Raw genomic sequence first — 57,671 nt, forward strand, 5'->3', positions numbered from 1 at the left:
GAAAGGTAGATCTGTTTCAAAGGAATTAGTAAAATTCGCTCATGATACTCATATTACAAAACTTATAATTGGCCACTCTAAGCGTACAACCATCCAAAAGTTTTTTAGAGGATCAACTATAAACAAACTACTTAATCACTCCAAAAACATTCAAATAATTGTAGTTCCTTATGAATAGTATTTATTTTATATTTATAAAAAATATTAACTTTTAACTAAAGTGTATTAAGAATTCTTAATACACCATAATCAATAAATAGCAAGTCAGTATGTCATTGTTTTTGCATCTTTGACTTGTTATTTATTTTTATGTCATTAATTTAAATTTATATTTTAAAATTTTTACCTTGCCAAATATCATTATCAGTCATTGCCTTATCTATGGCATTTAAAACTTCCCATTTTTTCAAGCTCCACATAGGGCCTATTAATAATTCTCTTGGGGCATCTCCAGTTAATCTATGAACTACCATTTCTTCGGGTATCATAGCTACACTTTTGCAAATTACATCAATATAGTCTTCTTGGCTTAATAGTTCTAATTCCCCTGATTCATATTGTTTTACCATTCTTGTGCCTTTCATTAAATGAAGTAGGTGAAATTTAATACCTTCTGCCCCACAATGAGCAATATAATCCACAGTTGCTAGCATATCTTCTTTTGTTTCTCCAGGCAAGCCAAATATACTGTGAACAACAACTTCTATATTTCTATCTTTAAGATCTTTAATAGCCTTATCAAAAACCTCTAAATCATATCCCCTATTAAAGTTATTTGCACTTTCATTGCTTATAGTTTGAAGTCCTAGTTCTACTATAAGATAAGTTTCCTTATTTATTTGGTCTAATAATTCTAAAACATCATCCCCTAAGCAATCTGGTCTTGTTCCAATAGATATTCCTATAACCCCTGAGTGGTCTAGAGCTTCATAATATTTTCTTTTTAACTCATCTACAGGTGCATAAGTATTTGTGTAAGCTTGAAAATAAGCTAAGTACTTTCCTGTTTTCCATTTTTTCTCCATCATTTCTTTTCTATCCTGAAATTGGCTTGTTATAGATAAAAATCTATCTCCTGCATAATCTCCAGATCCATTGGAACTACAAAAAGTGCAACCACCCTTGCCAGCTTTTCCATCTCTATTTGGACAATTAAAACCACCATCTAAAGCAATTTTATATACTTTTTCTCCAAACTTATTCCTTAAATAATAATTTAAACTATGGTATCTCTTTCCGTTCCATTCTTTCATTTTTAAATTTCTCCTTTGTATCTTTTATTTATATTAAGTCTCTTATAATCAAAAAAGTACACCTTTATTTTTAGGCGTACTTCTATTTTACTATATTATTAAAATAAATTAAGTTTTTTTTATTTTTTAGTCATTTCTAACTTTTCTAAATCTAACTTATAGGTCCCTAAAAGTTCTTTATTTATATCATCTTTTCCTTCTATTGCTGAAACATTTATATAAATAGCCTTTTTATCCAACCCATCTAAAACCACATTATATTTTTCAGCTGAAAACATTGTATCTATTTTTGTGTTAGCAATTGTTCCATCTTCAGTTTTATATATTTTAATTCTTTTTGCTCCTGATTTTTCTATGTATTCAACTATTAAATCATCTTCTTCTTGTGAAAAAATGAAATTTTGAATCTTTACATCTTTTAATAAATCTACTGGAACCACTTTTTTTACAATAGGTTTATCTAATAGCTCTTGCAACTCTTGACTTGATCCCGCTTCATTTGAACTCTGACCCGCTATGCTACCTTGAACTACTTTACCTTCATCTAAATATCCAATTGCAATAAAAATATTTTCTTTTGAAACTGTAGACATTGCTATTTTTTGCCCTGTATAACTTAATGATATTGTTCCAAATTCATCTAATGGTACTATTTCTTTATATAACATAACTTTATTTTCTCTTGGATAAACATCTTTAGGCATATTATTAAGGCTTACAATTAATTGACTGTCTCCAGCCCCATCTTCTGTTATTCTTAATCCATTATTCTTAACGAAAACCTGCTTCTTATTAACTGCCTTAACCTCAGTTATTTTATAATCATCTTCAAGCTTATCAACTTTAATTGCAAAGCTATCTAAATCACATTTTGGCTGTGTATTTGAACTTCTAAGTACATTAAATACAACATACACAGAGTTAGTAGATTCAATTAAATTGTCTACGTTATATGCAACTATTTTTGAAGTACCTGTGCTTATAACCTTGTTTTCATTTAATAATTCTTTAATACACAGATCATTTGCCTTAGTTAATTCACCTTTACTTATATTTTCTAAGTAACTTTTTGCAATATCCATAGCTGTTGTAGGCTTAAATATATTAACTTCTGGTTTTTTATTATTAATATTTTTGCATCCAGTAAACATTAAAACAGTTAATAATATTAGTAAGATATTTATTAAAAACTTTTTACCTTTCAATTCGTATTCCTCCTACTTTCACAATCTCTATATTCTTATTTTCCCTCTTATTCTTTACCTTATTCAGAATTAAAGAATAAAAAATAGTTATAAGCTATATATTTGTTAATAGAAATGAATTGGAGGCGAAACATTTGAAAAAAGAACTTAATAAAATTTTTCAAGTCGCAGCTGTATTTATCGGTACTATAGTTGGTGCTGGTCTTGCTTCTGGACAAGAAATCACAGAATTTTTTACAGCTTATGGACCCTTAAGCTTTGTGGGAATTCTTATATGCGGAATTTTTTATATCGCTATGGGCACCATAATTTCTAAAATTAGTATCCTATACAAACTGGATTCCTATAGTGACGTTATAAAAGTAATAAGTCCTAATATTTTAGGAAAAATTACCGGAGTAATTACTACCCTATATTTGATTTCTAGTGCATCTATTATTCTTGCGGGTAGTGGAGCACTAATTCATCAATTCTTTGGAATTCCCAAAATAGCTGGTTCTCTAATTATGATATCAATAGCTATTTTCTTTTTACTTAGAGGAACTGAAGGGCTTATTGAAGTTAACTCATTTATAGTTCCTACATTACTTCTTACTATTACAACTATTACTATTCTTTATTTTGTATTTTGCAAAGATATGCTTTCATTAGATTTTATTTCTCAATTTGAACCTAAGAAAAAAGGACTTGGCGTATCTACTATTCTTTATGCTGGGTATAATACACTCTGCTGCCTAGGTGTTCTGGTTCCTATGAGCAACCAAATTAGAAAACCCAAAACTATGTTTTATGGAATAGCTTTAGGCGCAATTGGGCTTGCTTTCCTTAGCTTTATGATTAATCTTATGCTACTAATAAATCAGCCTTATATTTTTAACTACGAAATACCTCTTTTATTTGTAGCTCAAAGATTTGGTCATGTAATACAAGCTCTCTTATTAGTAGTTATTTGGCTAGAAATGTTCTCAACAGAAATATCTGACGTTTACTCAATAAGTAAAACTCTAGAACAAACTTTTAATATTAAATTTAAAAAAGGTATTTTTATAGTTTTAGCTATAGCTCTGCCAGTTTCACAAATAGGTTTTTCCAAACTAATAACTTCCCTTTATCCAATATTTGGACTATTAAGCCTTGTATTTATATGTCAATGTGTATATTTCTATTTTAAACATAGGAAGGATCTTAAGTCTCTTCCAAACTAATAAAAAAATTAGGCATCCTAAAAATAACTAGTTAATATACTAGTGTATTTTTTCAGATGCCTTATTTATGTTCAAATAAATAGCAAGTCACTATGCTAGTGTACTTTGAATCATATCCTTTATATAATTACTTACATAGTTAACCCTTGTCCTATAATTCCTATTTTTTCAAGAGTTTTAATCATAGATTCTATATCTCTATTGAACCCATCAATATCTTTTCCTACTTTTTTAGATGTATTTGCATTTTCTACAGCTATTACCGCTAATGAATCTATACTTCTAAACATTTCTTCAACAGAACTAGCTTCTTTGTTTAATTGATCTATATTACCATTAGTTTCTTCTGCTACTACTTGTATTAAATTATTAGCTTCATAACTAATTTTTCTAACATTCTCTAAGTTATTAGTTTCTTTTTCAAGAACATTATATTGATTTTGTATGTTTATTGCTAAATCATCTATTTCTCTAATAAACATTAATAAATTACCATTTATATCTTTTACTGCTTTTTCAGATTCCTCTGCAAGCTTTTTCACTTCATCTGCAACTATAGAAAATCCTTTTCCTTGGTCTCCAGCTCTTGCAGCTTCAATAGATGCATTTAATGCTAAAAGATTTGTTTGTTTTGCAATTCCTGAAACTAATGACACAATTTGAGTAATATCTTTAACTTTATTTTGCAGGCTTGCACTATTATCTTTAACAATATTAAATTCTCTTAAAGATCCTTTTATATTATTACTTGTTTTATCTACCTTAGTATAACTTTCATTAATTTTTTCGATAGCTATATCAAGCTGACCTTTATTTTTATTCTCTGACTCTATTAAAGCATATAAAGCCATTATATTCTCATTAATTTGGAATATTAGCTTTTCAGTACTTTGATCTTGTTCTATTGCTAATTTTTCTACTTGCGACGAGAATGATCCCACCTCTACAGTAGTAGACTTCATTTCTTTAGTAATGTCATACATAGATTCTATAAACACAACGAGCTCATTTGCTGAAAGTTTTAATTCCTCTGATTCACATCTTATGGCTTCCTTTCTTTCTAATACGCTTAAGTGTATTTCAGATAATACATCATTAGTTAGTATATTATCATTTATATTTTCGTCTTCATTTATATTTATTATTTCCTTCTTTATCTCTTCTAATGGTTTTAATAATCCTTTCACTGTAGCCATAGCTATTAATGTTGCTACTATTGAAATTATACTTCCATTAACAACTCCAGCTAAAGGAATTCCAACTATTAATGAACCTATACAAACCGGTATTGCTGCTTTTATTCCTAAATCTGAAATACCAAATATGGAAAGTATTTTATTAACTCTAAATTTCTTATCTTGTTTTATTGAATTTTCAAATTCAATTTTAACTTTTAAAGTATTATTTTCTCTACTTATTTCTTCCACTTTTATTACTTCATTGAAATGTTTAGCGCTTCCACTTAGTAGCCCTAGAAAGTATTCGAATAATCCTCTTTCTGATACATATGTAAAATATGCTACTTTTTCTGATATTGGCTCTAATACTAACTTAGGTGGTTTGGCACCTCTAATTCTCTTAACTACAATAGCATGTACATCATTTAACGCCTTTAAAAATTTAAATAATGTTACTTTCTTAAAAAATAATGGATAATCCTCATAGAATACTCTCAAATTATTTTCGCCAATAATCCCCCATAACTCTTTTGAACTTTTACCAACAGATTGTGCAACCTTATCTATAAATCCAAATATTTCTTTATCATTTACATCCTCTAGAGGCGTAAATACTCGATTTGACTCCCATCCACTTGATTTCATGCATTTTTCTACAACTTCTTTTCCATATAAACTTCTACAGGTTTTCACCCATGTAGATACTACCGTTCCTTTCATTTATAGTCCTCCTCTTGTGTAATATATTCCATTTAAATATATTTTAGCATATTTACTAATATAATGTTAGTTTTTATAACAAGAGTTAAATTAAATACATAATTTAACTCTTGTTCCTTAATTATTTTAAAATTTAGCTACTAAACTTGTTTTGTTTTAGTATTATTGTCTATATTTAAATCTTGGAATATTATTATCACGAGCATTAACAAATGATTTTGGAGGTATAAATATTTTTTGTTCACCAATAGATGATCTTAATTCTGCTATTCTTGTAACTCCAACATATACATCAGATATTCTATACCAAGTTGCAAAATCTACAATTCCAGTTTTAGGCATATTAAACACTCCTTGGAACACAGTTGTTGCTTCTCGCGTTCTTTGTCCATAAATTCCATCTACTGCCGATTTTGGTATCAATGGATAATTTATTGATATTCTATTCAAATACTCTTGCACCGTCCTAACTTCCAGACCTGTGGATCCTAATGTTAAGCTATATCCAGGGTAAGACTTAGGTGATCCACTAACTTTTGTTGCTGTTACTAATTCAATATCATTACCATAAAAACTAGTTAATATTTCATAAGGTGTTTTTCCTTGATCTCCAAGGTATTTACTTCCCCATTGTGTCATCCACCCCGGACACGAAACATTCTTCCCATCACAATACTGAGTTAAAAGTGGTTGCTTCCTACCAAATCTCTTAATGTATGTTGAGAATATGTCATCAACAACTACATTTATACTGTCAAATATATTTCTTCCATAATCAAATGCATGATCATAAGCTGTCGAATTTGTTATATCAAAATTTTTACCTTTTCCTCTATACCACTCAGTATATATTCTATTTAAAGTAAAGGATATTATTGCATACACATTAGATCTAATAGTGTTATCTGACCAGGTTGCGTATATTTCACATGAAGCAACATTCTTTATATAATCCTTATAAGGAACTGTAAAATTACCTGCGGTTGTATCATTTGGTCCGCCATTGTGAACTATTATATATTCAGGTACTACCGGCTGTGGCAGCACTACTCCGCCTGTTGGCAGGGGCAACGGTTTATCGCTGTTTTCGGGAATTTTTGCTGGAAACTCACCGTTTAATACATTAGATTGGATGTTTATCACATCTGCCCTCGTCATCCTATTTCCACCTTCTGTTAAATTACATGCTTGTAATGCAACCTGCTCTGGAAATACCTGACACCCATTTATCACAAGTGTTTGAAAGCCATCTCTTTCTACCCGTATATTGTGTACACTATACGGTACTTTTCCTACCGGGCTTTGTGAATACTCAATTGGCGGTGTCTCTAATTCAATAGTTTCTGATTCGCCCATTGAATCTGTTGTTAATTGTACCTCGGTAGTAACTCCCTCTGATGTTACAATTATTTTAGTTCCCTCAACAGGTATATAAGTATCACCCTTAAAACACTGGATTCTTAGCCTTCCTTTTTCTGCCATAGATTACTCCTCTTTATTATTACTCCTTATATTAACCATATGATTTTAACTTTAAATTTGTTACGCCTAAATTGGCTTCCTTATAAATAAACTTCCAATATTATACTCATTATAAGTTTTTATAGAGTCTACTATTTTTTCACTCCTTGAATATTTTAACGAATTTATTACCTGTGATACTATTTGAAAAGCGTTATATGCACAAACTTCACCATATCCCCAACTTACATTTGGATATATAACATCTGTTCTATTTCTGTTTGCCCCTCTTACTAAATAAAATTTTAATCTTTCTCCAAAAAGAAATGGATCATTATTTTTAGCAAGCCCCCACTCCATAAGTAATGCTGCTATCCCTACAACATGTGGTGTCGCCATAGATGTTCCTGTTTTTGTATCAAACCCTCTATTTGGTACAACCGATATTATATTTTCTCCTGGCGCAACTAAATCTGGTCTTATTGGACAAAAAACAGTTGGTCTACCACGTCCACTAAAAGGTGATATATTATTATTTATATAATTATAACTTCCTACAGCAATTATATTTCTTACAGTTGCTGGGATTCCTAAAGTATTTGTTACAGTTGGTTGAGAAAATTTTGTTTCTATGTTTAATCCTTCTAATATGGGTAACCACATATCAAACATTCCCCTATAGTTATTATTTGCTCTTATTAAAATTTGCCATTGTCCTGCTGATATATATTGATTATTTGTAATTAATGATAATACTATTTCCCCTACCATATCAAAAGGCTTAGGGCCAGTATTTAGAAGTCTATATCTATCTAGGCCAACACTTCCATTTACATATCCTTCTTTAACTTCAATATAACCGCTCGCAGCTCCTGTAGGATTAATTATTTGTATTGATATATCTTGTAATACATCCTTATATAAATTAATTACTACATTTTTTTCATCACCAGCTATATTTAAAGCTATTCTATTTTCACCTTTAAGCTCTCCTCCAACATGATGTGATGCTGAACCTTCATTTCCAGCTGCTATACATATGGTTATTCTTTCCACTGTAGCAATTGTTGATATATATTGCTCTAATAAACTTGTTCCATTATGTGCTCCATCATTGGTGCTTAGGCTTATATTAACTGCTAAAGGTATTTTTAATTCATTACCTTTATCTACTAAAAATTTTAAACCCCTCATTATACTTGTACTAAGTGCAAAGTCTCCTCTTGTACTTTTCACCATTATTATTGAGCTTTTTGGTGCTACTCCATAATAATTTGGATTTATTTTCCCTCCAGCACAAGCAATCCCAGCTACATGAGTCCCATGTCCTGTTTCATCATATGAAGTAACTATTGAAAATGGATCTGGCGATTTTAACGCTTCATTTATCTTTTCCTTATTATATATATTTCCACCTTCACTTAAATCATAAATATATTCAATTCTTGTAGTTCCATCTTCATTTATAAATGCAGGATGAGTATAATCTATTCCAGAATCTATAAATCCAATTAACGCGCCTTCCCCTTCAATTCCAAAAGTGTCTCTAGCCGGCTGCACACAAGCTGCTCTATTACTTGAACTATCAGTAGTATATAACTGTTTAGCAATCTCTATATATTGAATACTTCTATTTTTAGCTAACTCGCCTAATTTATCAACAGCTATGTTAACTACTGCAAACCCATAGCCTAAATATTCATATGTTCCACCTAAGCTATTCACGAATTGGCCCATTGTAATAGAACTCTCACCAGAAATAATCACAACTTCTATGACTTGATCAGTTTTACCGATAATATTTAATTTACTTAATAACGCCTTAGAAAAAATTTCTGCCGATTGATTATTTTCATTTAATATACTATCGCTACTATTCGTTTCTATAATTGTCACCTCCTGATGTTTTTACTATTACTATATGATACTAACTGCTTATTTGTTTTATATTTTACATAAAAAAAACACCCATTAACTTTTATTGTCACTCTAGGTAACAATAAAAGCCTTTGGGCGTTTTTTAAATTTTTATCTCTATTCTTTCTAGCTTTGCAATTACTTGAATTTCTCTTGCTTCCATAGTTTCAGTATTTAAACTTCCACCATTACTTACAAGTAAAATTTTTGAATTGCCTAAATTTTTTATTTGTCTTATTTTTATTTGGTCTTTATAATCAACTAAAAATATTCCATTATTAGTGACTTCTTTAACTAAATGAGAAAAAACCAAATCACCTTTTAACATTCTAAAACCTGTCATTTCATCATCTTGAACTTCCAAGTAAAAAACTTTATCCAATGGATATCCTTCTACCTTATTAGAATGTATAGGTAATTCTTTAAATCCCTTATCTTTCCTTAAAGTATAATCATATATAGGAACATTTTTTAAAACTGATGCAAAGGCTTCATTCCAAACCTCGTTTGTTTCTATCTTCTTTTTACTATTTGAATTTTTTGTTTCATTAAAAGCTGCTCTTTCTTCAATCACAGCTTCATCTGTAACAACCATACTAATATCATTTAAATCAGTTTTAAGTATTTTAGCTGCTTTATCAATAAATGATTCTAGAGCAACTTTTCTACCTAACTCCACATCATTTATATATTTGTCTGCAACTCCAAGCTTCTTACCTAAAGCCTTTTGTGTCATTCCAATTTTAAGCCTTGCTTCTTTAATTTTTTCCCCAACTCTACTCAATTTAACTTCTTCCCTTCTGCTGGTTTAAAAACCATTCTCTTTCTTCTATTAAATGCTCTACTAAATAACTAAACTTCCAATCAATTGTTGTAGGTGTTACTACAGCTAGCAATCCACCCTTAATTTTTTGCCTTATCACTTTAATATGTGGTTGTAATTCATCATCTGTAAAGTTATTAAATAAAATCGTCTTTTCTTTAATGGGACTTGGATTAAATTTTTTAAATCTTAATCCACCTAGTATATCTTCAATTGTCATCTCAATCATTTCAGAAGAAACTTCAATTACTTTTATATTCCCATTTTTTAAAATATTCAATTCAAATTCCGGAAAATTATAAGCTAATATACACTTATTATTATCAAGCATTTACTTCACTCCCAAATATAACTTATTCAGCGTGAGTTTTTGGTGCACTATATGTGATACCAAAAGTATCTACTGTTACTTTCATAATTTTTTGATCTTCGTATGGTTTATCATTACGATCTGTTTTAGTACTAACTATTTTATCAACAGCCTCTATTCCTTCTATAACTTTACCAAAACCTGCATATTGTGCATCTAGATGTGGAGAATCTGCTACCATTAAGAAAAATTGGCTACCTGCTGAATCTGGCACGTTAGTTCTAGCCATTGATAAGACTCCTTTAGTATGTTTCAAATCATTTTTAAAACCGTTTCTTGAGAACTCCCCTTTAATTCCATATCCAGGTCCACCCATTCCTGTTCCTTCTGGGCATCCACCTTGAATCATAAAGCCTGGAATTACTCTATGAAATATTATTCCGTCATAAAATCCTTTGTTTATTAAATCTATAAAGTTGTTTACTGTATTTGGAGCAACCTCCGGGTATAATTCTGCTTTTATTACCCCTCCATTTTCAAGTTCAAATGTTACTATTGGATTTGTCATAATATAAAATCTCCTTTCATTATAAGCACATTAAAATAACTAATAATATCTTTATTTTAATATGCCTTGCATCTATTAGTTATTATTATCATATTTATTAAGACATACTCAAAAATATACACCTCACATTGACTTTTTATTTTTTTCAAATGCCTTAATAATTTTATATCTAAGGGTAATTATATCGTATAGACTAAAAAAAGCATAGTATTAACTATGCTTTAGAGAGTCAAAAAATAACTAGTCTTTTTTTTCAAGCGCCTTACTGAAATGTTGTTCCCAGTACAACTCTTGAAAAATCTGTATAATTCGATAAATTTTTAACATTAACTTGTTTAAAAATATATTCTCTTCCAAATTTATTAATTAAATCACTTAATAAACAATTTAAGAAAACCGAAGAAATTTTTTCAAAGCCTTCAAAATCAATTGTAACACCTATATTAATGTTAGTTCTTACTATTTCTCTTAATAAAATCGCATCTTCTATGGAAATATTTTCCCCTAAAATATTTCTAACTTTTATATCCATATATACTCCTCCAAACCCTTTTTTTGAATTATCTGAAAATTCTATCTAATATATATTATACTATTTCCTATTTTTTTGTCAATGATTTAACAAAGTTTTCTTTACTTTATTTTTATATTATTAGTAACAAAAAAAGAGATGGATAACCACCTCTTAATACCTAGTTCTATTTAATGTCTATTAATTTTCTACTCAAGTGTATAAACTCTTCCTTTTCACCAGAATTATATATCTCTATCTTCCCACCATTTTCTCTATCTGTTAAAAGATTTTTTTCTAGTAATCTCCTTCTTAATTCCTTTACAGTTCCAAGAGCTCCATCTACTATTTCTACACTGTCTCCCACCACTTTACTTAATGCCCTCTTTATAAAAGGATAATGTGTGCAACCTAAAACTATTACCCCTATTTTTTCTTCATTATATGTATTTATTTTATTAAATAAATATTCTTCTAAATCTTTACCTTCTAATATCCCTCGCTCTATAAATTCTACAAGGCCTTCACAAGGAACAGGAACTATTTTGGCTTTTTCTCTATAAGTCTCCATTAATGCACTAAACTTTTTCTCTCTTAACGTCATAGGCGTAGCCATTATTAGTATACTCCCACACTTATTAAGTTCTACTGCAGGTTTTAACGCAGGCTCTATACCTACTAATGGAAGCATTGGATAAACTACTCTTAACTCAGCAACAGCTGCACTTGTAGCCGTATTGCAAGCTACTGCAATCCCCTTTACCCCCTTGCTAAGTAGAAACTCTACAGCATTAAAGGTTAAATCCCTAACTTCTTTTACAGATTTAACTCCATAAGGTGCATTTTTCGAATCTCCAAAATATATATAATCCTCACTTGGCATTATTTCTATAGCTCTCTTCATAACACTAAGGCCGCCAACTCCCGAATCAAAAAAACCAATAGGCATATTTTTCTTATCCAAACCATATCACTCCATTTTCTTTAATTCTAATATTATTTTATACCTTTATTTAATATAAATCCATATAAATTACTATTGTAGTGATTAAATATACTTTATAAACAACTAAAAAAGCCACTTATAAAAGTATATTCCTAACTCATTTAACAGGTTATTCATTTACTTTTATAGTTATTAATGCTATATTTATCTAAATAATTTTCATAATATTCTAGGAGGTCCTTATGAACAAAGATACTAAACTATTTTATAAACTACTTACATATCTGATTTCACTTTTATGTGCTTTTGATATCTATATATCCTACAAGTTATATACACTGTATAGTGCTATATTTCTGCAAGTAGGAATAGTTATTTTAGTAGCCTTAATTATTATTGCTTTCAAATCTTATTCTAAATTCAAACTATTTTCTGATATGGATTATTTGAAGTCACGTTGGCCTCATACCTATGATAATACTGTTGATTTAAATAAAGTCGATAAACTTTATAAAGAATATGGTCCAGAATTTCTTAAAGAGAAAAACTTTTCAAATATAGATGATCAAACAGCTAGTGATTTAAATATAGATGATATATTTGAATCTATAAATATATGTACATCTAGCCCTGGCGAACAAATGTTATATTATATTCTTAGAACTCCTAAATTAAATAAAGAAGAGTTAATATCCAGAAATAATATATTAGAGTTTTTAAGTAGTAATAACGACATTAGAAGTGAACTTCAGGTTATTATTACTGGAATTGGTAAACAATATAAAGGTGATATATTTAATTTATTTAACACCAAGAAAGTTGTTTCTAAATCTGCTAAATTAACCTTTAACATCTTAGGTTCTATAGGTCTTATATCATTAGTATCTATTGTATTTATAGGTATTAAAGGATTACTCTTTATTCTTCCATTATTTTTAGTGTACCAATTTATACACAATAAGTCCTCAACAGAAATAGAAGATGAAGTTACATCTATTGGCTATTTAGGAACCTTAATATCCTCAGCTAAAAAACTATCCAAAATTAAGTGTGAAGAGTTATCTGATGAATTATCAGAATTAAAAACTTTACTAGAACCTGTTAAAAATATAGATAAAAAAACATTTTTTGTTGCAGATAATGATGCTGCAGATGCTGTATTAGAATATATAAAAATAATATTACTTGCTAAAATCAGATGCTACTATTCACTTGTTGACACTATTAAAGATAATCGTGAAGCTTTAATAAAAATCTATTCATTAGTAGGTAAAATTGATGCTTATATATCTATAGCTTCTTATAGAGAACGTCTTGATGATTATACTTATCCAAATTTTATTGATAGAGATAAATATCTAAAACTTAATGATGCTCTTCATCCATTAATATTGGATGGTGTTCCAAATAGTATTGAACTTAATAAACGAGGTATTGTTTTAACAGGTTCTAATATGTCTGGTAAATCTACCTTTATGAGAACTATCGGTACGAATATATTACTATCTCAAACTATATATACATCACTTTGCAGTGAATATACAGGCTCATTCTTTAGAATATTATCTTCCTTAAGTATTGCAGATGATGTTACTCAAGGTAAAAGTTATTATCTTGGAGAATGTAATTCCTTACTTAGAATATTAAATTCCATTGAGGAAGAAATACCTTCATTTTGTATTATTGATGAAATATTCAAAGGAACTAATCCACTTGAGAGAATTGCTTCATCTAAAGAAATTCTTAGATATATAATGGATAGAAATGCTTTAGCAATAGTTGCTACCCACGATTTAGAACTTGCAGAAACCTGCAATAATAATTATTTATGTTATTATTTCTGTGAAGATGTAGACAAAACTCAAGGCTTAACTTTTGACTTTAAGCTTAAAGAAGGTATTTGTCATTCTGGTAATGCTTTAAAGTTATTAGATTTTCTGGGATATCCTAAAGAGATAATTGATAATGCCCTAAACAGCATTCATATAGGAAATAAATAACGGCTTCCTTAAATCATGATTCCTTCTTTATTATTAATAATTTGGGATAAAGTAGTTGACATGATATACTGTATATAATAAAATTTCCTTAGAATTAAAATTCACGAACAATTTTTGATTTTATTTTTTTATTGTTCGATAATTATAGAAAGGATGTGACTAATTTCTTGCAATTTACATTGTAAGAAAGTAATTTATGAGTAAATTAATTTATACAATTCCAAGTTCTAATCATAATGAAAAAGCTTTAATTGAGATTTTTACTAATCATTCCGAAATAAAATTTGTTTCTTTTGTAGGCATTGACTTGTCTGGAAATGATACTGATGAAAAAATACCTGTGAAAGTATTTTTAGATGATATCCAGTCATTCCTTCATGGTGTTGCAATTCAAACGGATGGTTCTTCAGTTGTATTACCAGGGATAGCAACATTAAATGATGCTAAGGTAGATATGATTACAGATCTTAATTGTAATTGGTTTGTAGATTATAACTATGATCACATAGATCCTTTAACACAAAATCCAGTTGGTACTTTAAGAATACCATCTTTCTTACTTCATAATAACAAACCAGTATGTTCTAGAAATATTTTAACTGCCTCAATCGATACTTTTAAAACTAACCTTTTAAAAGTATTTAAAAACAAACCAGAAACTCTAAAATCTTTCGGAATAACTTTTGATGAAATTGATCAAATAGTTATAACATCTGCATCAGAGCTTGAATTTTGGGTTAAAACTCCAAATAATATAGCTTCAATTGAGGAGTTATCAACTTCAGAAGTTTTACATGAGCATTATTGGACAAAAACTAAAGGTTCTGTTAGAACTGCTTTAGAAGAAAGTTTATTATTAATGGATGCTTATGGATTTGAACCGGAAATGGGACATAAAGAAGTTGGTGGAGTTAAAGCTAAATTAGATACTAGTGGTCAATTTGATCATGTAATGGAACAACTTGAAATAGATTGGAAATATTCTGATGCTATTCAAGCTGCTGATAATGAACTCTTTATTAAAAATCTTGTTCAAGAAACTTTCAGAAGAAATGGACTAGATGTAACATTTATGGCTAAACCTATCGATTGCGTTGCAGGATCTGGTATGCATATACATTTAGGTGTTAGCTTAAAACTTACTAACGGAAAAAGAATCAACTTATTCCAAGCTACAAAGGATGACTTCTTAAGTTGTATTGGTTATGGTGCAATTATGGGTATGCTTAAAAATTACGAAGTTATGAATCCTTTTATTTCTTCAACTAATAATGCCCTTAAAAGGCTAAAACCTGGATTTGAAGCACCTATTTGTGTAGTTACTTCTCTTGGCTTAAGTCCTGATAACCCATCAAGAAATAGAACTGTATTAATAGGTCTTATACGTGATTTACAAAATCCATTAGCTACTAGATTTGAGCTTAGATCACCTAACCCTCATACAAATATCTACTTAGCTATTGCAGTTTCTTACATGTCTATGTTAGATGGAATACTTTATGCATTAGAAAATAACAAAACTGAGGAACAACTTCTAGCAGAATTATCAAAAAAATCTGGTGAAAGTGCTGATTATTTAGAAAAAACTAGAGCTTATAGAACCGAAGAAGATGTTTTTGAATTTTTCTCTGATGATGAAAGAAATAAGTATTTCGGAAAAGCACCGTCAACTGTTTATGAAAATTTAGTTCAACTAGATAAATATCCAAAAAAACTTAATGTTTTGAAAAGAAATAATGTATTTAATGATGTTCTTATTAATAGCTTTAAATTAGCTGTGATTCAAAGATGGACTACTGAAATTTCAAGTAGAGTAATTTCTAATTACATGCATGAAATAAGAACGTTTAAAATTTTACACGGCCCTACAGCCCTTGATTTAGATGTTTCAACATGGATGAAAATTAATGATTTAAGACATTATATAATGAAGGATACTTATGCTACTAATAGTTTATTCACTAGAGTTCGAGAATCCTTAGTTAAAGAGGATTATTCTGATGCATCAAGATTATGTCTTGAACTTGATGATAAAATGAGTAAACTTAGAAGATTATATTCTGATTATAAAAGAAATTTAATAGATATTTATTAATAAGTTTTTAACATTCCTTAAGGATAAATTAGATTAATTTCTAATTTATCCTTAATTTTTTATTCCTATATATTTTTTCACCTATTATTTTATTATCTTGACCTTTATATGATTTTTTTTCTGAAAACCTATCATTGTTTATCAATTTCTCAGCTTCTTTTACACTATTTGCCTTAAATACAAATGTCCATCCATCCTTATTATAATTACCTGCACACATCATATATTTATTTACTTCATTGCAACCCAAATCTCTATCTATTATTAAGCTCTTAAATTCTCCTATAGTTTTATAATTTAACTTTACAAAAATATCATTGTTAACTCTCATTTTTACCCCTCCAAAACTAGTGCGAACAAATGTTCTAATTCATATTTTATATATTATCCAAACATTTGTTCTATGTCAATAGATTATTTTTTATTTTTTTGTATTATATAAAAGGATTTTGTCTAATTTTATAGAATTTTACACTATAAGACTATTATTCCACTTACGAAAGGATGAGTAAATTTTGAAAAAAAAGCTAAGAACAAGTAAGAAGTTTAACATTGAAAATGGACTTATAATAATTTTAATATCTTCATTAGTAGTTGTTTTTTCACTAGAAATAGTTCAAACAAAAGCTCAAGCTAAAAACATTACTAATTTAATTACAGAAACTGATAAGAAAGATAAGGATGAAGATAATACGGATAAAGATAAAGATAAGGATAAAGATAAGGATAATAAATCTACGCCTATAACTACAGTAGATACTGAAGTTATAGAAAAACCTATTACTAATGATGTTCCTGTAAAACCGGAAAACCCAGGAGTTAATAATGTTCCTTCACAACAAAATTTATATCCAGAAGATGATTCATCTACTAACTGGAAGCCATCCAAGCCAGTTCCAACTCCGGAAGCAACTCCAGCTCCGACTCCGGAACCAGCTCCTCAACCAATGCCAACGCCTCAACCGGTGCCAACTCCGCAACCAACTCCGGAACCAACTCCAGTTCCGGTTCCAGTTCCAGAGCCAGTACCAACGCCTCAACCAGTTCCAACTCCAGAGCCGGCGCCAACACCTCAACCAACTCCAACGCCACAAGCTACACCGGCTCCGTAACCTATGCATATTTTATAACAAATATACTCCCTCTAGGAGATTTATCAATAACCTTTTTACTGATAAATCTTCTAACATAAAAAAATCAGCTGCACACAAATTAGTGTGCAGCTGATTTATTTTAGTCATTTTCAAAAATATCTTATTATTGTGTTATATCAAATATTTCTAAATCTTTCTTTTCTACTTGTTCAGTTTTAACATCTGCAACAGCTTTTAGTGTATCTAATGATGTTATTACACATATGTTTCTTTCTACAGCTGCTCTTCTTATTAAGAATCCATCTCTCTTAGAGTCATTTCCTTTAGTAGGTGTGTTTATTACTAAATCAACGCCTTTACTTTTAACTACATCTAAGATATTTGGTTTTTCTTCATTTAATTTCCTTACTTCTTCTGTTTCTATTCCAGCATCTCTTAAAAGCTTAGCTGTTCCTGATGTGGCAATAAATTTATATCCAACTTCTGATAATGCTTTTGCTATTGGTAAAAAGGCTTCCTTATCATGCTTATTAACTGTTGCTAGTATTTTACCCTTATCAGTTCCTGGATACATGCTAGCGCCTACAAAGCCTTTATAAAGTGCTTCGTTAAGAGTTCTACCTATTCCTAAAACTTCTCCTGTCGATCTCATTTCTGGTCCTAATGATATTTCAACATTCGGAAGTTTTTGAGTTGAGAATACAGGCACTTTAACTGATATTAATTTTGGTTCTTTGTAAACATCTACTCCATAACCTAAATCTTTAAGCTTATGTCCTAGCATACATTTTGTAGCTAAATCAACTATTGGAACTTTACTTACTTTGCTTATATATGGAACTGTTCTTGATGCTCTTGGGTTAACTTCTATTACATAAAGCGCTCCTTCAAACTCAATAAACTGAATGTTTATCATTCCTTTTATTCCTATAGCTAATGCTAATTTTTTAGTATAATCTAACACCCTAGCTTTCATGTCATCACTTACATTTTGACTTGGATACATTGTTACTGAATCTCCTGAGTGAACTCCAGCTCTTTCTAAATGTTCCATTATTCCTGGTATTAAAATATTTTCTCCATCCGATATTGCATCTACTTCTATTTCTCTACCCATTAAATACTTATCTATAAGTATTGGATTTTTCTTATCTTTTACAAATGCATTTTTTAGGTAGTATGTTAACTCCTCTTCATCATAAGTTATTTCCATGCCTTGACCACCAAGTACATATGAAGGTCTAACTAATACTGGGAATGTTAACTTTCTTGCTTCTTCTAACCCTTGCTCTAATGTCCAAACACCCTTGCCTTTAGGTCTATCTATTCCAAGTTCTTCTAATAGAGCATCAAATTTTTCTCTATTTTCAGCCAAATCTATTTGATCCGCTGTTGTTCCTAGAGTTTTTATTCCTTTCTCTTTTAAGAAGTTAGCAAGTTTTATAGCTGTTTGACCACCAAACTGAAGTATTACACCATCTGGTTTTTCCTTTTCTATAATATTAAATACATCTTCTTCTGTTAATGGTTCAAAGTATAACTTATCTGATATATTAAAATCTGTACTTACTGTTTCTGGATTATTATTTATTATAATTGTTTCAATTCCCATACCCTTTAAAGATCTAACACAATGAACTGAAGCATAATCAAATTCAATCCCTTGGCCTATTCTTATAGGACCTGATCCTATAACTATAACCTTTTTCTTATCAGATACCTCTACTTCATCATATTGTTCGTAAGTTGAGTAGTAATATGGTGATAACGCTTCAAACTCTCCCCCACAAGTATCAACCATTTTGTATGAAGGTTTAATGTTCCAAATGTTTCTTAACCTATATACATCATCTGGTGTAACCTTTAGCATATCCGCTATTGCCTTATCAGAGAAGCCTTTTTTCTTTAATGCATGTAGCCATTCTTTATCTAAATCCTCTATTTTACTTAATTTTAATCTAGTTTCTTCATTCACTATCCATTTAAACTTTTCTAAGAAGAATATATCTATTCCCGTTATTTTAGCTATGCTCTCTATTCTGTAATCTCTTCTTATCATTTCACAAAGAGCAAATATTCTTTCATCATCTGGTTTCATAACTGCAGTTTTAAGTTCATTAATACTTAATTCCTTAAACTTTGGATGGTCTAATGAATATTTATTAATTTCTAAACTTCTAATACCTTTTAATAAGGCTGCTTCTAAGTTTGAACCTATAGCCATTATTTCACCAGTTGCCATCATTTTTGTTCCAAGTGCTCTATCTGCACTGAAGAATTTATCAAATGGCCATTTTGGTATTTTAACTACTACATAATCTAATGTTGGCTCAAAACAAGCATATGTTTTTTGAGTTACAGCATTTTTTATTTCATCTAATCCATATCCTAAAGATATTTTAGCTCCAACTTTAGCTATGGGATATCCTGTAGCTTTTGATGCAAGCGCTGATGATCTTGAAACTCTTGGGTTAATTTCTATTACTGCATATTCAAATGATGTTGGGTGAAGCGCGAATTGAACGTTACATCCACCTTCTATTCCTACTGCATTTATTATGTTTATTGATGCAGTTCTAAGCATTTGATATTCTTTATCTGATAAAGTTTGTGATGGAGCAACAACTATACTATCTCCTGTATGTATTCCAACTGGATCTATATTTTCCATGTTGCATACAGTTATACAGTTCCCAAATGAATCTCTCATTACTTCGTATTCTACTTCTTTCCATCCTTTAACTGATTTTTCTAAAAGAATTTGCCCAATTGTACTAAGTTGTAATCCTGATTCAAGTGTTTCCCTTAGCTCCTCTTCATTATCAGCAATTCCGCCACCAGTTCCACCTAATGTATAAGCAGGTCTTACTATAACTGGGTAACCTATCTTGCTTGCATAATTCATACCAGCTTCAATCTCAGTTATGATTTCACTTTGAATAACCGGTTCTTGTATTTCATTCATCATATCTCTAAATAGTTCTCTATCTTCCCCCTGTTTTATAGATTGGATAGATGTCCCTATTACTTTTACATTGTACTTTTCAAGTATTCCCGCATCATGTAATTCCACTGAAAGGTTAAGTCCTGTTTGACCACCCATTCCTGCAATTAAACTATCTGGTCTTTCTTTTGCAATAACTTTTTCTAAAAACTCTATTGTTAATGGTTCTATATAAACCTTATCTGCTGTTTCTGCATCTGTCATTATAGTCGCTGGGTTTGAGTTTACAAGTATAACCTCAACACCTTCTTCTTTTAACGCCTGACATGCTTGTGTTCCTGAATAATCAAACTCTGCTGCTTGACCTATAACAATTGGACCTGACCCTATAACTAAAACTTTTTTTATATCTTTATTTAATGGCATTTGTAAAACCCTCCTATAATGCGTATTTCATAAATTTATCAAATATATATTCACTATCTCTTGGACCCGCTGCAGCCTCTGGATGAAATTGAACTGAGAATATTGGTAATTTGCTATGCTTCATACCTTCTATTGTTCCATCATTTATGTTTAAGTGTGTTGCTACAACATCTTGTGGCAGTGTTTCTACTACATATCCATGATTTTGTGATGTAATGTGAACCTTATTTTCTTCTAAATCTTTAACTGGGTGATTGCATCCTCTATGTCCAAACTTTAATTTAGCAGTTTTTCCACCTAGAGTTAATGCTAATAATTGGTGACCTAAACATATTCCTACTATAGGCTTTACTCCAACTATTTTTTTAATATTTTCTATTACCTCAGTTAAATCTTCTGGATCCCCAGGTCCATTTGATAAAAACACTAAATCTGGGTTAACCTCTAAAATTTCTTTTGCTGTCGCAGTCATTGGGAACACTGTTAATTTACAATCTCTCTTTTTGAAGTTTCTTATTATATTTTCTTTTATTCCAAAGTCCATTATTGCAACATGCTTTCCAGAACCTTCTATTGTATAAGCTTTCTTTGTTGATACTATGCTTACTGCTTCTTTATTTGAAAAGGCCTTTACTCTATCCTGCACCTCTTCTAAAGAATGTGCTTCTAAAGTTATTATTCCTTTCATTGTTCCATGATTTCTTAAAACCTTTGTTAATGCTCTAGTATCTATTCCTTCTAATCCAATTATCTTATTTTGTTTCAGAAAATCTTCTAGATCCATTTCACATCTAAAGTTATTTGGAAAATTACATTTTTCTCTTACTATAAATCCTCTAACCTTTGGTGAATCTGATTCCATATCCTCTAAGTTTATTCCGTAGTTTCCAATTAGAGGATAAGTCATAGTTACTATCTGTCCATAATATGATGGGTCTGTTAAAACCTCTTGATAACCTGTCATTCCTGTTGTAAATACAACCTCTCCAACACTATCTTTTAAGTGTCCAAAGGCTGTGCCTTCAAATATCATTCCATTTTCTAATATAAGCTTTGCTTTCATAATTAGCCCTCCCTTTAATATATATACAATTACTAAAAATACACTGGTTCAAAAGCCTTACTGATTTTTTTGTAAAAGAAAAGGATACTAAGGAGATTACTATTTTAGTATTCTCCTTACTATCCTTATATATTTATCAGTGTTAGAAAACGCCTTTAATGACGTAGCTATGCAGTTATTATTTAAATTTAGGTATAACATAATTACATACTCCTTTCTGGTCTCACAGAACCAATTTAAAGTGTACTTTTTTTTATTTTTATTAATTTTATTTATCTTTTATAACATTCTATATTTTTTATTAAATTCTGTCAACAAAATTTATTAATTCTTATTGTTTCAATTTGTATATATATACAAATCTATATTATAGAGTTTTTTTAAATAATATAATTGGTTTATATATCCTATAGTATTAGTAACTACTGCACACTGATCATATTCAGAATAGTTTTTTTTGTATACTGTATATTATAATACATTTATGCAATATTTGAAAGCTTTATTGCATAAATATACAAACTTTATTCTATTCCATGTATATTAATAGATTTTGTTCATTTTCCGATATAACAAAAACAGAGAGTTGATAAATATCAACTCTCTGTTTTATTTGTTATGCCTCTTTTAATAAATCATCAAAAAGCCTTACGCTTTCCCAATCATAATAATTTATATTTTCCTTTGTATGGTTATGTAAAAAATCTTCTATTTCTATTATATGTCTCTCATCAAATTCTATTTGCATTTCTAATTTATTATCTTCAGTTATCTCTAGGCTTGTAACTTCACCTAAATACATATCATTATCACTATAATAAAATCTAACTCCATTGTCTATTAAAGTAGTATATACATCTAAAAATTTATTATTATTATTATTTATCATCCTATTCTCCCGAATTCACTAGTTTATATTTTTAATTTTAGTTTTTTACTTCTATTAAAATTTATCCTTTGTTCTAAATCTATCCATTGTTAATTTTAAAAATTATTTTTCTTGATATTACTCTTGGCAAAAATTTATTTACAATTACTAATATCTTGTTCTTAAATCCTGGAATTATTATTGTTTTTCCTTTTTCTAAATCTCTATATGCTATTTGTGCAACTTTTTTAGCTGACATAATATTTTTCTTTGCATTTTCATTCTTTTTTATTCCAGCTTTATTTTGAAATCCAGTGTTCACAGCTCCTGGACAAAGACAACTTACTTTAACCCCTTTATTTTTAACTTCTTCATTTAATGCTTCAGTCAAATTTAAAACATAAGCTTTTGATGCATAATATGTTGCCATTCTTGGACCTGCGCAAAATGCTGCTGTACTTGCTACATTCATTATAGTACCATTTTCATTTTCAACCATTTTATATAAAAAATGTTTTGTTAATTCAGTTAATGCTCTTATATTAATATCTATTAACGCTAACTCTTTTTTCATAGGAATACTAGAAAAATCACCAAAAGAACCTACCCCTGCATTATTTATTAAAATATCCACAGTTAGATTTTTTTTATCCACAAAAGCAAAGACTTGTTCACAAGAACTATCCACAGATAAATCTACAGATAATATATCCACATTTATATTATATATTTCAAGATGCTTCTTTACTTCTTTTAATTTTTCTTTATCCCTTGCAATAAGTATTAGATTATGACCATCCATTGCAAACAATTTTGCTAATTCATATCCAATACCAGCAGTAGCCCCTGTTATTAAAACATGGCTTCTACTTTCAGATTTGCTCATATCTTGCCCCCCAAAATAACTATTAACCTATGATAAGTTTAACATATCTCTTAAAGTTGAACAATTCCAACCCTTTGTTTATTTTTTCAAAACCCTAAATGTTTTAGTTTTTAGAGATGTCTAAACTCATTTTCACATGAGGAATTCCCGCTTCATCATAAACATCAGAAATAACTTCAAATCCTACTGCTTCATATAGTCTCTTTGCATAAAGCTGAGAAGAAAGTATTATTTCATTTTCCATCCAATGTTCTCTTACAAAATCAGTACTTTTTTTCATCATTTCTTGTGCTATGTAATTTTTTCTAAACTCTTTTAAAACAAGTACTCTTCCTATTGATGGCTTTTCATAGGCTAATCCTGCTGGTAGAATTCTACAATACCCCACTAATTTATCTTCATAATATACAAGAGTATGCTTGCATATCTTATCTTTATCATCAAAATCATTTTCACATGTTATTTCTTGTTCACAAGCAAAAACCTCATATCTTACTTTTGCCATTTCATAAATATCATCATGAGTTAACTCATAGAAACCGTCTGTTTTAAATCTTAATTTACTTGTATCAATATTCATTTTATCCCTCCCTAGGTTACCTATAATCTTTCTTTTATTATATATTGTAAAGAAATATATAACTATACTTATTTATATATTCACAGAAATAAATACTCTTTCAAAAAATAACTAGCTAAATTCTAGTCTATTTTCTTTCATAGTCCTAAATTTTGTCTTTATTTTGTAATTTTCTTTCAAAAAAGTATTTTGCATCCTTTGCATTAAGCTCAATAGCTTTAATTTTAGGTGGACTATTATTAATATTACTAAATTTTATTGTATAATTTGCTATATAACCTTTATCATGTAACTGAGGATAACCATATACAGTTCCTACATCTTCAGTCCTTTTAAATAATATACCTTTAAAATATTTTAAGTACCCATTATTATTTATTATATAATAATGGGTACTTTAATGTAACTATTAAATATTATTTTATTGTAACTATTTTTTCACCAAATATTATTCTATTGCGGTATCAATATATATCGTAAAATGAATAATGCCGCTAATATATACATAAGTGGATGAATTTCTTTTCTCTTTCCTACAACTAATTTCATAATAGGATATGTTATTATCCCACAAGCAATACCGTTAGCTATTGAATAACTAAATGGCATTATTACTATTGTTAAAAATGCTGGTATAGCTTCATCAAATGTTGAAAAATCAACATTTTTTATAGTTTGAAGCATCAACACTCCAATTATAATAAGCGCTGGAGCCGTTGCTTGAGATGGAATTATACCTATAATGCCTGAGAAGAAAAGAGTAAGTGCTGTAAAGCAACTAATAACTACCGCGGTTAATCCAGTCCTTCCTCCAGCAGCTATGCCTGATGCTGACTCTATATAAACTGATACTGTTGGCAATCCGAAAAATGAACTTATGGTAGTTGCTATAGAGTCAACTATCAAGGCTTTATTCATATTTTTAGGGTTTCCATCTTCTCCTATTAAATTAGCTTTTTGAGCTGTACCTACTAAGGTTCCTATAGTGTCAAACATATCAACTAAAGAGAATGTTAATATAACCATAATAATTGCTGTTATAGCACCTATTATCCCTGTTCCATTATGAGTTAATAAGCCTAAAAAATCCATTTTAAAAAATGTAGGAGCTAAAGATGGTGGTAGTGAAAATATTTTAATATTACTTACATTAGTTATTCCCATAGGGATTCCTATTATAGTTGTAGCTACAATCCCTATTAACATTGCACCTTTTACTTTTCTAGCCATTAATATAGCCATTATTAAAACACCTATTATGGTTAATAAAGTTCCCATATCAGTGAAATTACCAAACTGTACTAACGTTGCTGGATTTGAAATAACTATTCCCCCATTTTTAAAACCTATTAAGGCTATAAATAGTCCTATACCCGAGGTCATAGCTATTTTTATATTTTTGGGAAGTGCATTAACTATTAATTGTCTCAGTGATGTTACTGTACATATAATAAATACAATACCCGAAATAAATACTGCTGCAGATGCTTCCTGCCATGTAAATCCCATAGTTAAGCATACTCCATATGTGAAAAATGCAACTAATCCCATACCTGGTCCTAATGCATAAGGTAAATTAGCATACATACCCATAAATAATGTTGATATTGCAAATACAACACAAGTTGCTGTAAATATAGACCCAACCACAGGATCATTTAATATACCTAGATTGTTTGCTGCATCACCAAACACTCCTTGAGAATTAATACCTGCGCCCTTTAGAATGTTGGGAATTACTAGAAGAGCATAGGCTATTGTAATAAAAGTAGTCAGACCTGCAAGCATTTCAGTTTTAACACTGGTACCGTTTTCTTTTAGCTTAAATAATCTTTCCAATAAGCCTTTTTTCCCCTTCGAATTAACATTAACATTTTTACTCATATCTTACCTCCTAAAAATAAACTAAAAAAACTATTATTAGATATAGGTCAGCAGTTTCAGGCTTCTTGTAGAGACTTTGGATGCTTATTATCAAAATTATATGGATTGTGTCTTTCGTCACTTTTATTATATCGGTAAAATTATAATTTTAGACTCTACTAGAGGATTTTTTATTAAACAATTTTACAGTTAAATAGGCAAAAATATTATACTAATATATAGTTATCAAGTGATATAAATAGATAATTCTTACAATTGCAAAAAACAGATGAATTTTTATTCATCTGTTTTTTATATTGTTCAACATTAATATTAAACGCCATTTTCAATCATGGGCTTTTTTAATGCTATTATATGTATCTATGAAATATTATTTTATTATAACTATTTTTTCACCAAATAGTATTCTATTGCGGTATCAATATATATCGTAAAATGAATAATGCCGCTAATATATACATAAGTGGATGAATTTCTTTTCTCTTTCCCACAGCTAATTTCATAATAGGATAAGTTATTATCCCACAAGCAATACCGTTAGCTATTGAATAACTAAATGGCATTATTACTATAGTTAAAAATGCTGGTATAGCTTCATCAAATGTTGAAAAATCAACATTTTTTATAGTTTCAAGCATCAACACTCCGATTATAATAAGCGCTGGAGCCGTTGCTTGAGATGGAATTATACCTACAATTCCCGAGAAGAAGAGAGTAAGTGCTGTAAAGCAACTAACAACTACAGCTGTTAATCCAGTTCTTCCTCCATCAGCTATTCCTGAGGCTGACTCTATATAAACTGATACTGTTGGTAACCCGAAAAATGAACTTATGGTAGTTGCTATAGAATCAACTATCAAGGCTTTATTCATGTTTTTAGGGTTTCCATCGTCTCCTATTAAATTAGCTTTTTGAGCTGTACCTACTAAAGTTCCTATAGTGTCAAACATATCAACTAAAGAGAAGGTTAAAATAACCATAATAACTGCTGTTATAGCACCTATTATTCCTGCTCCATTATGAGTTAATAAGCCTGAAAAATCCATTTTTAAAAATGTAGGCTCTAAAGATGGTGGCAATGAAAATATTTTAATATTACTTACATTAGTTATTCCCATAGGAATTCCTATTATAGTTGTAGCTACAATTCCTATTAACATTGCACCCTTTACTTTTCTCGCCATTAATACAGCCATTATTAAAACACCTATTATGGTTAATAAAGTTCCCATATCAGTGAATTTACCAAACTGTACTAAAGTTGCTGGGTTTGAAGTAACTATTCCTCCATTTTTGAAACCTATTAAGGCTATAAATAGACCTATACCAGAGGTCATAGCTATTTTTATATTTTTTGGAAGTGCATTAACTATTAATTGTCTCAGTGATGTTACTGTACATATAATAAATACAATACCCGAAATAAATACCGCTGCTGATGCTTCCTGCCATGTGAATCCCATGGTTAAGCATACTCCATATGTGAAAAATGCAACTAAGCCCATACCTGGTCCTAACGCATAAGGTAAATTAGCATACAGACCCATAAATAATGTTGATATTGTAAATATAACACAAGTTGCTGTAAATATAGCCCCAACCACAGGATCATTTAGTATCCCTAGATTATTTGCTGCATCCCCAAACACCCCTTGGGAATTCATACCCGCACCCTTTAGAATGTTGGGAATTACCAAAAGTGCATAGGCTATTGTAATAAAAGTAGTCAGGCCTGCAAGTATTTCAGTTTTAACACTTGTGCCATTTTCCTTTAGCTTAAATAGTCTTTCTAATAAACCTTTTTGATTTTTTGAATTATCATTAATATTTTTACTCATATCTTACCTCCTAAAAATAGACGAAAAAAAACTATCATTGGATATAGGTAAATCCAATAATAGTAACATTTCTAGAAGAAATATCATATTAGTAACTTTGGATTCACCCATAGCTCAGAAGTTTAAGGCTTCTTGTAGAAACTCTCGACCCGTATTGTCGAAATTATATGGATGGTGTCTTTCGTTACTTTTATTATATCAGTAAACTATAAATAATCAATATGTTTTACGAACATTAATTAATTCCAATTTTTGATCATTCGTTAAATTGTTTATGTAGGGAGTTTAACTTTTTACCCCTGGTCTATTTAAACAGTTTAATCTATACAATAAAAAAGGTACTGCTCTATTGCAATACCCTTAATTGATGTAATTAAATATTATTAAGTTTTATAAATATCGAATTATCTTAATAATATCCATTTTTTCTTTATCTTAATCGCATAAGCTCCAATAAATCCACATATTATTCTTACCCAATTATTACGCGAAACCTGACTTTAATGAATACCATAACTCTTAACTTAAGATACCGATGTTTTTCAAGCAACTCCACCTGAAGAAACCTATACAAACAGTATGAATTTCAACAGATTGAACTATATCAAGTTTCATAATCCCACTAGCATGGCATACCCATATCCATCAGGATTTATTGAAAGAAAGGATAAGTTACAAGTAGAGAATAAGAGGGATAAACTTACTAAGATTAAAAGAATATGGGTGCTAACATATCGAATAGAGTAAATGGGTGATGAGTATATAATGTAGTAAAGAAGATATCAATAAGTCAACGAGTAGTTTGATACTTGATTTTATCAGAGAATCCATTAAGCAAGAGAAAAATGATCAAGATTATATATTAAATCATAAAGAGAGCTTTGAAGAGTGTTCTTTGAGAACCGATGAGAAAATCATAGAAATTAAATTGAGAAAGTATGGAGATAATAAAACAATACTGAAAAAAATATTTTAAGAGACTACGGTATGCTATACTAAATAAATGATAGCAAGAGTGTACCTATAAGGAGTTGATTGTCTTCAATTATGAAAGATATAAATTTTGATAAAATATTAATATTTTTAATATTTTTAATGATGGCCTATTTAAATTACATAGGATATATTGCAATTACAGACTATGGTATTTTCGGATTAACATTTGGAGGATTATTAGTTTGTATATCAACATGTTTTCAAGGAAAAAAATCATATGGTTATAAGATTAAAATTAAAACAACTTATATAATAAAACAGATTTTTTATGCAACTGGGTGGGGATTTATAGTCATAAGTGCATACCTTAAAAATAATATTTTTTTAGATAGTTTACTTGAAGCATTAGATGCCAATACATTGATGTTATTATCGTTAGCAATTACATTTTTATCATTAATTGTTGCAGAAAAAGCAAGATTAAATCAGAAGAAAAGAATTGATAAAATTGAAAAAATGGTTGAAAAATCTGATGAACGAAGAAGTGAAATGAAAGATACTTTAACAAAATTAATAAAAAAAACTGACAATGATGGGAGTAATTAAAAGATGGATCAAATTAAACAGATACAAGTTGAATTAAAAAAAGAGGATGATAGTATTTTAACACCTTGGCAAATACAAGATTTTATTTCAACATTAGCAAGTAATTATTATAAATTGGATCTAATTAATGAAATTTCAAAGCAAATAAATAATGGGGTTAGTGAGGAAAATATCTTTATAATTAATGAATCATTTAACTACAATAATAAGTATGTTTTTTTGAATAGATCAAATAGGCTTAATCTAAATGATATAGAGGATTTTAAACATTTTTTCCATTTTGGAAATCCAATAAGTTTAATTCCGAATGAAGATATGAATACTATGAGTTTGAAATTTTCAATATTTAGGGATTTAAATAATTATTTATATTCAAAAGGTGAGTCAAGAATTGATAAAGCTAAGTTTCAGGTTGTTGCAATTCAAAAAAATAGTAGCTTCGAAGATATAATTAAATTAGTTAAATTTAAGAAAGAAACAAGTAAAGATATAAAAGAGAGAATGAATACAGATATAAAAGATATTGAAAATAAGTATGTGAAATTAGTAAAAGAACGAAATTCTCATGAAATACAAATTAATACTTTTAAAACTTGTATAGAAAATAATAAATTAGATGATAATGAGGAATATATTGATATTAAAGAAAAATATTTTAATGAGTTTGAGAAATGTTTTACAAGATTAGAAAGACCGATAGTAGGTATTTATAATGTGGACAAGCGGGTAGTTGAGATATTAAGTAGTTCATTTATTATGAAAGATTCAAGAGATGAAAGATTTTTAGATATAAAAGAAATTTCTCACAATAGTCCGACGTACGTTAACCTTTTTGTTGGTATAGCATTTGCTACTCCATTACTTATTTTATTTGCTAATATAATAACTGAAAAGATAAAAGGTAATGATGAGATAGAAGATATTAAATATTCTGCTGTCGAAGAATCGATTAGGTTTGTTCATGAAGAACATGAAGATGAAGCTTTAATGAGCAAAGTTGAAGCGTGCGAAAAATTAGATGATGAAATAGAAGTACTTTTAAATGAGTTAGTAAAAAAAGAGGAATTGAAAGGGTATGAGAAAATTGAGAAAACATATAGTAAAAATTTAATGTATTCAATGAGTAATAATATTGAAAGTAAAACAGTAGAAAACATTAAAGAATATGGATTCCAAAATAAAGAATTAAGTGCAAAAATAATAGATTTTAAAGATATAAAGAAAAAGAGAAATACTGTGAAAATAGAAAAGATAAATAATAAGGAAATGAAGAAGTAGATAAGGGCTACCTATCCTATTTCTGAAAAAAGCACCAAAGTTTATTTAACATAAGTAATACCAAAGAATATACCGACTTTAATTGGTATATTCTTTTTTTTGATGCCATAATTAAAATATTGACACTATTCAAACTTAGCTAGTAAAATCAAGACTTAAAGAAGTACCATTAACTAGTGACACCTCTGTAAGTAATTTAAATCTCGAATCTATATTAAATTATAGATATTCACTTAATAAGATACTAATATAAAAAAAGTCCTATATATTCTTAATTTTATAATATACTTTAACTATTGAATTTACTTGCTTTAAAGTATAGGTGGTGCCTTTTTTCAGATATATGATAGGTAGGCCTATATAACTATTAATAAACGTAAAGTATAATAGTTTTATCTATTATTTTAATAACTAAGGAGGATATTCATCTATGTCTACAATAACTACATTACAAAGTCAGATTGCAAGAATAAAAAATGAAATTATGTCCGAAAGAAAAAAAAATGCAGATGAAAAAACTAAAGAATCAAATGCATTAATAAAGAAGAGTAAGGCTGAAGTACAAATAAGTAAAACCACTTCACTATCTACTATATCAAGTAAAACTAGAGAAATTCAGCGTGCAACTGACGATATGATTAAAAGCCAAAAAAATCAATCTACTCTTAATAAGAAGATTATCTCAAAGGAAGCTGAATTAGTAAAAAAAGAATCTCAATTAATAAAAGAACAGGGATATGAGGAGAAAAAAAGACAACAAGCCCAGTTAAAGAGAGAGCAAGAAATAGAAAGAAGACACCTTAATATGTTGGAAAATATTAAAGCAGAAGCCAATCAAGCTATTACAAGTACTCAATTTGCAGCCATAGAAAATAAAGACTACGATGTTTTCATATCTCATGCATGGGAAGATAAAGAAGATTTTGTCAGACCTCTTGCTGAAGCATTGATTAATGAAAATATAAAAGTTTGGTATGATGAAACATCAATTAAATGGGGGGCAAGTATACGTCAAAGTATTGACAATGGACTAGCTCATTCTCGATTTGGAATAGTTGTTATTTCTAGTACTTTTCTTGATAAGTACTGGACAAACTATGAGGTAGATGGTTTATTCCAAAAAGAAGCTCTAAATGGAAGCTCCATTTTATTGCCTATATGGCATAAAGTTACTAAGAATGAAGTCCTAAGTAAAAGTTCAACTTTAGCTGGTAGGAATGCATTAAATACAGCAATGCTTTCTATAGATGAAATTGTTGAAGAAGTAAAATCTATTCTTGAAACTTAAATATAATATATTAACTTTAGTGACTTGTGATTTCAATTATAGCAATGGTAAATTATTAGATTTATATTGGAATAAATCTATATTTTCAAATCATCAACACTCAACGTGTTTAAACATCTTTATCAGTTTATTCAAGTCAAGTTTATAAAACACTAACAACATTAAAGATCCCTATTAATAAAATTTATTAATAGGGATTTGATTACTATTATATTATTCTAAAAGATGATTGGCTTTCTAATTACGTTAAACTAAACTTTAGCGAATATAATAACTCTTTATTTTGAAAGTATATATACATCCTAATTATTTTTATCTAATTCTTTAATTACCAAATCCATTTTACCTTTCAATTCAGTAAGTTCTTTATAATCATTCTCAGACAATGCGTAAATTGATGAAATTGTACTTGTTTGTCCATTTGGATGATTAAATAAATTAAGCGTAGTATATATATCAATAATATCTTTTAATTTTTTTTCATCTGAATATTTCATTAAATTCCATTTTAATTCCTTATAAAGATCATATTTTAAAATATAAGGCAATGATAAACTGCTATTAACCTCATACTTTCTCTTTGATTCTAGTATAGTATCTCCAACTTCATGCTCAATAGTTTTATAATTATGAATCAACTCTTCTTTAAGATAGTACACTGCAATTTTAATAACAGTATTTTTATTTTCATCATTTTCTTGTATTTTTTGATCTTTTATTTGTTGTATTTTAGTATTAAATTGATAACGTAACGATAAGAATGCCACAAGAATCGTTATTCCACCAGCTACTAAAGTAGGTATTAACTGAACTATAATTGATGTTTGTTGATTGCAATTGCATACAGTATCCATATATACACTCCTTTGATTTTGTATTGCAAATTATTAATTGCTAAATTATCATAAATTTCGTTAAATAATCTAAATGAGTCTTATATTTAAAGCATGATATAGATTCATCTTATAGTCACATGCCTTTAAAATAAATTGTCTTAGAAAACTATTTACATAAAAACTTTCACACTCTCGATTGTAATGGTATATATATTTATTTTTTTAACCATCAACCAATATCAATAATGTTTTCTATGAATTATAATTAACTTTTTTCGGTATATTTCTTTATGGATTTAGAATTTAGAGAACCAGCTATGGAACCAGCTATGCTCATTCCCATAACACAAATAGCAATATCAACAACTCTAAATAAGGCAAGTATAGATATAATGCTACATATTATCCCGAAGATAAAAAACACTTTTTGATTGTATTTTAGATATCCCTGTTTATCTTTCATATGATACTTACCTTTATTTAATTTAGTTATTTTTATAGGTTTAATAGCTAGTATTATAATTATAATACTAGCTATTAACATAGATGAAGATAAAATATTATATATAATACTTTCATTCATATCTTTAACGCCCCTTTCTAAACAAATGTTGACTTCCTTTCTTTAAAATTAGCTCATCAAGTATGTCCCTTCCAATATAAAATATTTACATTATATCTTAATAAATAGATTATATACTATCTACATTTATTTTTATTTATTTTTGTACAAATTTATATTTATATTTCATAGATAAGAGGTTTTAATTAATATTATTTAGCTAGTATCCTTATGGGGTAAACGGTAGATGTTGATATGTTTATTTCACTAAATTGTTCTTTTAGCGAATAGTTAAAAATCAACAGTTTTAAGCCATTTATAGAGTGTGATCTACTATAAAATAGTAGTTAACTGTTTAGTATCTCTAAACAATCACAAAAAAAGGTGGTATTTCGTGTATGTGGACACGAAATACCACCTTTTTGCAATCTATTTAACGAATTTTACTATTTGTATATTTTCTTTTTTCTCAACATCGCTTCCCTGAATAATTTTTTCTAAATTCTTTTAAAGCAAGACCTCTTGCATTTAATTAGTTATCTCTAATTCTTTGCAAGATAATCGTACACAACATGAGCTGGTGCAAGAGTTAAATCTGTAAGAATATGTGATGCAGATACAACTTCTAAGACTGGTAAATCAGCCAAAGGAGCTAACGCATGACTAAATAATTGCAGACGTGCACAACTGGTCCATGCCCCATGTATTATAATATCCTTATTTTGTGTACATATAAGCTCACAAATTCTTGGTTTTCCATCATATCCTTGTACAATTTTCAGCATAAAGCTAGGACGAGAAATTTGATTATAGGCTTCCTTAATATCTAGAGGTTCATGTTTATATCCCATTGTAGCAGTAGCAACTGGTAAAGAGCCATAGTTTAATGTACCAACTAAAGTATCTGAGTCAACAAATAGCTTTGGAGTACCGAGTTTTTTAGGATAGGCACTAACCTCTCTTCCAACAGCTATAGCTGGATGATTATCTAAGTACATCATATGTAGATAATCACCTTTAATCCCATTATACTTTACTGGAATTACCTGACCACATTCAGTGTAGGATCCCAATCCAGTCACATCTGGCATAGCCATTATTTCAAATCTAACTAAGGGCTCATCTTCATCTAATTCTAATGGTTCTGGTACTATTTTTCGAAGTGCCTCAAAGTCAGTACGGTATATTATGTTCAAGTACTCCCTATTATGGAATTTATATGGACCTTTAGGAAATGCTGGAGCAGTAAGTGGTGTTGTAATTTGTTTATATATTTCACTTTCTATCATAAAATATTCACTCTCTCTTCTTATTTATTATTATCATTACATTTTTTTACAAATACTATATTTTAAAAGGTAAATTTTTATACATCCATAATCTTTATATCATCTGGAATAATTAAATTTGCTTCTGTTACAGATTTAATTTCATCAATGGTTGTATCTTTATAAATTTCTTTTAAGAGTAGCCCCTTAGCAGTTACTTCAATTACACAAAGTTCTGTAACAATTAAATTTACTTGAGATTTTGCAGTGAGTGGAAGTCTACACTTTTTAAGAATTTTAAGTTTTCCTTTTCCAGTGTGTTGCATCGCTACAATTACTACCTTTGCACCTATTACTAAATCCATAGCGCCGCCCATTCCAGGCACCATTTTGCCTGGAACAATCCAATTGGCTAAATTTCCTTCTTCATCTACCTCTAAAGCTCCAAGCACAGTTACATCAACATGTCCACCTCTAATTAGTGCAAAAGACATAGAACTATCAAAGAATGAACCCTCTGGTAGTACTGTTACACACTGTCCAGCTGCATTAGTTAAATCTGTATTTTCTTGCCCTATTTTTGCTTTTGGACCCATGCCAACCATACCATTTTCTGATTGAAAAGTAATCTGTATTTCCTTTGGCACATAACTTGCCACCAAAGTTGGAAGTCCTATTCCAAGATTTACGAGCTGCCCATCTTTTAATTCCTTTGCAACTCTTTTAGCAATAATTTCTTTTGCTAACTTACTATCTGTAATCAATTAAATTGCCTCCTTTACAATATAATCTACAAGTACACCTGGAGTCATTATATCTTCGGTTCTTAATTGTTCACATTTTACTAAATCTTCTGCTTCCATTATTACTATTTTTGCAGCCATTGCAATATAAGGATTAAAATTTTTTGTAGTTGCTTTATAACAGGTATTCCCAATTTCATCTACTATACTGCCTTTTACAAGTGAGACATCAGCCTTTAATGGAAGTTCCAATAAATACTCCTTGTTACTAATTGTAATTTTTCTTTTCCCATTTTCTACAAGGGTTCCTAGTCCAGTTGGTGTTAATACGCCACCTAGACCTGATCCAGCTGCACGGATTCTTTCAATTAATGTTCCTTGTGGAGAAAGCTCTACTTCCATTTCGCCAGTATTCATCCTTCTTCCAGTCTCAGGATTGGTTCCAATATGTGAGGCAATCACTTTCTTTACTTGACCATTCACAACCAATTTCCCTATGCCTTTATCTGGGAAACCTGTATCATTTGCAATTATGGTTAAATCCTTTATATTTAAATCAACCAACATATCAATTATAGTGTCCGGTGTTCCACAGTCTAAAAAACCACCAATCATAATTGTCATTCCATCTTTAAAAATAGATTTTAAATCTTCCAGTTTAACTATCTTATTCACAGTAATATCTCCTTTCTAATAGTGTAAAATATTTTAAATGTAATGTAGGTAGACTAAATCAATGCACGTAAATGCACTGACTTAATTAAAAAATTAGTTTGCAAGCACACATCTTCTTTGTCTTGTAAAATCTCTTGCAGAGGTTATCCCTTCACCAGTAGGTCCCGCAATAGTGAAAGTTGTAAATCCTTCTGCACCAAAACCTACTCCAGCAAAGGATTTAGCATTCTTTACAAAAATAGTTGTATCTATTTCTTTTTCAAATCTATTTAAGTTATCGATATTTTTTGAATATATATATGCACTGTGTTTTTTGTTTTGTTCTGCTATTTTTGCACACTCTATAGCTTCATCAATATCCTTAACCCTTACAATTGAAAGTATTGGCATCATAAGCTCTGTCATTACAAAAGGATGATTTCTATCTACCTCACATATTATACATTTGACATTAGTAGGGTATTCTACATCTATTTGATCTAAAAATAATTTTGCATCTTTTCCTACCCATTTTTTATCTATAGTATATTCTAGCTTTTTGTTGCAATTATAACTTTTCACATCTTTCTCTAGTAGTATTAATTCTAATAATCTTGATACTTGCTCTTTGTTTAGAAGTACAGAATTATTTTGAATCATATTATTTATTAAATCAGTTGCTACATCTTCAAAAACAAATACTTCTTTTTCTGCAATACAAGGTAAATTATTATCAAAAGAACAACCTTCTATTATGCTTTTTGCAGCTTTCTTTATATCTGCAGTATCATCTACTATAACAGGAGGGTTTCCTGCACCTGCCCCTATAGCCTTTTTACCTGAATTTAAAAGTGTTTTTATTAATCCTGGTCCTCCAGTCCCACATAAAAGTTTTATATATGGGTGTTTCATAATTACATCTAAGGATTCCATAGTTGGATTTTCTACAGTAGTTACTAAATTTTCTGGACCCCCAGATGAGATGATGGCTCTATTTATCATATCTACAGCAAAAGCAACACATTTTTTTGCCCCTGGATGTCCATTAAACACGACAGAATTTCCGGCAGCTATCATTCCTATACTATTGCATATAACAGTTTCCGTTGGATTTGTGGAGGGTGTTATTGCACCTATGACACCATAAGGAGACATTTCTACTACTGTAAGCCCTTGGTCTCCAGACCAAGCTGTAGTAGTTAAATCTTCTGTACCTGGAGTATATTTAGCTACCAATTCATGTTTTAATATTTTATCTTCATATCGTCCCATTTTTGTTTCTTCTAAAATCATTTTTGCCAGTATCTCTTTATTTTCCAATGTAGCCTTTCTTATACTACTTATAAGCCGTTCTCTATCTTCTTTTTTATAGGAAATAGTTAACACCTTTTGTGCATATATTGCTTTTGAAATAGCAATTTCAACAGCTTCAAACACTCCTAAATATAAACCATCATTGTTAGATTTATTAAATTTGGTACCTTCAACATTTGTTATTACTTTTAAACCTTCTGTTTGTGGTGATACTAATACATCTTTAGTCATAGTTTTCCTCCTTGTATAATTAATTTTGCATTTAGTTTTTAATGAAGAATTAACCTAGGGCTATTCGTTTTCTCCTTGTTCGCCACTTCGGTGGTACTTATTATAAAAAGTGTTTCCCTAATTTCATTGTTAACTTCTTACTCAGTAGTTGTTCTAGTTACTAATCAATTATCCTATCAACTAATCCTAGGATTAATAACTTAGTTCTTCATTTTATAACAAATATGTTATAGCGAATAAGAGGTTTTTAATGTGGTATAAATAGCATATTACCACTTTTTTATCCAAAAGAAACCTATAAATACAATAAATGTAATATAAAGTATTTTAAACGTTGCCAAACCACGCGGAGGTGAGATATTTTCTTCCTATAATCTGTAAAGAAGGATTCTATGATTAATTGCCTAAAAATTCAATTTTTTTAGGCAATTAGTTTTTTATTTTTTTAAATATGCAAAATAAAGAGTTAAACATAAATCTTTATAATATAAAAAAGGGTATTTCGTGTATGTAGACACGAAATACCCTTTTTTTGCAATCTATTTAATAAATTTTACCATTTATTATTTTCTTTAAAATCTGTAATTTATCTTATTTGCCCATTTCCATAAATAATATATTTAATAGTTGTAAGTTCTTTAAGTCCCATTGGGCCTCTAGCATGTAGCTTTTGTGTGCTTATTCCTATTTCTGCTCCAAATCCAAATTCGCATCCATCTGTAAATCTTGTTGATGCATTTACATAAACTGCTGCTGCATTTGTTCTTTGCATAAATCTTTGTGAGTTTTCATAGCTTTTTGTAACTATGGCTTCTGAATGCCCTGATCCATACTTATTTATATGACTAATAGCTTCATCAACATTTTCAACTATTTTAACTGCCATTATATAATCTAAATATTCTTTTCCCCAATCTTCTGTCGTTGCGTCTACTACATCTGAAATAATAGCTTTAACTTTTTCATCGCCTCTAATTTCAACATCTTTTTCTCTTAAAGCTCTTATTACTATTGGTAAAAATTCTTCTGCAACTTTTTCACTTACCAATAATTTTTCAGCTGCATTACATACTCCAGGTCTTGAAGTTTTAGCATTTACTACTATATTTTTAGCCATTTCAAAATCACATTCTTCATCAACATAAATATGACAGTTACCTATTCCAGTTTCAATTACAGGAACTGTTGCATTTTTAACTACAGTTTGAATAAGCCCAGCTCCACCTCTTGGAATTAAAACATCTATATAATCATTTAACTTCATCATCTCTAATGCTACTTCTCTACTTGTGTTTTCAACTAATTGTATGCAGTCCTTAGGAAGTCCCGCTTCTTCTACTGCTTTAGACAAAACCTTAACTATTGCAGTGTTTGAATTTATAGCTTCGCTTCCACCTCTTAAAATTACAGTGTTTCCTGTTTTTAAACATAACCCAGCTGCATCACAAGTTACATTAGGTCTTGCCTCATATATAATCCCTATTGTTCCCATTGAAACTCTTTGTTGTCCAATTTGAAGCCCATTAGGTCTTTTCCACATTGATATAACTTCTCCAACTGGATCTGGTAGTGATACTATTTGTCTTAGCCCATCAGCCATAGCTTCTATTCTTTCTTCACTTAAAGCTAATCTATCTAACATAGCTTTTGAAGTTCCTTTTTCCATAGATGCTTTTAAATCTAAATCATTAGCTTTTAATATTCCATCTTTATTTATTATTAATGCCTCTGCCATTTTTTCTAATGCATTATTTTTTTCAGTTGTTGATGCATTTGCCAATACGTAAGAAGCTTCTCTAGCCTTTTGTCCTTTTAAAATTAATTCACTCATTTGAAATGCCCCCTATCTTTACTATTTATTTTTCACAAATAAAGTTCCTACTTCTTCACCATTTATAATGTTCAATAAAATTTCAGGTTCTTTTCCATTAGCTAATATCATATATACGCCTAAAGATGTAGCTATTTTTGCAGCTATTAACTTTGTAACCATTCCGCCCGTACCTAAAGTGCTACCAGCACCACCTGCACAACTTTCAAATTCTGGTGTTATTTCATCTATTTGTTTTATTAATTTTGAATTTGGATTTTTTCTTGGGTCCGAATCATAAAACCCATCTATATCAGATAATATAATTAATAAATCAGCCTTAACCAGCCCTGAAACTATAGCTGATAAATTATCATTATCTCCAAACCTTACTATATTCTCAATTTCATCAATTGCTACAGTATCATTTTCATTAACTATTGGTATAATTCCATTCTCTAATAATGTTTCAAAGGTATTACATACATTTTCTCTTATATGATCATCTTCAACAACATCTCTAGTAAGTAATACTTGACCAACAGTGTGACTGTATTCCCCAAAGAACTTACTGTATATATGCATAAGTTCACATTGTCCTACGGCTGCCACAGCTTGTTTTTCTCTTATGCTACTAGGCTTCTTTTTAAGCTTTAACTTACTAACGCCAACACCAATTGCCCCTGAAGTAACAAGTACAACTTCTTTTCCAGAATTCATCATATCTGATAATATTCTTGTTAGTTTCTCTATTCTTGTTAAATTAATATTCCCATTATCATATGTTAGGGTAGAAGTTCCTACTTTTACTACTATTCTTTTTAAATCTTTTATTTCATTTCTATAATCCATTTTCTACACTCCCCAATAAATCTCTATATTGTTTTCAGTATATTTATTATAATTTGTTTTCTAACTATTTTCTATAAGTTCCTTTATTTTTTCAAGTTTATTAATTATAACATAATGTATCCTCAAAAAAATAACAAGCCAATATACTAGTATATTTGACTTGTTATTTTGTTTCAGCTACCTAACTAGTTTTTTTAGAAATTGATTTTGATATATAAGGTTTAAAGTTTCTATAAAAAACTTTAATTAAAGCATATATTGGAACAACTACAAATGCTCCTATTGGGCCTATTAAAGTTGCAGCTCCAACAACTAAGAATATATCTGTTATAGGATGTATTTTCATAGCTCTCCCCATTATTAATGGAACTACAAGTCTTCCTTTTAATGTTTGTGCTACTAAAAATAATACTGATAATTTAATAACCATTGGCATTCCCATACTTATAGCTAAAGCAAATGGTATTATCATAGATATTAAAAAACCTATAAAAGGTATAAAAGCTAATATAAAGGTAATAGATGCTAAAAATATAGGACTAGTCATTCCTATTACCCTATAACCAATGTAAACCATGATTGCTAGGGATACAGCTACAGTTGCTTGACCTAATATATATGAGGATAAAACATTATTGCTTTGACCTAAGGTTTTATCCATTGTATTTCTGTATTTATTTGGTGTGTATTTTAAAATAATATCTTCAACCTTATCTCCATCCTTAAGAAGATAAAATAATATTAATATTACTAATAATATATCAGAAAACATCTGCATTCCTTTATTAAATATTTGTCTTCCACTTACAATTATTAATCCTATATATTTTTCTAAGTGTCCTACAAACCTTCCATAATAATCTACATTATTAAAATCCGAATTAAACATTTTATTTATTTGCTCTACTATTCCTCTTTCCTTAGCTATTCTTAAAAATAAATCCTTAAGTATTATAAATTGTTCTATAAAGTAATCACCAAAGTATTTTACAACTCCAGTCATTATAAAGAAAAAAATAATCATAGTTAGCATTGCAGCTTTTCCTTTTTTCATCTTTTTCTTTCTAAATAAAGTGTTTAACGGTTTTAATATATAAAATAAAAACACTCCAAATATAATTGGTACAACAACAATACTAAATATAACATCTATAAAACTCAAAACAACTTCAAACTTACCTATAAGCATTATTAATATAACTGCTAAATTTGCAATTAATAAATATTGAATAACCTTCTTTTTATCCATAATAGCCCACCTCTTTTGTATAGCTTATCCTTAGTCTGTCCTTTTAATCTAATTTTATAATTAAATTTTTAATTATATTTATTTGAATTTTTATAGAAATCCCTTTAAAATAGCTACTTAAGAAATTATTTGAATTTTCTATCTTAAATTTAAAATAAATTATACAAAATATACTCTTGATTATTATTTTATTTGTATTAAAATAAGTATTATTGTATAAATATTAATTTTAATGTATAAAAGGAGCACATAATGAACTATTCTGTAGAAACGCACGATAAAGAAGCTGTAAAAATACAAGCTTCATTTAAAAATAATCTAAAATTTATAATACCTTCTATAATAGGTGTTTTATTATTTATGATTCCTATTAAATTTGAGGGAAACATTACAATTCCTATAGCTATACTATCTGGCAAATTAGCACATTTATTAGGTCCGAGCTTACCTTATATAATAAGTTCCGCTATTTGCATCTCTGCCTTAGGCAGTATAATCACTGTAATTTTTAAGCCAAAATTTATTCTAAAAAACGAATTTTTAAATACTCTTTTCAACCTTAAACCAACATGGTTTATAGCTAGAGTATCTGGCGCTATTTTCTGTCTTTTTGTTTTAACAGGTATAGGACCAGAATTTATATTAAGTAAGTCTACTGGAGGATTTGTATTAAATAGTCTTTTAAATATACTTTTCTCCATATTCTTCTTTGCAGGATTATTTTTGCCACTATTACTTAACTTTGGATTATTAGAATTCTTCGGGGCTATTTTAACAAAAATTATGAGACCTTTATTTAAACTTCCAGGACGTTCATCTATAGATTGTATTACATCTTGGCTTGGCGATGGAACTTTAGGTATTATGTTAACTAGCAAGCAATATGAGGAAGGATTCTACTCAAGACGAGAAGCATCAATAATTAGTACAACATTCTCAGCGGTATCAATTACTTTTAGTTTAATAGTTGTAAGCCAAGTGGGTTTGTCTCATATGTTTATACCATTTTATTTAACAGTGACATTTTCTGGAATTGTAGCTGCAATAATTATTCCAAGAATTGCACCACTTTCAAAGATACCTGATACTTATTATAATAATCAGCCAAATAAAGATTCTGAGGAAATTCCTGAAGGTTACACCTCATTATCATGGGGATATAACAAAGCTTTAAATAAAGCTGCCACTAATGTAAGTGTATCTAAGTTCTTTAAAGATGGTTTCGCAAATGTTATTGATATGTGGCTTGGAGTTCTCCCTGTTGTTATGGCTCTCGCAACAAGTGCACTCGTAATTGCAGAGTTTACTCCAATATTTAAAATACTTGGCTTACCATTTGTACCACTACTAATGTTATTACAAGTTCCAGAAGCTGTAGCAGCTTCCCAAACAATAGTAGTAGGCTTTGCAGATATGCTATTACCATCAGTATTAGCTGCTAACACAATAACAAGTGAAATGACTAAATTTATAGTAGCCTGTACATCGGTTGCTCAGCTAATATACATGTCAGAAGTAGGTGGTGTTTTACTCGGATCAAAAATTCCTATATCCATAAAACAGCTATTAATAATATTCTTAGAAAGAACACTTATAACATTACCGGTTATAGTCTTAATAGCAAACTTACTATTCTAAGGTTCTTGAAAAAATAATATACTAGCAAATTGCATATTATTTTTTTCAGCGACCTAACATTAAAGGGGGCATAAGTTTTAAAACTTATGCCCCCTTTTATCTTTTAAAAATTAATACTCTCAATTAATGATTTATGATTAACTTTTATTGCATCAAATTTAAATAATTTAAACATTGATTGCATGCTATAACCAAGTGCTATTGCACTTATTAGTGTACCAACACCTACATTTCCACCTAATATATATCCAAGTATTAAAACTGTTACTTCTATACTTGTTCTAACATATTTAATTGGTTTCTTTACTTTTTTACTAAGCCCAATCATAACACCATCTCTTGGCCCACAACCTAGCCCGCATCCTATATATAAATAACATCCAAATCCCATAACTAGCATTCCAATTATCATCATAATAATACCGCTTATAATATTTGTAGCTACTGGTATAATATTCATAGCCATAATTACATCTATAAGTTTTCCAACTATTATCATATTTAATATTGTACCTAATCCTAATTTTTGCCCAAGCATCATTCCTATAATAACAAAAACAATACTAACTATTATGCTTGCTTGTCCTATAGTGACTCCTACCACGTTTGAAACTCCTTGATGAAAAACATCCCATGGTGATAGTCCTAAATTCGAATTTAACATTATTGTTGTTGAACTTGCGCAAAAAACGAATCCTACAAATAATCTTATTAAAATTAATATTTTATTTTTCATTTTGTTTTTTCCCTCATTTGTTATAACACATACTTAAATGCATATATTTTTTATTTTATTTCCCAGTAAATTTATTCCATACATCTATATTTGTTTTCTCTAAGCTAATTATCTTAAAAGTTTCACTATCTACAAATGTTTGAAGAGTACTTCCCTTAGCTAAAATTTTATTATCTACTTCTCTTCTTACAATATATTTTATTTTAACTTTTATAGAGGTTATTTCATCAATGGAAGCTTCTACAATTAAGTCATCATCATATTTAGCAGCATCCATATATCTGCATTGTGTTTCTACAAGTGGCATCATAAGCCCACTTTCTTCAATCTCTCTATACGAAATTCCAAACTCCTTAATTAAATCTTCTCTTGCAACCTCAAAATATATATAATAATTAGCATGATGAACTATTGCCATAGCATCTGTTTCTGCATATCTCACTTTAATTCTTGTTAAACTCATTTCGCTTCCCCTCTCATATTTATTATCTTATAATTACTCAACAAACCCAATTATATCTTTAATTTTCTATATCTATTATAGGCAGCCATTAGTTCTTGCTTTCTTGGCATTGCTAAACTTCCTGTTCCACCTTTTACATTATCTAAGGACATCAATCCACCTTTGCAAACTTCAGCTATAATTTTATCGCTAATATCTTTAAGTATTAATTCTTTACCCATAAGATTTTTTTCTGCCCATTTCATCATTGATCCTATTGCATTAAGCTGCTCTATATCCACTATTTGTTCAACTGCTCTTAAGTTAATATCTTCTCTATTAATGCTTATTGTATCTACGCCTATAGTTTTAATCTTAATTCCTTTTGGACCCTCTTCTATAGATCCTCTTTTTACTACTCTATTAAAATTAATATCTATTTTTAATTTTCTATTTTTAATTCTTTCTAAAATATGTCCTTTACTTAATTCCTTCGCTTCTTTTGTAACATCTTTTGTCTGATAGTTATCCATTTGAATTACACAATCTGCTATATCAAAGAAATCTCCTGAGCTTCCTACTACTATTATAGTTGAAATATCCATTTGCTCATAAATTGGTTTAACTATTTCAATAAACGGTGTAATAGGCTCCTTTTCTTTAGATACTAATTTTTGCATTAAGTCATCTCTCATCATAAAATTAGTAGCTGAAGTATCTTCATCAATTAGGAATAACTTAGCTCCACTTTCTATGCCTTCAACTATGTTTGCAGCCTGTGATGTACTTCCACTTGCATTTTCTGTGCAAAACCCTCTAGTATCTTTCCCATTTGGAAGATTACTTATAAATAGTGATATATCTGTTTTAGTTATACATCTGCTATCTTCTGCTCTTACTTTTAATGCTGAATCATCTGTTATAACAAATTCTCTTCCATCACCTTCAATATGATTATACACACCAAGTTCTAAAGCTTTAAGCAATGTTGATTTACCATGGTATCCACCACCAACTATTAGTGTTATACCTTTTTTAATACCCATCCCTTTAATTATTCCCCTACTAGGTGTATTAAATTCTACTTCTAAATTTTGTGGTGATAAAAATACCTTCCCAGCTTTTAATGCTTTTGTAGAAACTCCACTTTCCCTTGGTAACATAGATCCATTGGCAACAAATGAAACTAAACCCTTACTACTTAATTCACGTCTTATAAATTCTTGATCTTCTACAAGCTTAACTCTATTTATTAATTCTTCTTTATTTATATTTTTATGTATTAAAGTTTCATCTACTATACTTGGAATGACATTGTATAATATTTTTTCCAATTCCTTTGATAAAACACTTCTTCCTCTTGCTGGGAACCCGACATAAAACCTTGCTTCTATTTTACTATTATCTATAATAACAGAAGTTCTTTCTAATATTTCTTGTGGACATTTACTTATAGATATTAAACCACTTTTACCTGACCCAAAGGCCTTTTCTCCACATTTGTTTATATTAGAATAAAATTGTCTTATTAAGTAATCTGCTACTGCAATGTTTTTATGTTTATTATTAAAAAGTTCACTTGGAAAACCTGCAAACTTTTGATTCACTATTACCCTAACTCTTGATGGAGATGCAAAAGGATCACCTTGAACATGATCTATACTAAGAGTATAGTTTCCAAAATCATATTGGCCTTCTAATTCCTTATATAATCTATAACTTTTGCCATCTATTCTATCTAAATCTTTTTTTAACATTTCTGAATTCTTCATCTTAATCACCTTCCTTTACTTATGCTTCTCTACTAATTTACTAAAGTAATCATCCACAAGCTTTTCACTAATTCTTCTATACATATTGCTCATATTTACCATTGAACATAAAAGTAAAAAGTTTCTATCAAAATCTGTTGTTGTCCCATCCTTTTCATTTATTTTTTCTTCAATTGCATCTGCTTTTTCACTTAATGATATTTCAACATCAACTAAATCATCCTTATATTGAGCTAAGTAACATTCATATACATCTCTTAATTTATACTTTTCTTCACTTTCATTACTCTCAACTATTTTGCTTACTGAACTTTTTATATCATTTATTGAAAGTGAGCCCTTTAAGTTATATATAATACTCATTAATATAAGATGCTCTTTACTATACTTTTTATTATTTACAGACATTAACAACTTAGCTTTAGAATAATTATTAATCATTGTCTTTGTTAACACCTTGTCTTCTTCTGTTCTCTTGGCCGATCCTAAATTACTTTCAAATAATTGTATTACCTGATCCATATATAAATCTATTTCTGGTATATCTTCTAATGTTATTTGTTCTTCTAATTTTAATTCTTGAAATTTTGCTATTAATTCTTCTTTATACATAATCGCCTCCACGTAGTTTTGATAACTATTTGTTATCGCCTATATATTAATAATAATAGTATCTGCTAGATATTTCAAGTAAAACTATTAAAAACATCAATATTTTACTTAAAACTGCTTTATATAGACTTTGACTATCTGAATTCATTAGCAGATAATATGTATATAACAAAACATAGTTACCATAACTACATGGTGACGTAAGGGGTGTAAATTTTGAATAAATTTTTTAGAGAACCAGTAAATAGTATAACTCATTGGATTGGTGCAATACTTGCAGTTTTTGCTCTTGTTGTAATGTTAATCAAAGGAATTTCAAATGATGTTTCTACAAAAGGCTTAGTATCCGTTATTATATTTGGTGTTAGCATGATACTTTTATATACTGTATCAGCCACTTATCACTCTGTTATTTCCACAGATAAAGTTATTAAAGGTTTTAGAAGATTAGACCATTCTATGATTTTTATACTTATTGCAGGTTCTTATGCTCCTTTTTGTCTAATAGGACTTGGTAACCGAACAGGAAATATATTCTTTACAGTAATGGTCTGTGTTGCAATTGCAGGTGTAATATTTAAGATGTGTTGGTTTGACTGCCCAAGATGGCTTCAAACAGCTTTGTATATAGCGATGGGTTGGAGTGCAGTTTTCGTAATAAAACCATTATCATTAGCACTAAGCCCAGCTCCTGTAATATGGCTAGTAGTTGGTGGTGTGCTTTATACAATTGGTGGTGTTTTATATGGTTTAAAACCAAAGAAACTTCAATTTGGGGCATTTGGCTTCCACGAAATTTTTCATATATTCATTATTCTAGGTAGTTTAAGTCACTTTATATGTGTTTACACATATTTCTTATAATTCTAGTCATTTATAAATCAAAAACAGAAGGTGTATAATTCATACTCCTTCTGTTTTTTTATACCTATTTTCTTAAATTGATCTCTAACAATCAATGATTTTACCATAATATTATTATAACATTTCATTATTGAAAGATAACTGTAATGAATATGAATATGAATATGAATATGAATATGAATATGAATATGTAGTTTTTAATATTTACATATCCATCATAGACTCCATTCCACTTAAATTATTCTTGTATATAAATTCTGCTTTTTTACATTTTGGGCAAACATAAATATCAAACACTAAGTGCTCTTCAATATCAAAAATAGCTTTAAATAACCCTCTATTACTATCTTGACTATCAAATCTATATTCTTTTAAAAATTTAATTTCTGTATTACATCTTAAACAATCCATAATTTCTCCTTAATCGCATTAATTTTATTTCAACATATTTCTTATATATAAATAATAACATAAATTTACAATATTCTAAATTGTTTTTATAGTAAAAAAATACATATTACTTTCTCTATTAAGTAGCTTAATTATTTATACGATAATATTAGTATATAAATTTAATATTAAAACTTAAAAGGGAGGAATTAAAATTGAAATTAAAATCTAAATTCATTGCGCTTTTTACTATTTTTGCATTACTTCCATTAATACTATTTGGAGTTATAAGTAACTATATGGTTAAAACTAATACTTTTGAGGATTCTACTGAACAATTAGAAAGCATTACTACAACTACTAGTAATAGTATAGGTGATGTCATTGACCTCTTAAAAAATATAAGTACTGATATTTCGCTAAGAAATGATGTTACCAAATATCTTAATACTATTAATGCCAAGGGCTCTTCTCCTGAGGAGAAAGAGAAAATAACTACTAGATTTAAGTCTGATATTGAACGTTTTTCTGACTTGGAAACACTTTTAGTTTTAGATAAAAATGGTACTGTTATTCTTGACTCGCTTGAAAGTTTAGTTGGTAAAGACTTATCCACTATGGATTATTATAAATCTTTAAAAGAAACTAAAAAGATCCAAGTTTCAAAAGTGAAAAAAAGTATAGGTTCTGGTAATCCTATTAGTGTTATAGCTGTTCCTATAATACAAAATAATGAATTACAAGGAACTTTATTATCTACTATAAATTTAACTTCCATATCAAACTCTTATATTAAAGATGTGAAAATAGGAACTAATGGTTCTGTATTTATAGTACAAGATGATGGAACTATGATAGCACATCCTAATAACGATGAAATCTTAAATCAAAATTTTCTTAAAATAGATGAATCTACTGAAGTTTTTAAAAATCTTAACGGATTAAGCAAGTACACTTATAACGGTGTTACTAAAGAGATGTCTTATAAAACTGATCCAAATCTTGGATGGACATACATATCTACACTACCTATGGATGAACTTACAGCCACTAGTGATTCAATTACGAAAACTATGCTTATTATAATTTTCTTAGTTACTATAGTAGTTTTATTACTTGCATTAATTATATCAAAAGGAATTGCTGCTCCTATATTAAATGTTTCAAATGCTATGAACCATGTATCCAAAGGAGATTTCACAGTTTTACTTGATATTAAAGGTAATGATGAAATTGCTCTAATGTCTTCACATGTTAATACAACTTTAGAAAGCTTAAGAAACACAATAAAAGGAGTTAAAGATACTTCCTTAATTGTATCTGAAGATTCTTCAAACTTGAAAAATAGTGCTCTTCAAATGTCTACTTCAGCTAGTGAGGTTGCATCTGCTATTCAAGATGTAGCAAAAGGTACTACTGATCAAGCTTCAGAGCTTATGGATATAATGTCAATTTTAGATGACTTCAATAATGATATTAAAACTGTTGAGTCTAATCTTTTAAACGTAACTACAAAGGCCAATGAGTCTCAAAATAAAGCTATTCTAGGTAAAGATTCTATAGATTTATTAAAAACTTCTATTACAACACTTGCTGAGTCCTTTGACACAGTGGTTGTAAAGATTTCAGATCTTTCTAGTACAGTTTCTCAAATTGGAAGTATTACTGATGTTATAAATTCAATTTCTGAACAAACAAATCTCCTTGCACTTAATGCTGCTATAGAAGCTGCAAGAGCTGGAGAACAAGGCCGAGGCTTTGCAGTAGTTGCTGATGAAGTCAGAAACCTTGCTGAAGAATCTAAAAGTTCTTCCGTGAAAATATTAAGCCTTATAAAATCTATTTCTAAAGAAACTACCGATGTTATAGATACTACTAAAAGTGTTAGAGATCTATTAACTAACCAAGAAGAAATTACAACAAATACTTTCCAAGCTTTTGAAAACATAATTTCTTCAATTAATGATATTACACCTTTAATGACCCAAACTAAAAATTCTTTAGATAACGCTAATAACTCTAATAGTATAATAAACGATAAACTTCATGGAGTTTCAGCCGTTTCTGAAGAGGTTTCAGCTTCTGCTGAGGAAATCGCAGCAGCTTCTGAGGAACTAATGGCTTCTAGTGATGAATTAGCCTTATTAGCTGAAAATATGGATAATGTATCTATATCTCTAACTGATAAAATAAACATATTTAAAATATAATATTTAAATTTTAAATACTATAAAGGGATGCAACAAATGTTTGCATCCCTTTAATTAGTTTCAAGTTATCCATGCTTATGAATCTTGCATAGAATACAAATCAGCATAAGAACCGCCTTTTTTCAAAAGTTCATCATGAGTCCCCTGCTCGGCAATACCGGTTCCATCCAGAACTACAATCTTATCTGCTGAATAGATTGTGGATAGTCTATGAGCAATAACCAGTGTTGTACGCCCTTTAAACAAGTATTCTAAAGATTTCTGAATTTCAATTTCTGTTTTGCTATCCAACGAAGATGTTGCTTCATCCAAAATCAGAATAGGAGCGTTTCGTAGTAAAGCTCGTGCAATAGAAATCCTTTGTTTCTGTCCTCCAGATAGGCGAACTCCACGTTCTCCAATAATGGTTTCATAACCATTCTCCAATGTTTCTATAAATCCATGGGCATTGGCTGCTTTAGATGCTTCTATTACCTCTTTACGTGATGCATTTTTACAGCTGTAAGCAATATTATCGTATACTGTGCTGTTGAATAGAAAAGTATCTTGAAGCACCATGCTTACATTTTCACGTAGACTTTTAAGAGATACATCTCTAATATTGATGCCATCTACTCTTATTTCACCTTCTATAGGATCATAAAAACGGTTTAGCAAACTAGCAATTGTAGTTTTTCCTACTCCTGTTGTACCTACCAGCGCCACCGTCTGACCTGGCTTGATTTTTAGATTGAGTCCACTAAGCACTGGTAAAACAGGGTTATAATGAAATGTCAAGTTGCAAAATTCCACTGTTCCTTTTACATTATTTAATTCTATTGGGTTCAACTTTTCCTGTACACTAGAAACCTCATCTATAACCTCGAATACCCGTTCACAGCCAGCAATAGCATTGTTTAGGTTTTCGTTAACTGTAGACAAGTTAGTAATTGGTTGATAAAACAGTGTAAGATACATAATAAATCCTACTATATCTGCGATAGAAACCTCCCCTATAGAGTTAAGATATCCTCCGTAAATAATAACAGCTACAGAACCTATCGAGCTAAGAAACACAATAGAAGGATGAAAAAGTTCACCCATTTTTGTAGCATTAAGAAAAGCATTAGTTTGTCTACGTGCAAGCTTCGCAATTTTTTTTGTTTCATAATCCTGTTGATTGAATACCTGTATCTCTTTCATTCCTGAAAGATTATCATGAAGGGCACCACTTAAGTCTCCAAGTGCCTCTTGATTCAGACGCCATTGAGGAAGAACGTATTTAGAATATCCAACATTAGCAGCCATCAAAAATGGAATGGCAATTATACTGATAAAAGCCAATTTAACATTAATTAAAAAAAGAATTATAGCAACGCTTAGAAAAGTTAACGCATTAACTATCAAATCAGGTATAGCATGCGCAATTAAAAGTTCAGTATTAACCACATCGTTCATTATGCGACTAGCTAAATTACCTGTCTGCTTATCATTATAATATTCCATGGAAAGATGTTGCATTTTGTTATACAAATCTGTACGCAAATCTGCAACATAGTGATATGCAGCATAGTGAGTGAAATACCCTCTAGTAAAAGAACAAACCCACATCATAACGTATGTTGCAAGCAATGTTAGTCCCATTCCAAGTGATTTAGACGCAATTTCTGAATCGCCGTTGGTAGCAAGAGCTGTAAGCTCTCGAATTACCCAAGGAGAATAAAGTTGAAGTAGTGTAGATATAATTACAGAAATCATGCCGACAAAGATATAAATCCAATATTTTTTTGCACCTTTCAGAACTCTTAGACAAACATTCAAAAGATAACCTCCTTCCCTTATTTTAGTAAGTTATATGTAATACACACCGGCCGTTTCGTAATGGGTTCATTAATAATTTGCGCATCTATAGTGAATACTTCCTTTAACACAGGAACAGTCATAACCTCTTCTGGAGTTCCTTCCTTTATTATTTCACCATCTCTAATTGCAATCATATAATCGGAAAAACGCGCCGCAAGATTTAAATCATGCAGAACCATTACAATTGTACAACCTTGATTTTTGTTTAAACAATATAGAAGCTCCAATACCTCTAATTGATGTGAAAGATCAAGGTAGGTTGTTGGTTCATCCAGAAGGATCAAATCTGTCTGCTGTGCAAGAGCCATGGCTATCCATACTCTCTGCCTCTGTCCCCCCGAAAGTGTATCTACTTCTCGATGTTCAAGCTTCGTAAGCTTTGTTATCTCAATTGCCCATTTAACAATTTTATTATCTTCCGCTGTAAGCCTTCCAAATCTTTTTTGATGAGGAAAGCGTCCATAAGCTACCAGTTCCTCCACTGTTAATCCACTAGGAGCTGTTGGTGTTTGAGGAAGCACAGCCATTGCTTGAGCAATAGCTTTTGTAGATAAATTATGAATATCTTCTCCATTCAAATAAATTAAGCCGTTTTTGGGTTTTAAGATTCGCCCCACAGCCTTTAACACCGTGGACTTACCACATCCGTTAGGACCTATAATAGATGTTATCTTCCCATGAGGAATATTCATATCTAACGCCTTTACAATCAATGCTTCATCGTAAGATATATCTAAATTATTTGTTACAATACTGTTCATCTCTATCCCCTCCCTAATTCGATTTAGCCAGTAGGTAAAGAAAGTATGGAGTACTCAAAACGGTGATAATAATACCCGTTGGAATATCCGCACCTAAACTTACCGTACGAGTTATTGTATCTGCAGCTAGTACAACTAGTGACCCAATTAGTGCAGAAGCAGGTATAAGTACCTTATGATCAGGGCCAACTAGTTTACGTCCTAAGTGAGGACTAATCATTCCTACAAAGAAGAAATCTCCCCCCAGTGCCACGCTACCAGAAGACAACGCCACTGATGCTAGAGATAATCCTAAAAACTCCTTTTTCACCATAACTCCTAATCCAGTAGCAGTCTCATTTCCTAAATTCAATATATTTAGCATTCGTGATTTATAAAAAACATATAAAAATATTATCAGTATCCAAGGGAGCAATATCGCAATATATTTCCAATCAGTACCCCACAAGCTTCCAGCTTGCCACCTCTGAACAAACTCGAACTGTGTTCTATCAAGCTTAAGTGTCAACAGTAGTGATAGAGCTCCATATCCACTACTCATAGCAACTCCTGTCAGAATTAGTCCCGTTGGAGATATATTTTTACCCTTCCGATATGATAATATAAAAATCAGTAAAGCAGCACTTATCCCTCCAAGAAAGGACATTATAGGCAGCATAAATCTAGATGAATATCCCTTAACCGAAAACACAGCTACAAAAATTAGCATAAATAATCCAGATCCAGAACTAATTCCAAGAGTACCAGGGCTTGCCATATCATTTTTTAACAAGCTCTGCATAATACATCCCGATACCCCCATACCCATACCTACAAGTATAGAAAGCACGATGCGAGGCATACGAAACTGAAATACAATAAGGTTCTGTGCCTCAGTACCTCTACCTAAAAGCACATTTACTACTGCCTCCGGAGATAGATTCATTTTTCCAAAATTAATACTAAAAATCGATACAGTCACTATAAGTATAAAAAGAATTGATAGCGTAAACACTCCTTTCCCAAGGGTATACCTTTGCTTCTTCATTCAAATTCCCTCCTTTGCTTTCTCGAAAGATAAAGAAAGTATGGCACTCCTACAATAGCAAAGATAACGCCTAGAGGTGTTTCATAAGGTCGGTTAATTAGCCGACCAAGTAAGTCCGCTACAACAAAAAAACCAGCTCCATACAATGCAGATGCAGGAATAATATATCGATAATCTACACCTACCATATAACGCACTATATGAGGGACTATAAGACCAACAAAACCAACAGGACCAACCACTACTACGGAAAGTCCAGTAAGTACTAATACAATGAGAGTGGAAACTAATTTGACTCCCGTTGTATTAAGCCCAAGCCCTGCCGCAACTTCATCTCCAAGGCTAAGTACAGTGACTGAAGGCGAGATAATAATTGCCGCCACAGTCCCTATTAAAAACAAAGGGCTAATTGCAAGTAGTTCGCCCCATTTTGCACTAGCTGTACCGCCTGCTGTCCAATATGTTAACGCCTGTCCGATGTTATACTTAATTGCAACTGCAGAACTTAAGGCTGCGAAAAGCATAGATATAGACATCCCTGCCAAAACAAGTCGCTGGGGTGTCATACCTCTTTTCCCCATAGATGAAATTAAATACGTTAAACCAGTTGCTATTGCGGCTCCAAGACATGCAAAGAGCATAGTTTGACCATAATTATGTCCTGGTAAAAAAGCAAAACATAATGCCATTGCAAAAGTTGCTCCAGAGCTAATACCCATCAACCCAGAGTCCGCAAGGGGATTTCGAGTAGTTCCCTGCATAATTGCACCTGTTACTGCTAGACTTGCCCCTACAATCATATCTGCTACAGTACGCGGAAATCGTAGCGTTTGTATAATTTGATGTTCTGTGAGACTAGAGTCAAATCTAAAAATTGCGCCCCATGCCACTGATAAATCCATTTGTGCAGCTCCGAATGAAATTGATGCTAAAGTTGCGATCACAAGGAGTACTACGCCGCCTATCATATACATGGTGAAGTTGAGACTCCCATTTTTTTTTGATTGTATAGAACTTATACTCTTCATTGTATCTCCTTTCAAAGTCCCTTATTACTGTTAGCTTCAATCAAAGCATTTGTAATATAATCCACTTGGGCATTTGATGAATAAATATCTGTATAATAGCTCAACCCAAATTCCATTTCAATTAATCGATTATTTTTAATTGCGGGAAGCGAATTCCATATTTCATTTTTAGTTAAATCCGCAACACCTTCATATACATTACGAATAATAAAATCGCCACAATACTCTGGGAGAACTTCAAAGGAAATTTCTTCTGCGAAAGAATCCTTATCAATAATATTTTTTTGAACTTTTTCTGGTGCATTAAGAGAAAGAGCATCGTATGCTACCATTCCTGCACCAAATTTTTTCCCCTTTACTCCCATACTTTTTTCATCACCTTCTAATACCGAGATTGTTAAATCTTTAAATCCATCTTCTTGTAATTTCTTTTTTGATGATTCAATATTGGAGTAATAATTTTCAATAACTTCCTTAGCTTCTTTTTCCTTGTTTAATACTTGTCCAATCAGTTTCACTCTTTCTTCTGTGGAAATATCTCCATATGGAACATAAACCGTAGGTGCAATCTTAGAAAGCTTTTCAACCTGTTCTTTATCTATAGTGATAATCAAATCAGGCTTTAAAAGCATAACCGCTTCAAGATCCCAACTTGCAAAGTGTCCTAAATCTTTAATGTCTTTAGTTATCTCATGATATGCCGCACCATCATATACTTCAGACATACCAACTGGTTCAACTCCAAGGGATATAACATCTCCCATAAGATACTGTACAACAACCCTTTGTGGATTCGCAGTAACTTCTACATCTCCCAGTATTGTAGATATTGTACGATTTTCTGAAACGTCTTTCGACGAGTTTTCAACAGATACATCCTCATCTGACTTTGCAGTACCCGTGTTTGTGCAGCCTATTAGTCCAAATGCCATAATTATTCCCACACACAATAAGTAAATTCGTTTTATTAATTTATTTTTCATTTTTTTCCTCCTAGATAAAAAATAGATTTTGTTTCACAACTGTTTTGTAAAATCAATTTCTGTCACATTTATAATTCTTTCTAATATTAATTAGATTGAGAAACCGATAAGAATTTTTCCACAAAATAGTCTAGTTGAACATTTGCTGAATAAATATCCATATAATAAAACAACTTTTCATCAATTGGTATTATATGATTTTCTTTTACCGCAGGTATATTTCCCCAAACACTATTTCCTTTAAGGCTATTTGGGATATCACTTGCAAAGATTATATAATCACCAGAATATTCAGGTAAAACTTCCAGTGAAATATCACGATACTGTTCACCATTAATGATTTCATTTTGTATAACATCTGGAGCCTTAAATCCTAACTTATTATAAATTAAATCACCTCCACGACCCCATTTATCACCATAAACATAAATACTTCCACTTTCATCAGCACCCTCAAAAATACTTACCTTTTTATTTAAAATACCAGTTTTATCAAGTTTTTTCTTAGCATCTGCAAGCTTATAATTAAAATCTTTAATAAGCTTTTTAGCTTCTTCTTCTTTATTTACAACCTGCCCCAAAAATGTAATACGTTCCTCCATTGATAATTCTGTAAAGGGAACAAATACTGTAGGTGCTATCTTTGACATTTTTTCTACATCATCTTCAGATATAACAACAATCAAATCAGGTTTTTGAGCCATTACGGTTTCAGGTTCCAGTGATTCTATTAACGTAACATCTTTCACCTCTTCGTAAAAAGCAGATCCTTTAAATTCATACGGGGCTATACCTGCAACAGGTACTATCCCAAGTGCAACTAAGTCACCCTCAACATATGAGCTCACTACCCTTTGTGGATTTGCAGGAACTTCTACATCCCCCAATTTAGTAGATATAATGCGTGTTTTTGAAGCATCTTCAGATGACTTGGATGCTCTTGTAGTTGTGCATCCAGTTAGTCCGAATGCTATAAGAACTCCTGCACATAACACAGAAATCAATTTAGTTTTCATTATACATATTTCCTCCTTTTATATAATTGAGCATTCATCGAAAGCAGTTAGTTCCTACCGCTGCTCACTTTTATTAGTTTAACTTTTTATAATTTACTTTCTGTAGTCACTCTAAACTTGATTACTAATTCTGCTTTCCCTTATCGATATAGATTATCAGTATCAAGTGATAATGTCAATATTTTTCCTATTAAAGAAACCGATGGCTATGTATTTATAGTAAAGGATGATGAAATTATGCTAGCCACTCCTAGTAATTATGGAATCCTAAATAAAAATTTTTAATATTATAAAGGGATGCAACAAATGTTTGCATCCCTTTAATCATATCTGAAAATATATTTTTTTTATATTCCACCGTAAACTATTCCAAGTACTATAACTAAAATTGTTATAACTACAAATCCATATTTAGCAAATAAGTAGAATTTCTCCCCCATATTTTTCTCTGCTCCCATATTTATTTCTTCTAGTACTTTTCTTTTATCATACATGTAGTAAAATACTATAAATACAATCAATGCTGCTACTGGTGACACTACAATTGTAATAAAATCTGCGACCCCGTTAAATAAATTCATATTTAAACTTAATGGTATTGAAAATATAAATGATCCTACTGCTATTAATATAGTAGATTTTTTTCTGCTTAATTTTGTTTGTGCCATAAATGATTCTACCGGGCCCTCTAACATATTTATTGTTGAGCTTATTGATGCACATAATAAACTTATAAAGAATAATATCATTAGTATTTGTCCACCTGGTATTGCCTTGAATATAATTGGAATTGTTATAAATAATAATTCTGGTCCTGCTGATGGATCTAATCCAAAAGCAAATACCGCTGGCATTATAACAAATGCTGCAAGTAACGATGCTCCAATTCCGATTATAGCAGTGCTAAAAGCTGCTCTTGGTATGTCTAAATCCTTCTTAATATAACTA

General features: G+C 30.0%; 50 protein-coding genes and 2 riboswitches (2 of these 52 only partly in view). Of the genes, 11 read left to right on the forward strand and 39 right to left on the reverse strand.

Annotated features, from left to right (window positions below):
• Window positions 1–178 carry the 3' end of a universal stress protein gene (locus J1C67_RS05650; protein WP_167867014.1) on the forward strand. The gene continues 953 nt to the left of window position 1, outside the view, so 178 of the gene's 1,131 nt are visible here — the last part of the coding sequence; its start codon lies off the left edge, out of view; its stop codon occupies window positions 176–178.
• 148 nt (window positions 179–326) lie between these two features.
• Here the strand turns inward: J1C67_RS05650 and mnmL are convergent, their stop codons facing one another.
• Both mnmL and J1C67_RS05660 read right to left on the reverse strand, forming a co-directional pair.
• Complete coding sequence (gene mnmL, locus J1C67_RS05655) at window positions 327–1,253, reverse strand: tRNA modification radical SAM protein MnmL/YtqA (RefSeq protein ID WP_167867013.1); 927 nt, start codon at window positions 1,251–1,253, stop codon at window positions 327–329.
• Between the two features lie 119 nt (window positions 1,254–1,372).
• Complete coding sequence (locus tag J1C67_RS05660) at window positions 1,373–2,458, reverse strand: hypothetical protein (RefSeq protein ID WP_167867012.1); 1,086 nt, start codon at window positions 2,456–2,458, stop codon at window positions 1,373–1,375.
• Between the two features lie 134 nt (window positions 2,459–2,592).
• On the opposite strand from J1C67_RS05660, the gene J1C67_RS05665 reads away from it, so the two are divergent.
• Window positions 2,593–3,663 carry a YkvI family membrane protein gene (locus J1C67_RS05665; RefSeq protein WP_089969774.1) on the forward strand — a complete coding sequence of 357 codons (1,071 nt, stop codon included), beginning with the start codon at window positions 2,593–2,595 and terminating at the stop codon, window positions 3,661–3,663.
• Between the two features lie 131 nt (window positions 3,664–3,794).
• Here the strand turns inward: J1C67_RS05665 and J1C67_RS05670 are convergent, their stop codons facing one another.
• The 8 genes from J1C67_RS05670 to murI form a co-directional block, all read right to left on the reverse strand.
• Window positions 3,795–5,561, reverse strand: a complete 1,767-nt coding sequence (locus J1C67_RS05670; RefSeq protein WP_167867011.1) for a heme NO-binding domain-containing protein — start codon at window positions 5,559–5,561, stop codon at window positions 3,795–3,797.
• Between the two features lie 162 nt (window positions 5,562–5,723).
• Entirely contained in the window at window positions 5,724–7,043 is a 1,320-nt protein-coding gene (locus J1C67_RS05675) for a peptidoglycan-binding domain-containing protein (RefSeq protein ID WP_167867010.1), read from the reverse strand.
• 66 nt (window positions 7,044–7,109) lie between these two features.
• The gene (locus J1C67_RS05680; RefSeq protein WP_244980266.1) at window positions 7,110–8,918 is read right to left on the reverse strand and encodes a S8 family serine peptidase; all 1,809 of its coding nucleotides are present in this window, start codon (window positions 8,916–8,918) and stop codon (window positions 7,110–7,112) included.
• 124 nt (window positions 8,919–9,042) lie between these two features.
• Window positions 9,043–9,723 (reverse strand): S24 family peptidase, encoded by a 681-nt coding sequence (locus J1C67_RS05685; RefSeq protein WP_167867009.1) that lies wholly within the window; start codon window positions 9,721–9,723, stop codon window positions 9,043–9,045.
• A gap of 1 nt (window position 9,724) precedes the next feature.
• Window positions 9,725–10,093, reverse strand: a complete 369-nt coding sequence (locus J1C67_RS05690) for a DUF3783 domain-containing protein (RefSeq protein WP_089969758.1) — start codon at window positions 10,091–10,093, stop codon at window positions 9,725–9,727.
• A 22-nt stretch (window positions 10,094–10,115) separates the two neighbouring features.
• Window positions 10,116–10,640, reverse strand: coding sequence for a peptidylprolyl isomerase (locus J1C67_RS05695; RefSeq protein WP_167867008.1), 525 nt, complete (start codon window positions 10,638–10,640; stop codon window positions 10,116–10,118).
• A 262-nt stretch (window positions 10,641–10,902) separates the two neighbouring features.
• Window positions 10,903–11,172: an STAS-like domain-containing protein gene (locus J1C67_RS05700; protein WP_167867007.1), complete on the reverse strand. Its 270-nt coding sequence runs from the start codon at window positions 11,170–11,172 to the stop codon at window positions 10,903–10,905.
• Window positions 11,173–11,338: 166 nt separating this feature from the next.
• Complete coding sequence (gene murI, locus J1C67_RS05705) at window positions 11,339–12,115, reverse strand: glutamate racemase (protein WP_089969747.1); 777 nt, start codon at window positions 12,113–12,115, stop codon at window positions 11,339–11,341.
• A 224-nt stretch (window positions 12,116–12,339) separates the two neighbouring features.
• Here murI and J1C67_RS05710 point away from each other — a divergent pair, with 224 nt between their 5' ends.
• A complete protein-coding gene (locus tag J1C67_RS05710) occupies window positions 12,340–14,097 on the forward strand; it encodes a MutS-related protein (protein WP_167867006.1) in 1,758 nt (585 codons plus the stop codon).
• A 196-nt stretch (window positions 14,098–14,293) separates the two neighbouring features.
• Entirely contained in the window at window positions 14,294–16,192 is a 1,899-nt protein-coding gene (locus J1C67_RS05715) for a glutamine synthetase (RefSeq protein WP_167867005.1), read from the forward strand.
• A 40-nt stretch (window positions 16,193–16,232) separates the two neighbouring features.
• On the opposite strand, the gene J1C67_RS05720 is transcribed toward J1C67_RS05715, so the two are convergent.
• Window positions 16,233–16,523: a hypothetical protein gene (locus tag J1C67_RS05720; RefSeq protein ID WP_167867004.1), complete on the reverse strand. Its 291-nt coding sequence runs from the start codon at window positions 16,521–16,523 to the stop codon at window positions 16,233–16,235.
• 184 nt (window positions 16,524–16,707) lie between these two features.
• Here J1C67_RS05720 and J1C67_RS05725 point away from each other — a divergent pair, with 184 nt between their 5' ends.
• Complete coding sequence (locus J1C67_RS05725; RefSeq protein WP_207253562.1) at window positions 16,708–17,304, forward strand: hypothetical protein; 597 nt, start codon at window positions 16,708–16,710, stop codon at window positions 17,302–17,304.
• A gap of 145 nt (window positions 17,305–17,449) precedes the next feature.
• On the opposite strand, the gene carB is transcribed toward J1C67_RS05725, so the two are convergent.
• From carB to J1C67_RS05760, 7 genes are all read right to left on the reverse strand, one after another.
• On the reverse strand, window positions 17,450–20,656 hold the full coding sequence (gene carB, locus J1C67_RS05730; protein WP_167867003.1) for a carbamoyl-phosphate synthase large subunit: 3,207 nt from the start codon (window positions 20,654–20,656) through the stop codon (window positions 17,450–17,452).
• A gap of 13 nt (window positions 20,657–20,669) precedes the next feature.
• Window positions 20,670–21,719, reverse strand: a complete 1,050-nt coding sequence (locus tag J1C67_RS05735; protein ID WP_167867002.1) for a carbamoyl phosphate synthase small subunit — start codon at window positions 21,717–21,719, stop codon at window positions 20,670–20,672.
• Between the two features lie 616 nt (window positions 21,720–22,335).
• The gene (locus J1C67_RS05740) at window positions 22,336–22,608 is read right to left on the reverse strand and encodes a hypothetical protein (RefSeq protein WP_089969731.1); all 273 of its coding nucleotides are present in this window, start codon (window positions 22,606–22,608) and stop codon (window positions 22,336–22,338) included.
• A 79-nt stretch (window positions 22,609–22,687) separates the two neighbouring features.
• The gene (locus J1C67_RS05745; RefSeq protein ID WP_089969728.1) at window positions 22,688–23,473 is read right to left on the reverse strand and encodes an SDR family NAD(P)-dependent oxidoreductase; all 786 of its coding nucleotides are present in this window, start codon (window positions 23,471–23,473) and stop codon (window positions 22,688–22,690) included.
• A 103-nt stretch (window positions 23,474–23,576) separates the two neighbouring features.
• Window positions 23,577–24,053 (reverse strand): GNAT family N-acetyltransferase, encoded by a 477-nt coding sequence (locus J1C67_RS05750; RefSeq protein ID WP_167867001.1) that lies wholly within the window; start codon window positions 24,051–24,053, stop codon window positions 23,577–23,579.
• A gap of 453 nt (window positions 24,054–24,506) precedes the next feature.
• Complete coding sequence (locus J1C67_RS05755) at window positions 24,507–25,937, reverse strand: NCS2 family permease (protein ID WP_167867000.1); 1,431 nt, start codon at window positions 25,935–25,937, stop codon at window positions 24,507–24,509.
• Between the two features lie 23 nt (window positions 25,938–25,960).
• A riboswitch (purine riboswitch) is annotated at window positions 25,961–26,061 on the reverse strand.
• Window positions 26,062–26,344: 283 nt separating this feature from the next.
• A complete protein-coding gene (locus tag J1C67_RS05760; RefSeq protein ID WP_167866999.1) occupies window positions 26,345–27,775 on the reverse strand; it encodes an NCS2 family permease in 1,431 nt (476 codons plus the stop codon).
• Window positions 27,776–27,865: 90 nt separating this feature from the next.
• Window positions 27,866–27,966: riboswitch (purine riboswitch) on the reverse strand.
• Window positions 27,967–28,822: 856 nt separating this feature from the next.
• Between J1C67_RS05760 and J1C67_RS05765 the strand changes: the two genes are divergently transcribed.
• The 3 genes from J1C67_RS05765 (at window position 28,823) to J1C67_RS05775 (ending at window position 31,883) form a co-directional block, all read left to right on the forward strand.
• A complete protein-coding gene (locus J1C67_RS05765; protein ID WP_167866998.1) occupies window positions 28,823–29,317 on the forward strand; it encodes a hypothetical protein in 495 nt (164 codons plus the stop codon).
• Window positions 29,318–29,320: 3 nt separating this feature from the next.
• Window positions 29,321–30,595 (forward strand): hypothetical protein, encoded by a 1,275-nt coding sequence (locus tag J1C67_RS05770; protein ID WP_167866997.1) that lies wholly within the window; start codon window positions 29,321–29,323, stop codon window positions 30,593–30,595.
• A 430-nt stretch (window positions 30,596–31,025) separates the two neighbouring features.
• Window positions 31,026–31,883: a toll/interleukin-1 receptor domain-containing protein gene (locus J1C67_RS05775; protein ID WP_167866996.1), complete on the forward strand. Its 858-nt coding sequence runs from the start codon at window positions 31,026–31,028 to the stop codon at window positions 31,881–31,883.
• 302 nt (window positions 31,884–32,185) lie between these two features.
• Here J1C67_RS05775 and J1C67_RS05780 read toward each other — a convergent pair whose 3' ends face one another.
• The 9 genes from J1C67_RS05780 to J1C67_RS05820 form a co-directional block, all read right to left on the reverse strand.
• Entirely contained in the window at window positions 32,186–32,737 is a 552-nt protein-coding gene (locus J1C67_RS05780) for a hypothetical protein (RefSeq protein WP_167866995.1), read from the reverse strand.
• A gap of 247 nt (window positions 32,738–32,984) precedes the next feature.
• Entirely contained in the window at window positions 32,985–33,302 is a 318-nt protein-coding gene (locus J1C67_RS05785; protein ID WP_167866994.1) for a hypothetical protein, read from the reverse strand.
• A gap of 521 nt (window positions 33,303–33,823) precedes the next feature.
• Window positions 33,824–34,570 carry an acetoacetate decarboxylase gene (adc, locus tag J1C67_RS05790; protein ID WP_167866993.1) on the reverse strand — a complete coding sequence of 249 codons (747 nt, stop codon included), beginning with the start codon at window positions 34,568–34,570 and terminating at the stop codon, window positions 33,824–33,826.
• A gap of 77 nt (window positions 34,571–34,647) precedes the next feature.
• Window positions 34,648–35,313, reverse strand: coding sequence for a butyrate--acetoacetate CoA-transferase subunit B (gene ctfB, locus J1C67_RS05795; protein ID WP_089969700.1), 666 nt, complete (start codon window positions 35,311–35,313; stop codon window positions 34,648–34,650).
• Complete coding sequence (gene ctfA / locus J1C67_RS05800; protein WP_089969696.1) at window positions 35,314–35,967, reverse strand: butyrate--acetoacetate CoA-transferase subunit A; 654 nt, start codon at window positions 35,965–35,967, stop codon at window positions 35,314–35,316.
• 93 nt (window positions 35,968–36,060) lie between these two features.
• A complete protein-coding gene (locus J1C67_RS05805) occupies window positions 36,061–37,491 on the reverse strand; it encodes an aldehyde dehydrogenase family protein (RefSeq protein WP_089969691.1) in 1,431 nt (476 codons plus the stop codon).
• A 586-nt stretch (window positions 37,492–38,077) separates the two neighbouring features.
• Window positions 38,078–39,322, reverse strand: coding sequence for a glutamate-5-semialdehyde dehydrogenase (locus J1C67_RS05810; RefSeq protein ID WP_167866992.1), 1,245 nt, complete (start codon window positions 39,320–39,322; stop codon window positions 38,078–38,080).
• Between the two features lie 21 nt (window positions 39,323–39,343).
• Window positions 39,344–40,153, reverse strand: coding sequence for a glutamate 5-kinase (gene proB / locus J1C67_RS05815; protein WP_167866991.1), 810 nt, complete (start codon window positions 40,151–40,153; stop codon window positions 39,344–39,346).
• A gap of 181 nt (window positions 40,154–40,334) precedes the next feature.
• Window positions 40,335–41,402, reverse strand: a complete 1,068-nt coding sequence (locus J1C67_RS05820; protein WP_167866990.1) for an AI-2E family transporter — start codon at window positions 41,400–41,402, stop codon at window positions 40,335–40,337.
• A gap of 252 nt (window positions 41,403–41,654) precedes the next feature.
• On the opposite strand from J1C67_RS05820, the gene J1C67_RS05825 reads away from it, so the two are divergent.
• Window positions 41,655–43,040: a YjiH family protein gene (locus J1C67_RS05825; protein WP_167866989.1), complete on the forward strand. Its 1,386-nt coding sequence runs from the start codon at window positions 41,655–41,657 to the stop codon at window positions 43,038–43,040.
• 103 nt (window positions 43,041–43,143) lie between these two features.
• Here the strand turns inward: J1C67_RS05825 and J1C67_RS05830 are convergent, their stop codons facing one another.
• From J1C67_RS05830 to J1C67_RS05845, 4 genes are read right to left on the reverse strand one after another with little or no spacing between them, the layout of a single operon-like run.
• A complete protein-coding gene (locus tag J1C67_RS05830) occupies window positions 43,144–43,776 on the reverse strand; it encodes a YczE/YyaS/YitT family protein (protein ID WP_089969668.1) in 633 nt (210 codons plus the stop codon).
• A gap of 55 nt (window positions 43,777–43,831) precedes the next feature.
• Entirely contained in the window at window positions 43,832–44,239 is a 408-nt protein-coding gene (locus tag J1C67_RS05835; RefSeq protein WP_167866988.1) for an acyl-CoA thioesterase, read from the reverse strand.
• A gap of 50 nt (window positions 44,240–44,289) precedes the next feature.
• Window positions 44,290–45,990 (reverse strand): ABC-ATPase domain-containing protein, encoded by a 1,701-nt coding sequence (locus J1C67_RS05840; protein ID WP_167866987.1) that lies wholly within the window; start codon window positions 45,988–45,990, stop codon window positions 44,290–44,292.
• A gap of 15 nt (window positions 45,991–46,005) precedes the next feature.
• On the reverse strand, window positions 46,006–46,602 hold the full coding sequence (locus J1C67_RS05845) for a DUF1836 domain-containing protein (protein ID WP_089969658.1): 597 nt from the start codon (window positions 46,600–46,602) through the stop codon (window positions 46,006–46,008).
• Window positions 46,603–46,818: 216 nt separating this feature from the next.
• On the opposite strand from J1C67_RS05845, the gene trhA reads away from it, so the two are divergent.
• Complete coding sequence (gene trhA, locus J1C67_RS05850; RefSeq protein ID WP_089969654.1) at window positions 46,819–47,466, forward strand: PAQR family membrane homeostasis protein TrhA; 648 nt, start codon at window positions 46,819–46,821, stop codon at window positions 47,464–47,466.
• Between the two features lie 204 nt (window positions 47,467–47,670).
• Here the strand turns inward: trhA and J1C67_RS05855 are convergent, their stop codons facing one another.
• On the reverse strand, window positions 47,671–47,877 hold the full coding sequence (locus J1C67_RS05855; RefSeq protein WP_167866986.1) for a hypothetical protein: 207 nt from the start codon (window positions 47,875–47,877) through the stop codon (window positions 47,671–47,673).
• Between the two features lie 194 nt (window positions 47,878–48,071).
• Between J1C67_RS05855 and J1C67_RS05860 the strand changes: the two genes are divergently transcribed.
• Window positions 48,072–50,066, forward strand: coding sequence for a methyl-accepting chemotaxis protein (locus tag J1C67_RS05860; RefSeq protein ID WP_167866985.1), 1,995 nt, complete (start codon window positions 48,072–48,074; stop codon window positions 50,064–50,066).
• A 75-nt stretch (window positions 50,067–50,141) separates the two neighbouring features.
• Here the strand turns inward: J1C67_RS05860 and J1C67_RS05865 are convergent, their stop codons facing one another.
• From J1C67_RS05865 to J1C67_RS05895, 7 genes are all read right to left on the reverse strand, one after another.
• On the reverse strand, window positions 50,142–51,866 hold the full coding sequence (locus tag J1C67_RS05865) for an ABC transporter ATP-binding protein (protein WP_167866984.1): 1,725 nt from the start codon (window positions 51,864–51,866) through the stop codon (window positions 50,142–50,144).
• Window positions 51,867–51,883: 17 nt separating this feature from the next.
• Window positions 51,884–52,669: an ABC transporter ATP-binding protein gene (locus tag J1C67_RS05870; RefSeq protein ID WP_167866983.1), complete on the reverse strand. Its 786-nt coding sequence runs from the start codon at window positions 52,667–52,669 to the stop codon at window positions 51,884–51,886.
• Window positions 52,670–52,682: 13 nt separating this feature from the next.
• Window positions 52,683–53,696 (reverse strand): FecCD family ABC transporter permease, encoded by a 1,014-nt coding sequence (locus J1C67_RS05875; RefSeq protein ID WP_167866982.1) that lies wholly within the window; start codon window positions 53,694–53,696, stop codon window positions 52,683–52,685.
• Window positions 53,693–54,724 (reverse strand): FecCD family ABC transporter permease, encoded by a 1,032-nt coding sequence (locus tag J1C67_RS05880; RefSeq protein ID WP_167867071.1) that lies wholly within the window; start codon window positions 54,722–54,724, stop codon window positions 53,693–53,695. The genes J1C67_RS05875 and J1C67_RS05880 overlap by 4 nt, the downstream gene beginning before the upstream one ends.
• Before the next feature lie 11 nt (window positions 54,725–54,735).
• Window positions 54,736–55,656: an ABC transporter substrate-binding protein gene (locus tag J1C67_RS05885; protein WP_167866981.1), complete on the reverse strand. Its 921-nt coding sequence runs from the start codon at window positions 55,654–55,656 to the stop codon at window positions 54,736–54,738.
• Window positions 55,657–55,793: 137 nt separating this feature from the next.
• A complete protein-coding gene (locus J1C67_RS05890) occupies window positions 55,794–56,723 on the reverse strand; it encodes an ABC transporter substrate-binding protein (protein ID WP_207713932.1) in 930 nt (309 codons plus the stop codon).
• Window positions 56,724–57,070: 347 nt separating this feature from the next.
• Window positions 57,071–57,671: the 3' end of a sodium-dependent transporter gene (locus tag J1C67_RS05895; protein ID WP_167866980.1), read on the reverse strand. 710 nt of this gene lie beyond the right edge of the window; only the last 601 of its 1,311 coding nucleotides appear in the window; its start codon lies beyond the right edge, outside the window; it ends in the stop codon at window positions 57,071–57,073.

Origin of the sequence: Clostridium gasigenes (genome assembly GCF_017348895.1) — a bacterium.
Classification (GTDB): Bacteria; Bacillota; Clostridia; order Clostridiales; family Clostridiaceae; genus Clostridium; species Clostridium gasigenes.

Bases quoted from the DNA above. Each gene is read 5' to 3' on its own strand.
- mnmL (WP_167867013.1), bottom strand. From the start codon at position 1,253: ATGAAAGAATGGAACGGAAAGAGATACCATAGTTTAAATTATTATTTA.
- J1C67_RS05670 (WP_167867011.1), bottom strand. From the start codon at position 5,561: ATGAAAGGAACGGTAGTATCTACATGGGTGAAAACCTGTAGAAGTTTA.
- J1C67_RS05675 (WP_167867010.1), bottom strand. From the start codon at position 7,043: ATGGCAGAAAAAGGAAGGCTAAGAATCCAGTGTTTTAAGGGTGATACT.
- J1C67_RS05690 (WP_089969758.1), bottom strand. From the start codon at position 10,093: ATGCTTGATAATAATAAGTGTATATTAGCTTATAATTTTCCGGAATTT.
- J1C67_RS05695 (WP_167867008.1), bottom strand. From the start codon at position 10,640: ATGACAAATCCAATAGTAACATTTGAACTTGAAAATGGAGGGGTAATA.
- J1C67_RS05700 (WP_167867007.1), bottom strand. From the start codon at position 11,172: ATGGATATAAAAGTTAGAAATATTTTAGGGGAAAATATTTCCATAGAA.
- J1C67_RS05710 (WP_167867006.1), top strand. From the start codon at position 12,340: ATGAACAAAGATACTAAACTATTTTATAAACTACTTACATATCTGATT.
- J1C67_RS05715 (WP_167867005.1), top strand. From the start codon at position 14,294: ATGAGTAAATTAATTTATACAATTCCAAGTTCTAATCATAATGAAAAA.
- J1C67_RS05720 (WP_167867004.1), bottom strand. From the start codon at position 16,523: ATGAGAGTTAACAATGATATTTTTGTAAAGTTAAATTATAAAACTATA.
- carB (WP_167867003.1), bottom strand. From the start codon at position 20,656: ATGCCATTAAATAAAGATATAAAAAAAGTTTTAGTTATAGGGTCAGGT.
- J1C67_RS05735 (WP_167867002.1), bottom strand. From the start codon at position 21,719: ATGAAAGCAAAGCTTATATTAGAAAATGGAATGATATTTGAAGGCACA.
- J1C67_RS05740 (WP_089969731.1), bottom strand. From the start codon at position 22,608: ATGATAAATAATAATAATAATAAATTTTTAGATGTATATACTACTTTA.
- J1C67_RS05745 (WP_089969728.1), bottom strand. From the start codon at position 23,473: ATGAGCAAATCTGAAAGTAGAAGCCATGTTTTAATAACAGGGGCTACT.
- J1C67_RS05750 (WP_167867001.1), bottom strand. From the start codon at position 24,053: ATGAATATTGATACAAGTAAATTAAGATTTAAAACAGACGGTTTCTAT.
- J1C67_RS05755 (WP_167867000.1), bottom strand. From the start codon at position 25,937: ATGAGTAAAAATGTTAATGTTAATTCGAAGGGGAAAAAAGGCTTATTG.
- J1C67_RS05760 (WP_167866999.1), bottom strand. From the start codon at position 27,775: ATGAGTAAAAATATTAATGATAATTCAAAAAATCAAAAAGGTTTATTA.
- J1C67_RS05765 (WP_167866998.1), top strand. From the start codon at position 28,823: ATGAAAGATATAAATTTTGATAAAATATTAATATTTTTAATATTTTTA.
- J1C67_RS05770 (WP_167866997.1), top strand. From the start codon at position 29,321: ATGGATCAAATTAAACAGATACAAGTTGAATTAAAAAAAGAGGATGAT.
- J1C67_RS05775 (WP_167866996.1), top strand. From the start codon at position 31,026: ATGTCTACAATAACTACATTACAAAGTCAGATTGCAAGAATAAAAAAT.
- J1C67_RS05780 (WP_167866995.1), bottom strand. From the start codon at position 32,737: ATGGATACTGTATGCAATTGCAATCAACAAACATCAATTATAGTTCAG.
- J1C67_RS05785 (WP_167866994.1), bottom strand. From the start codon at position 33,302: ATGAATGAAAGTATTATATATAATATTTTATCTTCATCTATGTTAATA.
- adc (WP_167866993.1), bottom strand. From the start codon at position 34,570: ATGATAGAAAGTGAAATATATAAACAAATTACAACACCACTTACTGCT.
- J1C67_RS05805 (WP_089969691.1), bottom strand. From the start codon at position 37,491: ATGACTAAAGATGTATTAGTATCACCACAAACAGAAGGTTTAAAAGTA.
- J1C67_RS05810 (WP_167866992.1), bottom strand. From the start codon at position 39,322: ATGAGTGAATTAATTTTAAAAGGACAAAAGGCTAGAGAAGCTTCTTAC.
- proB (WP_167866991.1), bottom strand. From the start codon at position 40,153: ATGGATTATAGAAATGAAATAAAAGATTTAAAAAGAATAGTAGTAAAA.
- J1C67_RS05820 (WP_167866990.1), bottom strand. From the start codon at position 41,402: ATGGATAAAAAGAAGGTTATTCAATATTTATTAATTGCAAATTTAGCA.
- J1C67_RS05825 (WP_167866989.1), top strand. From the start codon at position 41,655: ATGAACTATTCTGTAGAAACGCACGATAAAGAAGCTGTAAAAATACAA.
- J1C67_RS05830 (WP_089969668.1), bottom strand. From the start codon at position 43,776: ATGAAAAATAAAATATTAATTTTAATAAGATTATTTGTAGGATTCGTT.
- J1C67_RS05835 (WP_167866988.1), bottom strand. From the start codon at position 44,239: ATGAGTTTAACAAGAATTAAAGTGAGATATGCAGAAACAGATGCTATG.
- J1C67_RS05840 (WP_167866987.1), bottom strand. From the start codon at position 45,990: ATGAAGAATTCAGAAATGTTAAAAAAAGATTTAGATAGAATAGATGGC.
- J1C67_RS05845 (WP_089969658.1), bottom strand. From the start codon at position 46,602: ATGTATAAAGAAGAATTAATAGCAAAATTTCAAGAATTAAAATTAGAA.
- J1C67_RS05855 (WP_167866986.1), bottom strand. From the start codon at position 47,877: ATGGATTGTTTAAGATGTAATACAGAAATTAAATTTTTAAAAGAATAT.
- J1C67_RS05870 (WP_167866983.1), bottom strand. From the start codon at position 52,669: ATGAACAGTATTGTAACAAATAATTTAGATATATCTTACGATGAAGCA.
- J1C67_RS05875 (WP_167866982.1), bottom strand. From the start codon at position 53,696: ATGAAGAAGCAAAGGTATACCCTTGGGAAAGGAGTGTTTACGCTATCA.
- J1C67_RS05880 (WP_167867071.1), bottom strand. From the start codon at position 54,724: ATGAAGAGTATAAGTTCTATACAATCAAAAAAAAATGGGAGTCTCAAC.
- J1C67_RS05885 (WP_167866981.1), bottom strand. From the start codon at position 55,656: ATGGCATTTGGACTAATAGGCTGCACAAACACGGGTACTGCAAAGTCA.
- J1C67_RS05890 (WP_207713932.1), bottom strand. From the start codon at position 56,723: ATGAAAACTAAATTGATTTCTGTGTTATGTGCAGGAGTTCTTATAGCA.